General features: G+C 72.8%; 52 protein-coding genes and 1 pseudogene (2 of these 53 running past the window's edge). 34 read left to right on the top strand and 19 right to left on the bottom strand.

The window, feature by feature from the left end:
* The 4 genes in view from HYQ63_RS24965 to HYQ63_RS24980 are tightly spaced (each overlapping or abutting the next) and all read left to right on the top strand, a layout consistent with a single transcriptional unit that may run on beyond the window.
* Nucleotides 1–258, top strand: the 3' portion of a protein-coding gene (locus HYQ63_RS24965) for an STAS domain-containing protein (RefSeq protein WP_179936017.1). Its footprint begins 153 nt before the window's first position; 258 of the gene's 411 nt are visible here — the last part of the coding sequence; the start codon falls outside the window, past its left edge; its stop codon occupies nucleotides 256–258.
* On the top strand, nucleotides 242–727 hold the full coding sequence (locus HYQ63_RS24970) for an ATP-binding protein (protein WP_373689138.1): 486 nt from the start codon (nucleotides 242–244) through the stop codon (nucleotides 725–727). The genes HYQ63_RS24965 and HYQ63_RS24970 overlap by 17 nt, the downstream gene beginning before the upstream one ends.
* Nucleotides 724–1749, top strand: a complete 1026-nt coding sequence (locus HYQ63_RS24975; RefSeq protein ID WP_257232079.1) for a SpoIIE family protein phosphatase — start codon at nucleotides 724–726, stop codon at nucleotides 1747–1749. The genes HYQ63_RS24970 and HYQ63_RS24975 overlap by 4 nt, the downstream gene beginning before the upstream one ends.
* Nucleotides 1746–2993 carry a PP2C family protein-serine/threonine phosphatase gene (locus tag HYQ63_RS24980; RefSeq protein ID WP_179936023.1) on the top strand — a complete coding sequence of 416 codons (1248 nt, stop codon included), beginning with the start codon at nucleotides 1746–1748 and terminating at the stop codon, nucleotides 2991–2993. The genes HYQ63_RS24975 and HYQ63_RS24980 overlap by 4 nt, the downstream gene beginning before the upstream one ends.
* Before the next feature lie 33 nt (nucleotides 2994–3026).
* On the opposite strand, the gene HYQ63_RS24985 is transcribed toward HYQ63_RS24980, so the two are convergent.
* Both HYQ63_RS24985 and HYQ63_RS24990 read right to left on the bottom strand, forming a co-directional pair.
* A complete protein-coding gene (locus HYQ63_RS24985; RefSeq protein WP_179936025.1) occupies nucleotides 3027–3632 on the bottom strand; it encodes a hypothetical protein in 606 nt (201 codons plus the stop codon).
* Nucleotides 3633–3733: 101 nt separating this feature from the next.
* Complete coding sequence (locus tag HYQ63_RS24990; protein ID WP_179936027.1) at nucleotides 3734–5818, bottom strand: glycosyltransferase family 4 protein; 2085 nt, start codon at nucleotides 5816–5818, stop codon at nucleotides 3734–3736.
* 309 nt (nucleotides 5819–6127) lie between these two features.
* On the opposite strand from HYQ63_RS24990, the gene HYQ63_RS24995 reads away from it, so the two are divergent.
* The 4 genes from HYQ63_RS24995 (at nucleotide 6128) to fxsT (ending at nucleotide 14047) form a co-directional block, all read left to right on the top strand.
* Entirely contained in the window at nucleotides 6128–6847 is a 720-nt protein-coding gene (locus HYQ63_RS24995; RefSeq protein WP_257232080.1) for a hypothetical protein, read from the top strand.
* 150 nt (nucleotides 6848–6997) lie between these two features.
* On the top strand, nucleotides 6998–8512 hold the full coding sequence (locus HYQ63_RS25000) for a hypothetical protein (protein WP_179936031.1): 1515 nt from the start codon (nucleotides 6998–7000) through the stop codon (nucleotides 8510–8512).
* The gene (locus HYQ63_RS25005) at nucleotides 8496–9587 is read left to right on the top strand and encodes a MoxR family ATPase (protein ID WP_179936033.1); all 1092 of its coding nucleotides are present in this window, start codon (nucleotides 8496–8498) and stop codon (nucleotides 9585–9587) included. The genes HYQ63_RS25000 and HYQ63_RS25005 overlap by 17 nt, the downstream gene beginning before the upstream one ends.
* Entirely contained in the window at nucleotides 9584–14047 is a 4464-nt protein-coding gene (fxsT, locus tag HYQ63_RS25010; protein ID WP_179936035.1) for an FxSxx-COOH system tetratricopeptide repeat protein, read from the top strand. Before HYQ63_RS25005 ends, fxsT begins: the two co-directional genes overlap by 4 nt.
* Here the strand turns inward: fxsT and HYQ63_RS25015 are convergent.
* Genes HYQ63_RS25015 through fxsA form a run of 3 tightly spaced genes read right to left on the bottom strand, consistent with a single transcriptional unit; the run spans nucleotide 13978 to nucleotide 17011 of the window.
* A complete protein-coding gene (locus HYQ63_RS25015) occupies nucleotides 13978–15615 on the bottom strand; it encodes an HEXXH motif-containing putative peptide modification protein (protein ID WP_179936037.1) in 1638 nt (545 codons plus the stop codon). The two genes, fxsT and HYQ63_RS25015, sit on opposite strands and share 70 nt — an antisense overlap.
* A complete protein-coding gene (locus HYQ63_RS25020; protein WP_257232081.1) occupies nucleotides 15612–16844 on the bottom strand; it encodes an FxsB family cyclophane-forming radical SAM/SPASM peptide maturase in 1233 nt (410 codons plus the stop codon). Before HYQ63_RS25020 ends, HYQ63_RS25015 begins: the two co-directional genes overlap by 4 nt.
* A complete protein-coding gene (fxsA, locus tag HYQ63_RS25025) occupies nucleotides 16841–17011 on the bottom strand; it encodes an FxSxx-COOH cyclophane-containing RiPP peptide (protein ID WP_179936039.1) in 171 nt (56 codons plus the stop codon). The genes HYQ63_RS25020 and fxsA overlap by 4 nt, the downstream gene beginning before the upstream one ends.
* Before the next feature lie 213 nt (nucleotides 17012–17224).
* On the opposite strand from fxsA, the gene HYQ63_RS25030 reads away from it, so the two are divergent.
* Complete coding sequence (locus HYQ63_RS25030) at nucleotides 17225–18661, top strand: chloride channel protein (RefSeq protein WP_179936040.1); 1437 nt, start codon at nucleotides 17225–17227, stop codon at nucleotides 18659–18661.
* 125 nt (nucleotides 18662–18786) lie between these two features.
* Here the strand turns inward: HYQ63_RS25030 and HYQ63_RS25035 are convergent, their stop codons facing one another.
* A complete protein-coding gene (locus HYQ63_RS25035; RefSeq protein WP_179936041.1) occupies nucleotides 18787–19650 on the bottom strand; it encodes a hypothetical protein in 864 nt (287 codons plus the stop codon).
* A 445-nt stretch (nucleotides 19651–20095) separates the two neighbouring features.
* Between HYQ63_RS25035 and rplM the strand changes: the two genes are divergently transcribed.
* The 3 genes from rplM (at nucleotide 20096) to glmM (ending at nucleotide 22619) form a co-directional block, all read left to right on the top strand.
* Complete coding sequence (gene rplM, locus HYQ63_RS25040; protein WP_123106513.1) at nucleotides 20096–20539, top strand: 50S ribosomal protein L13; 444 nt, start codon at nucleotides 20096–20098, stop codon at nucleotides 20537–20539.
* Between the two features lie 41 nt (nucleotides 20540–20580).
* Nucleotides 20581–21084 carry a 30S ribosomal protein S9 gene (rpsI, locus tag HYQ63_RS25045; RefSeq protein ID WP_123106512.1) on the top strand — a complete coding sequence of 168 codons (504 nt, stop codon included), beginning with the start codon at nucleotides 20581–20583 and terminating at the stop codon, nucleotides 21082–21084.
* Nucleotides 21085–21260: 176 nt separating this feature from the next.
* Complete coding sequence (glmM, locus tag HYQ63_RS25050; protein ID WP_179936043.1) at nucleotides 21261–22619, top strand: phosphoglucosamine mutase; 1359 nt, start codon at nucleotides 21261–21263, stop codon at nucleotides 22617–22619.
* Nucleotides 22620–22782: 163 nt separating this feature from the next.
* Here glmM and HYQ63_RS25055 read toward each other — a convergent pair whose 3' ends face one another.
* Nucleotides 22783–23703 carry a DUF389 domain-containing protein gene (locus HYQ63_RS25055; RefSeq protein WP_179936045.1) on the bottom strand — a complete coding sequence of 307 codons (921 nt, stop codon included), beginning with the start codon at nucleotides 23701–23703 and terminating at the stop codon, nucleotides 22783–22785.
* 12 nt (nucleotides 23704–23715) lie between these two features.
* A complete protein-coding gene (gene coaA / locus HYQ63_RS25060; protein ID WP_179936047.1) occupies nucleotides 23716–24732 on the bottom strand; it encodes a type I pantothenate kinase in 1017 nt (338 codons plus the stop codon).
* Between the two features lie 214 nt (nucleotides 24733–24946).
* Here coaA and glmS point away from each other — a divergent pair, with 214 nt between their 5' ends.
* Entirely contained in the window at nucleotides 24947–26794 is a 1848-nt protein-coding gene (gene glmS, locus HYQ63_RS25065) for a glutamine--fructose-6-phosphate transaminase (isomerizing) (protein WP_179936048.1), read from the top strand.
* Complete coding sequence (locus HYQ63_RS25070) at nucleotides 26791–27159, top strand: holo-ACP synthase (RefSeq protein WP_179936050.1); 369 nt, start codon at nucleotides 26791–26793, stop codon at nucleotides 27157–27159. The genes glmS and HYQ63_RS25070 overlap by 4 nt, the downstream gene beginning before the upstream one ends.
* A 286-nt stretch (nucleotides 27160–27445) precedes the next feature.
* Here the strand turns inward: HYQ63_RS25070 and HYQ63_RS25075 are convergent, their stop codons facing one another.
* Nucleotides 27446–27811: a hypothetical protein gene (locus HYQ63_RS25075; protein WP_179936052.1), complete on the bottom strand. Its 366-nt coding sequence runs from the start codon at nucleotides 27809–27811 to the stop codon at nucleotides 27446–27448.
* 14 nt (nucleotides 27812–27825) lie between these two features.
* Nucleotides 27826–29081 (bottom strand): annotated as a pseudogene (locus tag HYQ63_RS25080) (helix-turn-helix transcriptional regulator).
* Between the two features lie 247 nt (nucleotides 29082–29328).
* Here HYQ63_RS25080 and HYQ63_RS25085 point away from each other — a divergent pair.
* On the top strand, nucleotides 29329–29745 hold the full coding sequence (locus HYQ63_RS25085; RefSeq protein WP_179936054.1) for an ATP-binding protein: 417 nt from the start codon (nucleotides 29329–29331) through the stop codon (nucleotides 29743–29745).
* Nucleotides 29746–30757: 1012 nt separating this feature from the next.
* On the top strand, nucleotides 30758–31297 hold the full coding sequence (locus tag HYQ63_RS25090) for an N-acetyltransferase (protein WP_257232082.1): 540 nt from the start codon (nucleotides 30758–30760) through the stop codon (nucleotides 31295–31297).
* Between the two features lie 6 nt (nucleotides 31298–31303).
* On the opposite strand, the gene HYQ63_RS25095 is transcribed toward HYQ63_RS25090, so the two are convergent.
* Together HYQ63_RS25095 and HYQ63_RS25100 are read right to left on the bottom strand one after the other, a co-directional pair.
* Entirely contained in the window at nucleotides 31304–32071 is a 768-nt protein-coding gene (locus HYQ63_RS25095) for a maleylpyruvate isomerase family mycothiol-dependent enzyme (RefSeq protein WP_179936056.1), read from the bottom strand.
* Between the two features lie 703 nt (nucleotides 32072–32774).
* The gene (locus HYQ63_RS25100; protein ID WP_179936058.1) at nucleotides 32775–34214 is read right to left on the bottom strand and encodes an NAD(P)H-hydrate dehydratase; all 1440 of its coding nucleotides are present in this window, start codon (nucleotides 34212–34214) and stop codon (nucleotides 32775–32777) included.
* 110 nt (nucleotides 34215–34324) lie between these two features.
* Between HYQ63_RS25100 and alr the strand changes: the two genes are divergently transcribed.
* The 4 genes from alr to HYQ63_RS25120 all read left to right on the top strand — a co-directional run bounded on the left by alr (nucleotide 34325) and on the right by HYQ63_RS25120 (nucleotide 37607).
* A complete protein-coding gene (gene alr, locus HYQ63_RS25105) occupies nucleotides 34325–35479 on the top strand; it encodes an alanine racemase (protein ID WP_179936060.1) in 1155 nt (384 codons plus the stop codon).
* Between the two features lie 2 nt (nucleotides 35480–35481).
* Nucleotides 35482–36702 carry an alpha/beta fold hydrolase gene (locus tag HYQ63_RS25110; protein WP_179936062.1) on the top strand — a complete coding sequence of 407 codons (1221 nt, stop codon included), beginning with the start codon at nucleotides 35482–35484 and terminating at the stop codon, nucleotides 36700–36702.
* 86 nt (nucleotides 36703–36788) lie between these two features.
* On the top strand, nucleotides 36789–37286 hold the full coding sequence (gene tsaE / locus HYQ63_RS25115; RefSeq protein ID WP_123099191.1) for a tRNA (adenosine(37)-N6)-threonylcarbamoyltransferase complex ATPase subunit type 1 TsaE: 498 nt from the start codon (nucleotides 36789–36791) through the stop codon (nucleotides 37284–37286).
* Between the two features lie 141 nt (nucleotides 37287–37427).
* On the top strand, nucleotides 37428–37607 hold the full coding sequence (locus tag HYQ63_RS25120; RefSeq protein WP_179936064.1) for a hypothetical protein: 180 nt from the start codon (nucleotides 37428–37430) through the stop codon (nucleotides 37605–37607).
* Between the two features lie 170 nt (nucleotides 37608–37777).
* Here the strand turns inward: HYQ63_RS25120 and HYQ63_RS25125 are convergent, their stop codons facing one another.
* Nucleotides 37778–38338 carry a L,D-transpeptidase gene (locus HYQ63_RS25125; protein WP_179936066.1) on the bottom strand — a complete coding sequence of 187 codons (561 nt, stop codon included), beginning with the start codon at nucleotides 38336–38338 and terminating at the stop codon, nucleotides 37778–37780.
* 127 nt (nucleotides 38339–38465) lie between these two features.
* Here HYQ63_RS25125 and tsaB point away from each other — a divergent pair, with 127 nt between their 5' ends.
* The 5 genes from tsaB to HYQ63_RS25150 all read left to right on the top strand — a co-directional run bounded on the left by tsaB (nucleotide 38466) and on the right by HYQ63_RS25150 (nucleotide 41727).
* Nucleotides 38466–39140, top strand: a complete 675-nt coding sequence (gene tsaB / locus HYQ63_RS25130) for a tRNA (adenosine(37)-N6)-threonylcarbamoyltransferase complex dimerization subunit type 1 TsaB (RefSeq protein WP_179936068.1) — start codon at nucleotides 38466–38468, stop codon at nucleotides 39138–39140.
* Nucleotides 39141–39175: 35 nt separating this feature from the next.
* Nucleotides 39176–39667 (top strand): ribosomal protein S18-alanine N-acetyltransferase, encoded by a 492-nt coding sequence (gene rimI / locus HYQ63_RS25135; protein ID WP_179940476.1) that lies wholly within the window; start codon nucleotides 39176–39178, stop codon nucleotides 39665–39667.
* Nucleotides 39660–40760 (top strand): tRNA (adenosine(37)-N6)-threonylcarbamoyltransferase complex transferase subunit TsaD, encoded by a 1101-nt coding sequence (tsaD, locus tag HYQ63_RS25140; RefSeq protein ID WP_179936070.1) that lies wholly within the window; start codon nucleotides 39660–39662, stop codon nucleotides 40758–40760. Before rimI ends, tsaD begins: the two co-directional genes overlap by 8 nt.
* Nucleotides 40757–41011 carry a hypothetical protein gene (locus HYQ63_RS25145; protein ID WP_179936072.1) on the top strand — a complete coding sequence of 85 codons (255 nt, stop codon included), beginning with the start codon at nucleotides 40757–40759 and terminating at the stop codon, nucleotides 41009–41011. The genes tsaD and HYQ63_RS25145 overlap by 4 nt, the downstream gene beginning before the upstream one ends.
* Before the next feature lie 98 nt (nucleotides 41012–41109).
* A complete protein-coding gene (locus HYQ63_RS25150) occupies nucleotides 41110–41727 on the top strand; it encodes a hypothetical protein (protein WP_179936074.1) in 618 nt (205 codons plus the stop codon).
* A gap of 15 nt (nucleotides 41728–41742) precedes the next feature.
* On the opposite strand, the gene HYQ63_RS25155 is transcribed toward HYQ63_RS25150, so the two are convergent.
* From HYQ63_RS25155 to HYQ63_RS25165, 3 genes are all read right to left on the bottom strand, one after another.
* The gene (locus HYQ63_RS25155; protein WP_179936076.1) at nucleotides 41743–42057 is read right to left on the bottom strand and encodes a WXG100 family type VII secretion target; all 315 of its coding nucleotides are present in this window, start codon (nucleotides 42055–42057) and stop codon (nucleotides 41743–41745) included.
* A 74-nt stretch (nucleotides 42058–42131) separates the two neighbouring features.
* Nucleotides 42132–42335, bottom strand: a complete 204-nt coding sequence (locus tag HYQ63_RS25160; protein WP_179936078.1) for a DUF397 domain-containing protein — start codon at nucleotides 42333–42335, stop codon at nucleotides 42132–42134.
* 10 nt (nucleotides 42336–42345) lie between these two features.
* Nucleotides 42346–43197, bottom strand: coding sequence for a helix-turn-helix transcriptional regulator (locus HYQ63_RS25165; protein ID WP_179936080.1), 852 nt, complete (start codon nucleotides 43195–43197; stop codon nucleotides 42346–42348).
* Between the two features lie 158 nt (nucleotides 43198–43355).
* Here HYQ63_RS25165 and HYQ63_RS25170 point away from each other — a divergent pair, with 158 nt between their 5' ends.
* The gene (locus tag HYQ63_RS25170) at nucleotides 43356–43823 is read left to right on the top strand and encodes an ATP-binding protein (RefSeq protein ID WP_179936082.1); all 468 of its coding nucleotides are present in this window, start codon (nucleotides 43356–43358) and stop codon (nucleotides 43821–43823) included.
* On the opposite strand, the gene HYQ63_RS25175 is transcribed toward HYQ63_RS25170, so the two are convergent.
* Nucleotides 43820–45004 carry a methyltransferase domain-containing protein gene (locus HYQ63_RS25175; RefSeq protein ID WP_179936083.1) on the bottom strand — a complete coding sequence of 395 codons (1185 nt, stop codon included), beginning with the start codon at nucleotides 45002–45004 and terminating at the stop codon, nucleotides 43820–43822. The genes HYQ63_RS25170 and HYQ63_RS25175 overlap by 4 nt on opposite strands.
* Nucleotides 45005–45081: 77 nt before the next feature.
* Between HYQ63_RS25175 and HYQ63_RS25180 the strand changes: the two genes are divergently transcribed.
* The 3 genes from HYQ63_RS25180 (at nucleotide 45082) to groL (ending at nucleotide 48355) form a co-directional block, all read left to right on the top strand.
* The gene (locus HYQ63_RS25180; protein WP_257232646.1) at nucleotides 45082–46065 is read left to right on the top strand and encodes a polysaccharide deacetylase family protein; all 984 of its coding nucleotides are present in this window, start codon (nucleotides 45082–45084) and stop codon (nucleotides 46063–46065) included.
* 215 nt (nucleotides 46066–46280) lie between these two features.
* Nucleotides 46281–46589 (top strand): co-chaperone GroES, encoded by a 309-nt coding sequence (groES, locus tag HYQ63_RS25185; RefSeq protein ID WP_123100520.1) that lies wholly within the window; start codon nucleotides 46281–46283, stop codon nucleotides 46587–46589.
* 140 nt (nucleotides 46590–46729) lie between these two features.
* Nucleotides 46730–48355, top strand: a complete 1626-nt coding sequence (gene groL / locus HYQ63_RS25190; protein ID WP_063736845.1) for a chaperonin GroEL — start codon at nucleotides 46730–46732, stop codon at nucleotides 48353–48355.
* Nucleotides 48356–48466: 111 nt separating this feature from the next.
* Here groL and HYQ63_RS25195 read toward each other — a convergent pair whose 3' ends face one another.
* The gene (locus HYQ63_RS25195) at nucleotides 48467–49240 is read right to left on the bottom strand and encodes an SDR family oxidoreductase (RefSeq protein ID WP_179936085.1); all 774 of its coding nucleotides are present in this window, start codon (nucleotides 49238–49240) and stop codon (nucleotides 48467–48469) included.
* 158 nt (nucleotides 49241–49398) lie between these two features.
* Between HYQ63_RS25195 and HYQ63_RS25200 the strand changes: the two genes are divergently transcribed.
* Nucleotides 49399–50319 (top strand): LysR family transcriptional regulator, encoded by a 921-nt coding sequence (locus HYQ63_RS25200; protein ID WP_179936087.1) that lies wholly within the window; start codon nucleotides 49399–49401, stop codon nucleotides 50317–50319.
* A 90-nt stretch (nucleotides 50320–50409) separates the two neighbouring features.
* On the opposite strand, the gene HYQ63_RS25205 is transcribed toward HYQ63_RS25200, so the two are convergent.
* Complete coding sequence (locus HYQ63_RS25205) at nucleotides 50410–50724, bottom strand: WhiB family transcriptional regulator (protein WP_055557379.1); 315 nt, start codon at nucleotides 50722–50724, stop codon at nucleotides 50410–50412.
* Nucleotides 50725–51121: 397 nt separating this feature from the next.
* Between HYQ63_RS25205 and HYQ63_RS25210 the strand changes: the two genes are divergently transcribed.
* The 4 genes from HYQ63_RS25210 to HYQ63_RS25225 form a co-directional block, all read left to right on the top strand.
* Nucleotides 51122–51733: a response regulator transcription factor gene (locus HYQ63_RS25210; protein WP_003948568.1), complete on the top strand. Its 612-nt coding sequence runs from the start codon at nucleotides 51122–51124 to the stop codon at nucleotides 51731–51733.
* A 447-nt stretch (nucleotides 51734–52180) separates the two neighbouring features.
* Complete coding sequence (locus HYQ63_RS25215; RefSeq protein WP_009715794.1) at nucleotides 52181–52792, top strand: sigma-70 family RNA polymerase sigma factor; 612 nt, start codon at nucleotides 52181–52183, stop codon at nucleotides 52790–52792.
* Nucleotides 52793–52919: 127 nt separating this feature from the next.
* Entirely contained in the window at nucleotides 52920–54422 is a 1503-nt protein-coding gene (gene guaB / locus HYQ63_RS25220) for an IMP dehydrogenase (protein WP_179936091.1), read from the top strand.
* Nucleotides 54423–54505: 83 nt separating this feature from the next.
* A protein-coding gene (locus tag HYQ63_RS25225) for a GuaB3 family IMP dehydrogenase-related protein (protein WP_063736842.1) crosses the window boundary here: on the top strand, nucleotides 54506–55053 show its start. Its footprint extends 577 nt past the window's final position; only the first 548 of its 1125 coding nucleotides appear in the window; the start codon lies at nucleotides 54506–54508; the stop codon falls past the right edge of the window.

Below are 55053 nucleotides of genomic sequence, written 5' to 3' on the forward strand. Positions count from 1 at the left end.
ATCGACATCTCCCGGCTGGAGATCATCGACTCCTTCGTGGCGCGCACCCTGATGGAGCTGACCACGGTGTCCCGGCTGCTGGGCGCCCGGGTGATCGTGGCGGGCATGCGGCCCCCGGTGGCGATCACCCTGGTGGAGCTGGGGATCGAACTGGTCGGTGTGGAGACCGCACTCAACCCGGAACAGGGCTTGGCCGCGCTGGGGTGGCGGCAGGCCCAGGAACCCCTGGGAGGGTCCCGACGTGGTGCTGCCCCGTGAGTCCACCGTCGCTTCCCGGTCGGGACCGGCGCCCCGCGCGGGCGACGGCGAGGCGGGCGCGCCCGTGACCCGCCAGGTCACCCATCAGGTCCGTACCGAGGAGGATCTGCTGGCGGTGCGGCACGCGGTGCGCGCGGCCACCGTCGAGGTCGGGTTCGGGATCGTCGACCAGACCCGGGTGGTCACGGCGGCCAGCGAGCTGGCCCGTAACGCCTATGTCCACGGCGGGGGCGGCACCCTGACGATCGAGCAGGTGCGCGGCCCCGCCGGGCGCGGGCTGCGGCTGATCGTCAAGGACGACGGACCCGGCATCGCGGACCTCGACACGGCGCTCACCGACGGCTTCACCACCGGCGCGGGGCTCGGCCACGGGCTGGGCGGCGCCCGCCGGCTGATGGACGAGTTCACGGTGCACTCCGGCGCCGGACAGGGCACGGTCGTGGTCGCCACCCGGTGGACGGTCCGGTGATCCGTACGACGGTGACCCCCACCGCCCAGGTACGGATCGACCACCGCAGCGCGGTCCACCTGGCGGCCGAGACGGCTCGGCGCACGGCGCGCGAGTGCGGGCTGCCCGGCGCGCTGCCCGACCAGGCGGCCGTGGTCGCCTCGGAGCTGGCCACCAACCTCGACAAGCACGCCAGCGACGGCACCCTCTACATCCAGCCCGTGCCGCTCGGCGAGGGCGTGGAGATCCTGGCCGCCGACCGCGGCCCCGGCATGGCCGAACTGGAGCGCTGCCTCACCGACGGCTACACCACGGCCGGAACGCTCGGCGTCGGGCTCGGCGCGGTGACCCGGCTCGCCACCCACTTCGTCATCCGCACCGGTACGCAAGCCGGTGCCGAGGTCGGGACCTGGGCCTGCGCCCGGCTCACCCCGCCCGGCGACCGGGACGCCGCGCTCCGGGGCGTGGGCTCGGTGTGCCTGGCCGTCGACGGGGAGGAGGACTGCGGCGACGCCCGCGCCGTCGCCGACACCGGCGGCACCCGCACCGCCGCCGTCCTCGACGGGCTGGGCCACGGCACTCAGGCCGCGGAGGCGGCCGGTCTCGCGCTGCGCACCTTCCACGCCGACCCCGGGCGGCCGCTGGGCGAGCTGCTGACCGGCATGCACCGCGTCCTGCGGCACACCCGCGGGGCCGCGGCCGGTCTGCTGCGCCTCCACGCGGACCACGCCGAGTACTGCGGCATCGGCAACGTCCGGGTGCTGGCCCTGACCCACCAGGGCGTCCAGTCCCGGCTCACCGGACAGCCCGGCGTCGTCGGCTGGTCCATGCCCGCCCCGCACGTCCATCGGTTCCCGCTGCCGCCGGGCGCCACCGCGGTGCTCCACAGCGACGGCATCGACGCCGGATGGGCGCGCGATCCGTCGCCGTTCCTGCTCCGACTCCCGCCACCCCTGTTGTCCGCCGCACTCGTCCATGGCCATCGCCGCACCCGCGACGATGCCACGGTCCTCACGGCCAGGCCCCCACAGAGGCACCCATGACCACCCGGACCATCGGCTGCGACACGACGGACGGGCTCAGCCGGGCCGTGCGCCGCATCGCCCGCGACCACGCCCTGGATCCCGGCGTGCGCGGACGGCTCGTGCTGTCCGTCGCGGCCGTCGCGGAACCGGCCCTGAGCGCGGCCGGACACACCTCGCTGAGCTGGACGTTCCAGTGCGAGGACGACGACCGGTCCGGGCTGCTGACCCTGGCGCTCGGATTAGACGGCCCCGTGGCCCTGCCGTCCGCCGAGGTCGCGGCCGGGCTCCCGCTGCCCGCCGACGCGGTGACGGAACGGGAGGTGGTGTGGCGGCTTTCGGCCGCCCCGGCACCTGACGCCGCGGAGGCCGACGTACCGGGGGCGGCAGCGGACGACGACGCGGCGCTGGTGGAGGAGGAGCTGCGCGCCGTGGTGGCCCGCACCGACGCGCTCACCGCCGAACACCGCCGCCTCAAGGACGAACTCGCCGAGACCAACAGCGGCGTGCTCGCCCTCTACGTGCAGCTCGACGAGCGCGACGCGCAGTTGCGCAAGGCGCACGGCCAGACCCTGCGCGAGCTGGAGGACGCGCTGCGTCCGGCGCCCCTGGAGGTCGAAGGACTCGAACTCGCCGTCCACTACGCGCCCGCGGGCACCGACGCGCCCACCGGCGGCGACCTGTACGACTGGTTCGTGCTGCCCGACGGCACGGTCCACATCACGGTCGTGGACGCGCTCGGCCACGGGGTGACCAGTACCCGCAGCGCGCTCAACGTCACCCACGCGGTGCGCACCCTCGCGCTGGAGGGCCACCACCTCCAGTCGATCGTGGCCCGCACCGACGAGATCCTGCTGCCGTTCGACCGCAGCGTGATGGCCACCGTCCTGCTGGCCCGGATCGACCCGGCCACCGGTGAGCTGTGGGTGGCCAACGGCAGCCATCCGCCCGCGCTGCTGCTGCGCGGCGACGGCACGGCGCGCTATCTGGAGGCGCGCGGGCGCGGGATCGGGTTCCCGATGCCCGGAAGCGACCGGCTGCTGACCGAGAAGATGGCGCCGGGCGATCTCCTGCTGCTCTACACCGACGGGCTCACCGAGAGCCGACGAGACCCCGTGGAGGGCGAGAAGCGTCTGATCGAGGCCGCGTACGAGCATCTGCACGCCCCGATCGAGGAGATCCCCGGCGCCATCGCGGACGATATGCACACCGTGATCCTTCACCCGGACGACACGCTCGCGCTGGCCGTCCGGGTCCGGTCCTGACGGACCTGCCGGAGCTGACGGACCTGACGGTCCCTAGGAGGACCGCAGAACCGCCGGCCGGTGGTGCCGCTGCCGCAGCCGCCTTCGCCGCAGTGCCCGGTCGTGCGGCTGTGCCCGGACCAGCTCCTCGAAGAGGGGGTGGGCGCCGAGCAGCGCCTCCCGCAGCCGGTCCGTGTCGACATGGCCCGCGCGGGCCCGCTCCGCCTCGGTGTGCAGCTGCCGGTAGCCGCCGATCGCCTGGCAGTGCCGGACGGACAGTGCCTCCAGCAGCTGCCCCGGGGACTCGGCCGGATAGCCGCGCTCGGCCGCCAGCGTGGCGAGCAGCCGGTCGGCCTCCCGCGCCGCGAGCGCGGGCGACTCGACGAACCGCTCCTGGAGGCCCGACCAGCGGGCCGCGTACTGCTCCCGGGACTCCGGCGTCAGCGCCCGTATCGACAGTTCGCCGTAGCGCCGCAGCCGCTCGCTGAGCTCCCACTGCGCCGCCTTGGCGTCGCCGCCGTGCCGTGCGACGGCCCGGTCGTACTCGGGGCCGAACCGGCTGATGAGGCCGTCGCGGCTGCTCTGCCGCACGGGCCGCGCGAACACCAGCGCCACCATGGCCACCAGTGCCGCTACCAGGATGATGAGCGTGACTGACATCGGATTGCCTTCCGCAGAGATTTCCTCGCTCGAGGCTTGACATCACTCAGTGTTACCGCCATGGCCAGGGCCAAACGCGGCGAACTCACCGGTCTCCCCACTCAATTTTCTTGTGGTGCAGAGGTAATGGCCAGGTCCCCGGATTTGCCGAGGTAGGGGCGGACACCGTGGGTGACCGGGTGGAGGTCGGTCTTGTGGCGGTCGAGAATGTCCCCGATGACCCGGCCGATGCGGATCGCCGTGGTGGAGTCGGACGCCTTGCGGAGGGTCAGGTCCCAGCCCGCGGTGCCCTGCTGGCCGCCGCGCGCCGCGTAGATCCGCTCGTACGGAACGGTGAAGCGGAACCGGGTCGCGTCCAGCGCGGTGACGCCCGCGGTGAACGGGAGCGCCGCGCCGCGCGGGGTGGCGATCACGCTCGGGGCGGCGTCGGCGGCGAAGCGGGCGCCGTGCAGGGTGCCCTCGACGATGAGCCCGTCGGCCTCGGCGCGGATCACCCGGGCCTCGGCGTGGGCCGGGCGGCGCCAGGCGCGCAGCGCGAGATAGCCGTCGACGGTGGGGTACGGGATCCACCAGGCGAACGGTGAGCCGGGCAGCGGATCGAGGCCCACCAGCCCGCGCCCCTCGGCGAACCGGCACATCACCCGGCGGCGCACCCCGTCCGAGGAGCGCACCACGTGCACGTCCCAGCGGCCCTCGGCGAGGTCGATCGCGCGGCGGTCCAGCATCGCGGTCCAGGGGGCGCCCGCGGCGGCAGGGGGCCGCAGCGGCACCCGGACCGGGGTGCCCCGGCCGCCGCGGTGAGTGAGGGTCAGGGCGAGGCCGGTGCCGTGGACGTCCGCGGGCTCGACCAGCACGGCCATGGTGCCGTCGGCGTCGACGCGGCACGAGGCGACCGGGCGCAGCGGCTTGCGGATCAGCTGCTTGACCACGCTCTTGAAGGTCTTCCGGGGCACGGCCGGACGTCCGGCGAGGGAGCCGAAGGCGCGCGCCGCGGCGGCGGGCCGGGGTCCGGTCCGGGGCGACTGGCCGCGCCGGGCGAAGAGTTCGGCGAAGAGTTCCTCGTAGGCGGTGGCCAGTCGCGCCGGTGCGTACCGCTGCGCCGCGACCCGCGCCGCCTCGCCCATGGAGCGGCGCAGCGCGTCGTCCTCGATCAGGGTGAGCAGTCCCTTGGCGATGCCGTCGGCGTCGCCGACGGGGACCAGCAGCCCGTCGTGGCCGTCGGTGATGATCTCGCCGGGCCCGTGCGGGCAGTCGGTGGCGACGACGGGCACCCCGCAGTGCATCGCCTCGACGATCGTCATGCCGAACGACTCCTCGCGGGAGGTGACGGCGGCGATCGCGCCCTTGGCCCATTCGGTCTCGATGGGGGAGTGGGCGCCCATCATCGTGATGTGCCCGGCGAGCCCGAGTTCGTCGATCTGGCGGCGGAGGGCGGGCGCCTGGGGGCCGCGGCCGTAGATCCGCAGATGCCAGTCGGGGTGTTTGGCGGCGACCGTGGCCCAGGCGCTGACCAGCAGGTCGTAGCGCTTGACCGGGATGAGCCGGCCGGCGGCCACGACCAGCTTGGCGTTGCCGTCGGAGGGCTGGATGCCGGTGGCGGGCACGCAGTTGGGCAGCCCGGTGAGCAGGGTGGAGACGCCGGGCAGCCGGTCGCGGTGGGTCTGCGCGTCGGCCTCGGAGACGGAGGTGTTGGCGTCGAGGCGGGCGAGGGCGGCGTCGCATGCGGTGCGGATCTCGGCGCGGTGGGTTCCGTACAGCCGGTGCTCCTGGCCGATCCGCAGATAGCGGCCCTCCTGCCCGAGCGCGGCGAGGCAGATCACCAGGCCGGGGCGGGTGGCGATGACGACGTCGGCGTCGGTGTCGGCCAGATAGGCGGCGAGGCGCTGGTCGGTGAGCGCGTTGAAGTTGACGGTGCCTTTGGACTCCGCGGCCGGGACGTGGGCGCTGGCCTGCTTCAGCAGCGGATTGCCGAGGTCGCCGGACTCGCGCGGGGCGTCCGGGCGTTGGTCGATCAGCGGTCTGACCCGCACACCTCGGGGGAGGGGGAGGCCCGGGGTGTCGATGGTGCGTATCAGGGAGACGATCTCCACGCGGTGGCGGGCGGCGAGCGCCCCGGCCAGATTGAACGTCGACCGGATGGTGCCGCCGATCCCATAGGCGTTGTGCAGCAGAAAAGCGATCTTCATGGTGATGTACGCGCGGCCCCATCGGTCTGCCGCGACGTGCCCTCCCCTCCGGTGTGTGCCGCCGGTGTGATGCCGATATGGAGTGAACTGCGGAACGATCGGTCGGTAAGACAGCCTGGAGACGGAAAAGTTGCTTATGCATGTGGTGATATGGGATGCACCACATTCAGTGTGAGCTGTACAACCTTCGTCCGCACGGCGAGTCCGCGCCCGCAGAGGTTGTTCGCGACCCCTTGGTTCACGGCCGCCCCCGTTGTTGGATGGCCGGAAGGAACGCGGGGGCGTCAACCAAGGGCGGGCAGACGCGTGATGACATCCGGAGCGCGGAGTGTGCTCACCGCGGCGGCGGTCCTGGCGGCACTGGGGCTGGTGACCGGATGCGGCGGCTCGGACCGGAAGCCGGACCAGAAGGTCGCCCAGCGCGACGGCGCGGCGGCGGAGCCGCTGTCCGCGTCCGCCCTGGAACGAGCCGCGCTGGTCAAGGCCGACCTCAAGGGCTACGGGATCGGCAAGATGACGGAGCGGGAGTTCAACGGGGACAAGGAGGCCGAGGCCCTGAAGCCCGGATGTCAGCCGCTGGCCGCGCTGATGGGCACCGGCTTCGACCCGGCGCCCCGGAACTCCGTCTACCGGAGCTACGCCGCGGCCTCGGGCCGGGACGCGGGCGTCTCCGGCATCATCCGGCTCTCCTCGTACGGGCCCGGCGACGCCGAGAAGACGGTCAAGGACCTGCGGCAGGCGATATCCGCCTGCCGGGGCGGGTTCGCGGCCACCGACGGCTCGGGGAAGCGGGCGGACGTCACCAAGGTGACCTCGCTCGACGCGCCCGCGGCGGGCGACGAGGCGCTCGCGTACAGCATGGTCGACGGCGGCAAGGACAAGGCCGTCATCGCCTTCACGGTGGTGCGCACCGGACCCCAACTCACCGTGATGTTCGGCGTGAACCTCACGAACCCCGCACAGTCCGCGGTCCCCAAAACGGTCGTGGACCGTCAGGTTCGAAAGGTGGAGGCCGCGAACCGGTCATAGGGGGTGTGAAGCCTCCCATATCCGCCTACCGCGTGCGTACCATTCGACGTACACGGGTAAAACGGACGCGGTACGCCGAATGGCACGGGGCGGGTTTCGGGGGGAGCGCGCGGGAGTGGACCAACCCATCCAGGACGCCGGGCGGGCCGGATGACCGGCTTCGGAGCGTTCGACCTCTACCAGGAGCTGGCCAGGATCCTCGGCCGGCTGACGGACAGCACCGCCTGGCGGGACCGGCTGATCCACAACGTCGAGGAGACTTACGGGGTCACGCTGCCCGTGGAGCGCCACACCATCAAGCACTGGGACCTGCGGTCCATCGCCGAGGTCTGCGACCGCTACCCCGACGGGCTGCGCGTCCTGCTGCGCGCGGTGGGCGAGGACTACGAGGGCACCGTGGTGCTGGCGGAGGCCTGGCAGCTGGTCGACCAGTGCTGCCCGGTGCCGCTGCTGACGGACGTCGAGCGCCGGGACCTGTGCGCCCTGCTGCTCGACGGCGCCGCCGAGACCGAGCTGACCACCCTGTCCCGCTACGCGTTCGAGCTGCTCGGCCGGGCCGGTGAGGGCGACGACAGCTGGAACGGCCGGGTGGAGCGGCTGGTGCGCGACCTGGAGGACGACGTCGAGGTGGAGGGCCGGGCGCCCGCGCTGATGACGTTCGTGGAGCGGGTGGCGGCGGGTGAGCGGCCCGCGCTGCGCAAGGGGCTGCGGCAGTGGAACAACCAGGCCGCCAAGCGGCTCGACTGGCCTCCCGGACTGCTCGCCGCCACCCGTGAGCGGGAGGCGGCCGCGGCGGGGCTGCCGGTCGGGGAGCGCAGCCTGGTGGTGGAGATCTCGTCCCGCCGCGCGGCGGCCGCCCTGTTCAGCATCCGGGCGCGGCTCATGGACGACCGGTCGCGGGAGTTCCCGGTGCTCTGTGACGCCCGCGCCCGGGGGCGGGACGAGCTGGAGCGTCGGGTCGCGGCGGTCCACCGGGAGGCCATCGAGCGGCTGGGGCTGCTCGCCCCGGGGCTCCAGGTGGAGTTCGTCCTGCCGCTGCATCTGATCTGGCTGGACGTCGACCGGTTCGAGGTGCGCCCGTCGGGGCTGTCGTCGCGGCCGATCGGCGAGGACCACACGGTCGTGGTCCGGCCGTGGGAGCGGCTGCGGCTGCCGCACGTCAACCACCATCTGCGGGGCCGCTGGCACTGGCTCCAGAGCCATGGCCGGGAGTACCAGGAGGCGGCCGTGGAGTGGGTCGACCCCGGGGTGGTGCTGGAGCCCCGGAGGCTGCGCAGGCGGCTGCGGCACGCCCGGACACCGGTCTGCTTCGTGCTGTTCGAGCCGCCCCGGCACACCGGGGACGAGGCCACGGACTATCTGTCCGTCCTGCTGGAGGCGGGTATTCCGGCCCTGGTCGGGGTACGCAGCGGGGGCGAAACGGTCGCAGGGCGCCAAGAAATACGAAACTTCCTCAGAACGGCCCTCACCGATCTCCCCGAGCGGGTAAGACTATTGAGAGGCGGACTGCGACCTGGAGGAAGCGGCGAGATGCTGTCGGCGGACCTCGACGTGGACCTCGACGTGGACCTCAGCCTCGTATGGGACAGCCCGGACGGCCTGGAGGAGCTGCGGTCCGTACTGCTGCATCCGCCGATCAGGGGGGAACATGACCGATCGGCATGACATCGACGGCGTCCCGGGCGGCCCGGCCACCCCGCACGACGGGGGCGGCGCGGGCGCCGCGCCCTGGTGGGTGTTCCACGACAGCGGCCAGGAGCCGTCCGGGGAGCGTGCGGCGCCGCGGATCCCGCCACCGCCGCCCTGGCGGGTCTTCGAGGACGCCGGCACCCCGCTGCCCCCGCCCGGCGCCGCCCCGGCCGGTCGCCGCCGCCTGGGCAGCCCGGGCGGCGGCACCCTGGACCGCTCCGTGGTCGAGATGGTCAACGTGGCCCTGCACGTCCGCCGCCCGCTGCTGGTCACCGGGCGGCCCGGCACCGGCAAGTCCAGCCTGGCGTACCGGATCGCCGCCGAGCTGGGCCTGGGCCCGGTGCTCTCCTGGCCCATCGTCAGCCGTACGACGCTCAAGGACGGGCTGTACGACTACGACGCGATCGGCCGCGTCCAGGACACCCCGCCGCCGGTCGGCGGCGCGGCGGAGGACCGGGTCCTGCCGGACCTCGGCCGCTATCTGACCCTGGGCCCGCTGGGCACGGCCCTGCTGCCCTGGACCCGGCCCCGGGTGCTGCTCGTCGACGAGCTGGACAAGAGCGACATCGACCTGCCCAACGATCTGCTCCACGTCTTCGAGGAAGGCGAGTTCCGCATCCGCGAGCTGGAGCGCCACCGGCAGCGCTCGGTCGTGAAGGTGATGACCGCGGACCATACCGACACCGTTCCGGTCGAGAACGGCCATGTCCGTTGCCATGAGTTCCCGGTGGTCGTGATCACCAGCAACGGGGAGCGCGAGTTCCCGCCCGCGTTCCGGCGCCGCTGTCTGGAGATCCGGATGCCCGACCCCGACGAGGAGCGGCTGACCGCCATGGTCACCGCCCACTTCGGCGGCGAACGGGGCCGGGACGCCAGGGCGCTGATCCGCGAGTTCCTCGACCACAGCAGGGAGCACGGGGGCCTGGCGACCGACCAGCTGCTCAACACCGTGCACATGCTCTCCAACGGGGCGGCGAAGTCCGACGAGACCTCCTGGGCGCGGCTCCGTGACGCCCTGTGGCACGCACTGGGCACGGAATCACCGACATGACCGGGTACCGGTACGGCCGGGAGACCGACGGCCCCACGCCCCGGGAATGGGCGGAGGCCGTACTGCTGCAACAGCGCATCCGGCGGGCCGCCGCCACCCCCGCCGCTTCCGCCCCACCGGACCACCCTGCCGCCCCCGCACCGGACACCCCGCCCGCCCCCGCCGCACCGCCCGCGCCCTCCTCGGACGGGCGCGAGGACGACCTTCGCGCTCTCGATCCGCCCGGCCGGACCGCGGCGACCGCTTCCGAGGACCCGCATCCCGAAGGCCCCGCGGGGGCGGACGCCACGGAGGCCCGCTGGCCCGGTTACGTCCACGTCCGCACGACGGGCGGCCCCGGCCCCGCCGCGGTCCACGCCGCCTGGCCCTGGGGCGCCGTCGAGGCCCAGGGCCAGATCGAGCTGAGCGACCCGCTGGGGCTCGGCCGCGCCCTGCGCCCCTTCGGGCGCCGCCGCGCCTCCGTCCACCGCTTCACCCTGGACGAGGAGGGAACCGCCGTCCGCGCCGCCGAACAGGGCTTCTGGGAGCCGGTGTTCCACGGCGCGGGGGAGCACTGGTTCGACGTCGTCCTGGTCGTCGAGGACAGCGTCTCCATGTCCGTCTGGGACGGCGCGGCCCGGGCACTCACCGATGTCTTCCAGCGCCAGGGCGCGTTCAGCGACGTACGGACCTGGCGGCTGGACACCTGGCACCCCGGCGAGGTCGTCCTGCGCCCGGACGGCAGCGCCGCGGACCGCGACCCGCAGGAGCTGCTGCACCCCCAGCGCCGACGGCTGATCCTGCTGCTCAGCGACTGCGTGGGCGAGGCGTGGTCGCGGGGCACCGTGCCCCGGCTGCTCGACCTGTGGGCGCGGCACGGCCCCGTCGCCGTGCTGAACCCGCTGCCGCACCACATGTGGGACCGGTGCGACGCCATCCCGCTGGACGTCTCCCTGCGCGCCTGCGCGGGCGGGCTGCCCAACACCGCGCTGGGCCTGCGGCTCCCGGGCCCGGCCCCCGGGGACCCGGACGCGGAGGGCCGGGACGCGGAGGGCCCGGACCCGGACGGGCCGTTACCCGGCGAAGGCCCGCCGGAGGCGCAGCCCGTGCCCGTCCCCGTGCTGGAGATCGAGCCCGAATGGCTCGCCACCTGGGCCCGGCTGGTGACCGGCACCGGCGGCGGCTGGCTGCCCGCCGCCGCCCTGCTCACCGACGCCGACGGGCTCGCCGCGCGCTGCGCCGCCGCCCCGCGCACCCCGGAGGACGACGAACCGCTCGCCCCGGCCGAACGGGTGCGCAACTTCCGCGCCGCCGCCTCGCCCGCCGCCCGGCTGCTCGCCTCCCATCTTGCGCTCGCGCCGCTGACCCTTGATGTGATGGAGAAGGTCAAGAAGGCCGTGCTGCCCCGGCTGGGCCCGCTGCCGCTGGCCGAAGTGCTGCTCAGCGGGCTGCTGGAGCGCCCCGCCCCGGCGGTGGCCGGGTTCACCGGCTTCGCCTTCCGGGACGGCGTGCGCAACCAGCTCCTCGGCGGGCTCGGGCGCGGCGAGCTGTTCCGCGCCCTCCAAGGGGTGTCCGCGGTGGCGGCCAAGGTCATCGGCGCCCGCCCCGATCTGCTGCCGCGGTACCTCGCCGCGCCCGACGGGCCGGTCGACGACCGGCTGACCCCCGCCGAACGGGAGCTGGCCGCGGCCGCCCACCCCGCGCTCCTCGCGCTCGGCCGTCCGTACAGCAGGCTCGCGCAGAAGGTGCGCGTCCTGGTGGATCCGCCGCCTTCCCCGCCCGAGACCGACGACCGCAGCGATCTTCCGGGCGTCCGCACCAAGGGAGAGACCATGTCAGGGAGCGCTCCGGACACGGAACGGCTCACATCGTCCACACCGGCCGGCGCGCCACCGTCCGGCCCCCCGCAGGAGAACGGCGCCGCCCCGGACAGCCCGCCGGGTTCCGCCCCCGACCAGACCCCCGCCGGTGCGCCCCCCGGCGGGGGCGTGCGCGCCCCCGGCAGCGTCCCGCTGCCGAACGCCAACTTCACCGGCCGCGAGGAGCATCTGCGGATGCTGCGGTCCTACCTCACCGAGGGCCGCCGCGCCGCCGTGCTGCCCCAGGCGCTGTACGGGCTCGGCGGCGTCGGCAAGACCCAGCTGGCGATCGAGTACATCCGCCGGTACGCGGAGGAGTACGAACTCGTCTGGTGGGTGCGGGCTGAACAGCCCGCCGTCATCCGCACCTCGCTCTCCGCGCTCGGCGCGACCCTCGGCATCGAGGGCCCCGACGTGGACGGCGTGGTCGACAAGGTCATCTCCGCCCTGGCCTCCGGCTTCCCGGTGAAGCGCTGGCTGCTCGTCCTCGACAACGCCCTCGGCCCCGAGGACGTCTTGCCGTACATCCCGCACATGGTGGGGGTGCCCGGCGGCGCGGGCCACGTCATCATCACCTCCCGGGACGGCGGCTGGGCCGATCAGGTCAGCGCCCTCAAGGTGGACGTCTTCACGCGCGAGGAGAGCATCGAGTTCCTCTGCCGCCGCGACTCCACCATGACCGGCGAGGACGCGTCGCGGCTGGCCGACGCCCTCGGCGACCTGCCGCTCGCCATCGAGCAGGCCGCGGCCTGGCAGGTCAACAGCGGTGTGCAGGTCGAGGAGTATCTGGGCCTGCTGGCCAGCCGCCGCTCCGAGGTGTTCGCCGAGCCCATGACGGTCGGCGGCGTGGAGTCCGTGGCGGCCGTGTGGCAGGTCTCCATGGACTCGCTGCGGGCGCGCAACGCCGGGGCCCTCGAACTGCTGCGGCTGCTGGCCTTCTTCGGCCCCGAGCCGGTGCCCCTGTCCCTGCTGCACAACGCCCGGCTGCTCAGCCTGCCCCCCGCCCTGTCCCGCACCGTCAAGGAGCCGCTCAACCGGGCCCGGGCCATCCGCGACATCGGCCGCTACTCGCTCCTCACCATCGACAACCGGGCCGGTACGGTGCAGCTGCACCGGCTGGTGCGCAGCGTCCTCCAGGACGGGCTGGACGCCGGGGCCGCCGGGAGCACCGCCCACCTGGCCCATCTGCTGCTGTCCGCGCACGACCCCGGCGACCCCGAAATGCTGCGCAACTGGGAGCAGTACACGGAGATCCTGCCGCACGTCGAGACCTCCGGCATGCTGGAGTGCCAGGACCCGGACGTCTGCCACACCGTCCTCAACGTCGTCCGCTATCTGCTGGCCCGCGGCGACTTCCGCAGCGGTGTGGAGCTGGCCCGGCGCGCCCTCAAGGAGTGGCGCCGCAGGCTCGGCCCCGACGATCTGCGGACCATCAACCTGGTCCGGCTGCTGGGCGCGGCCCAGCGCTCCCTGGGCCGGCTGGACGAGGCCCGCGAGCTGAACGCGGACGCGCTGCGGCGGCTGCGCGACACCGTCGGCGAGGAGCACGAGGACACGCTCAACCTGGCGGGCGGGGTCGCCGCCGACCTGCGGGCCACCGGCCGCTTCCGGGAGGCCCTGGAGCTGGACGAGGACACGTACGCCAAGAGCGTGCGCGTCTTCGGCACCGACGACCCCAACACCCTGATGGCGGGCCACAACTACGCGGTGAGCCTGCGGCTGTCCGGTCTGTTCACCCAGGCCCGCGAGCTGGACCGGAAGGTCTGGCAGGTCAGGGCCATGGTCCTGGGCGCGACGGCCCGCTCCACGCTGTTCACCGTCAACAACCTCGCCCGCGACATGCGTGAATGCGGTGAGTACGCGGAGGCGCGCACCCTCCAGGAGCAGACCGTCGCCACCTACCGCCAGTACTACGGCGAGACCCATCCGCACACCCTGCGCGCCATCAAGAACCTGTCCGTCAGCTGCCGCAAGGCCGGGGACTACGAACGCGGCCTGGAGCTGGCCGTGCTGGTCCTCGACCACTACCGCCGCACCGTCGGCGACCGCCACCCCGACGCCCTCGCCGCCCTCACCAACCTCGGCAACGACCTGCGCATGACCGGCGACCTCCAGGCCGCGGGCCAGCGCGGCGCCGAGGCCCACCAGGGGTACCGGGAAGTGCTCGGCGAGCACCATCCGTACACCTACCTGGCCGCCCTCAACCACGCCGTGACGCTCCGGGCGCTCGGCGAACACCCGCGCGCCCACCGGCTGGACCAGGACACCGCCACCGGCATCGCGGGCACCCTCTGGGCGGACCACCCCTGGGTGCTGCTCTCCCGGGCCAACCTCGCCACCGACCTCGCCCGGCTGGGCAACCACGAGGAGTCCCGGGTGCTCAACACCGAGATCTCCGCCCGGCTGGAGACCCTGCTCGGGGACAGCCACCCCAGCACCCTCGCCGTCCTGCGCAACCTCGCGCTGGACCTGGAGACCGCCGGGGAGCCGGACCGGTCACGGGAGCTGAAGGAGACCGTGCTGGGCCGCTACCGGGCCACCATCGGCGACGATCACCCCGAGGCCCGTGCCGCCGCCGAAGGCATCCGCGCCGAATGGGACATCGAACCCCCGCCGTCCTGATTTTCTGGCTCCGCCCGCAGGGCCGCGCAGCGCTCCACCACCGGGCGCAGCCAGCCGGTCAGGCCGGGGGCCGGGGCGGGGCCCGCGGCCTCGCGTACGGCGTGCACCAGCTCCGGCATCGCGGTGCCGGGGTCGGGCCCGGCGTCCGGGGTGAGGGCGGGGGACCGGTGCAGCAGCCGGGCCGCCTCCCGGGGCACGGGCAGCCCGGCCCCGTACGCGGCCGCGAGCGCCTCCACCAGCGCGCGCGGCGGCGCGGGGGCGTGCCGCAGCCGCCACCGGACCCGGTGCCGGACCGCCGCCGACCGGGCCGCGGCGGCGGCCGCGGGCGCGATCCGGGTCGTCGCCCAGCCGTCGAGCGTGCGCCGCATCGCGTCCAGCAGCAGGCGGCCCTCGGCGGTCGGCCAGGGGGAGCGGGCCAGGGCCGCCACGGTGTCGGCGGTGGGCCGCAGCCAGCGGGCGAAGCGGGTCTGCGCCGCGTGGACCTCCTCGTCCGTCCCCGCCCGCAGGGCCTCGTCGCGCCAGAAGCCGGTGACCGCCAGGAAGGCGTACGCCCCCTGGAGCAGCCCGGCGGGCGGCCGCGGGTCGTCCCGCCAGGGGGCGTACGCCCGTAAACCCGGCGGGGCGTCGAGCAGGTCGGCCACCATCAGCAGGGCGGACAGCTTCGAATGCTGGGCCTCGTGCACCAGCGCCGCCGCCAGCGACCGCGCGTCCGGGTGCGGGGCGAGCCCCACCGCGCCGACGGCGTCGCCGTAACTGGCGCTGGTCCAGGACGAGGGCCCGGTCAGCGGCGCGAGCGAGGCCACGGTCGCCGCCACGTCCCGCGCCCGCGCGGGGTGACGCTCCGCCAGCAGCGCCCACGCCGCCGCGGTGTCGGCCCGCCAGGCGCGCCGCTGCGCCGCGTCGAGGGGGCGCGGCGGCAGTGGGGCGCCGCCCTGCCGGAAGGGGTGGAGGAAGTCCAGCCGCACGTCCAGCGTGCGGCCCGCGGCGGTGACGCGGATCCGGGGCTCGGGGTGCCAGCCGGGCGCCTCCGCTCCCGGCGCCCGCGGGATGCGTACGGTACGGCCGCCGCCGCTCAGCACCGACGCCCCGCCCTCGCCGCGGAGTTCGGCGAGCGCGGTGCCGGGCGGCAGGACGGCGAGGCCGAGGCCCGGCAGCGGCACCGCGCCGTCCCGGGCGCCGACCGTGATCCGGTACCGCATCCCGGCCCGGTGCGCGGCCGCGCCCGCGAGCGCCGCCAGGTCGGCGGCCTCCGGCGGCAGCGGCGCACCGGGGCCCGCGGCGGTCGCGGCGCGCACGCAGTACGCGGCCCACGCGCCGGTCGCCGGGAGGTCCAGCGCCCCGGCGAACGCCGTGGGGGAGTGGCGCTGGACGTCGGCCAGCAGCGCCAGCCCGCCCGTCAGGCCGCGACTCCCGGGCCCGTCGCGCCCCGTGGCCAGGTCTCTCAGCGCCCGGAGCAGCAGCAGGGTCCTGCTGCGCACGGCCTCCCGCAGCAGCTCCGGCCGGGCCGGGCCGTCGCCGCGCCCCAGGGACTCCAGGTCGGCCCGGGTGGGGGCGAGGAAGCGGCTCACCGGACGGTTCCGGCGCCCGACAGGCGGGCCAGGTCGGCCCGGACGACGTCCGCGACATGGCGGATGAACGCCTTGAGGTCGGGGCTGTAGACCGAGGGGTTACGGAACCCCGCCCCCGGCCGGTAGCGGTGCGGGTAGAGCCCGCCGCCGCACACCGCCTCCACCGGGCAGGCCCGGCATTCGGCGGCGAGGGCGTCCCGCCCCAGCTGGCGGGCCACGATCCCGGGATGGTCGAGCAGGTCGTCCAGGCCGTGCCGGAACACATCGCACCCGGTGTCGGGCGCCCCCGCGTACGCCGTCTTGAGCAGGTCGGACTGGGTGAGCCGGCCGTCCGTCTCGACCACCACCAGCCGGGACGGGCCGCCGCCCACCGACTCCACGCGGCTCGTGCCGCCCAGCAGCAGATCGAGGACGCTCTCGAAGAACGGCAGCCGGACGGTCTGCTCGGGAGCCCCGTACCAGAGGTCGAAGACCGTGGTCAGCCAGTGTGCGTACGGGACGTGGCGCGGGTCGGCCGTGCGGCCGGGCGGTGGGCTGCCCCAGTGCCCGAGCGGCAGCAGCAGGTCGATCGCCGGGGGCGCGAACGACATCAGATGGCGGTAGGTCGCGGCGGGGTCGGCGGTGACGTCCACCGTGCACAGCAACCCGGCCCACAGCGGCCGGTGCTCCGGGCGGCCCAGCAGGGTCAGCGCGTCGGCGACGGCGCGGTGGCTGCCGCCGCCGTCCGCGCGGCCGCGGTGCCGGTCGTGGACGGTCGGGTCGCCGTCGATGCTGACGCCGAGCAGGATGCCGTGGTCGTGGCACAGCCGCAGCACCGCCTCGTCGACGAGGGTGCCGTTGGTCTGGGCGAGGACGTCGAGCCGGGTGGGGTGCGGCAGCAGTTCGCGCAGCCGCCGCACCAGCCTGCCGAGGAACTCCGCCCCGGCGAGCAGCGGTTCGCCGCCGTGCAGCAGCACCCGCACGGACGGCAGGCGGTGCGCGGCGGCGTGGTCGGCGATGCGGCGGCACGTGCGCTCGGCGGTCGGCCAGGCCATGGCGCGGGGCTGGTCGCGCCAGCTCTGGTCGGCGCCCTGGTACACGTAGCAGTGGTCGCAGGCGAGGTTGCACCGGCTGTGCACCTTCAGCAGGAACTCCCGGAACGGCAGCCGGGGCACCCCCGCGGCCCGCAAGCCCGGTACGTCCAGGGCGTCATCGGGCCAGAAGGGTTCGTTCGATAAGCCGTGGGTCACGGCCGGTCGGACGGTCCGGTGGGGAGGAGCTGGGCGCCCGAGTCATAGGCGGATATGGCGGGTTCGGCCGCCGCCACCTCGTCCACGACCCGGTGCAGGGCGTTGACCAGCGCACTGCTGGAACCGGTCAGGATGTCGTCCAGGGGGAGGCCGGTCAGATCCGGCATCAGAGGCTCCCGCTCGCCGGTAATCCCGTGCATCGTCTCCCCCTCGAATCAGTGTGTGAATCAACGTCAGGAACGTTGTGGGGATGCCAATATGGACCGTGAAGAAGTGAAGAGGGTGCATACCGGCCCGAGGGAGCTCCAGTGCCAAGCCTACGATATGGCGGGTCCGGGTGGAAGAAATGGCTTCCGGGCGACGAACCCGGCGGGGACACCATGGCCCGATGGGCGCTGCTCGCGATCGGCATCGGCGCGGTCGCGGGGTTGGGTGCGGCGGGCCTGTTCGGCCTGCTGAAGCTCGGCACCCACTGGGTGCTCGGGGAACTCGGCGGCTACCACCCGTACCGCACGACGGTCGAAGGCGGCTTCGACGTCGCGTCCTCCTTCGAGCGCCCCTGGGCGGTGCCGCTCGTGGTCGCCGGGGGCGCCCTCGCCGCCGCGGCCCTGGTGCGCTGGCTGGCCCCCGAGGCGGGCGGGCACGGCACCGACGCGGCCATCGCCGCCGCGCACCACGCGCCGCTGGGCATGCGCGGCCGGGTGACGATCGTGAAGATGGTCGCCTCCGCGCTCACCATCGGCTCCGGCGGTTCCGCCGGTACGGAGGGACCGGCCGCCCAGATCTCCGCCGCCTTCGGCTCCGTCTTCGCCCGCCGGGCCCGGCTGACCCCCGCCCAGGCCCGTACCGCGGTGGTGATCGGCCTGGCGGCCGGGGTCGGGGCGGTGTTCCGGGCGCCGCTGGGCGGGGCGCTGCTCGGCGCGGAGCTGCTGTACCGCAAGGACGCCGACGTGAGCGTCGTCCCCAAGGCGCTCCTCGCCTCCGCCGCCGGGTACGCGGCGTTCGGCCTCTGCTTCGGCTTCGGCCCGGTCTTCGGCGAGCACGCGGTGAGCGGGGCCATCGGGCTGGGAGACCTGCCGCTGCTGGTGGTGATCGGACTGCTGGCCGGGGGCGCGGGGCGGCTGTACGCGGCGGCGTTCTACTGGGTCCACGACCGGGTGGAGCCGCGCTCCCGTACGACCCTCCGCAAGCTGCTGTTCCCCGTCGCCGGGGGCCTCGCGGTCGGCTGCCTCGGCCTGCTCGTCCCGGGGGTCCTGGGCACGGGGTACGGGCTGATGGAGGGCGAGATGGAACGGGACGTGCTGCTCGGCCTCTCCCTCTGGGCCGTGCTGCTGGTGCCCCTCGCGAAGATCGTCGGCACCGCGCTCACCGTGGGCTCGGGCGCCTCGGGCGGCATCTTCGGCCCCGGCTTCGTGATCGGCGCGGGCGTCGGGGCCGCGGTGTGGCGGCTGGCCGAACCGCTCGGGCTGGCGCCGCAGAGCCCGGCGATGTTCGTGATCGTGGGCATGGCCGCCTGCCTCGGGCCGGTGGTGCGGGCCCCGGTGGCGGTCCTGGTGATGGCCGTGGAGACCGGCGGGGACTCGGGGCTGCTGGGGCCGGGCGTCATCGGGGTGCTGAGTGCGGCGCTGGTCATGGGGGGCGTGACGATCTACCGCAGCCAGCTGGACCGCCGGGAGGAGAAGGAGCCGGTGACGGAGCCGACGGCGGTGATCCCGCCGGAGGACGCGCCCCTCGGCGAGGCGCCCGTCACCCGTCCTCGTCCGCGCCCTCGTCCTCCGCGGCGGGTCGGTCGGGATCGCGCTCCCAAATCATTTTGATCGTGAGGTGGCCGTCCGCCCCGGTCTTGGCGATCACCGCCCCGGCCTGGGCGCTCAGCTTCACGCCGACCGGAAACCCACCGGCTCCGCCCCGGAACCCCCCGGACGGCCCCGCGGGCGCGCCGTCAGCCGTTGGATCCGGCGGCCGCAGACGCCTGCGCGTTGCCGCGCGCCAGGATGCGGCGGAAGGTGTAGTCGGCCATGTCGCGCCCGGCCTGGAGCGCCTTGGTGTCCGCCGTGGTCACCGTCTTCCCCGAGGTGTAGCCGGAGATCGTGAAGTACGCGTACCGCCCGATCGCGTTGGCCGAGGTGCGGCACGCGGTCTGGCGGCAGAACGACGGAACCCCGCCGCCCGACAGCGACGCCACGTTCGGCTTGTACCCGTCCTTCGCCTTCTCCGCGCCCGCCCGGCCGTCGAAGACGGCGACGCCGATGGTGACCGCCACGCCGTCCCTGGAGAAGGTGGCACGCAGCAGCTTGCGGCACCCGTTGCCGCTGAGCACCGACCCCAGGGCGCCCTGCGTGCCCGCGGCGCAGCTCGCCGTGGAGGCGGTCGCCGCCTTCGCGTACGAGCGGCCCTCCTTCGCGGCCTCCTCGTCGGGGAAGAGCGTCCTGGCGCTCAGCGGCGCCTTGTCCCGCTTCGCGTCGGAGATGATGTCCAGCGGCTTGGGCGGCGCCGGGGGAGCGACATTGGAGAACGACGGCTCGGGCGACTCCGACTCGCGCGGCAGCGTCGGCTGCGAGGGCAGGTGGTTCGCCGAGTCGTCCGAGGAGCCGTCCTTGTCGTTGCTGCTGACCACCGCGGTGGCCACCATCGCCCCGACGGCCGCCGTCGCGAGCACCGCGCCCCCGATGAAGAGCCATCGGCGGCGACGGCCGCGCGCGGCGGTGTGATCTGCCATAGCGGCCCAGTCCGGCGTCGACGGCCGAGACGACTGAGGCGGCTGAGATCCCCCGGGCCCGTACGGCCCCCCTTGCCCAAAGCTCATGGCGCGCATCTTAGGGGGTGCCTCATGGATCATGCCGGGCTCCCGACGCCTGGCACGCACATCCGCTGCGTTGTCGTCGTCGCCCGCAGCGCCGCTGCGCTCTCCTCCTCCGCCTTGCGGCTGCACGCGCCAGACGCCGCTCGCTGATCCGGCCTGATCCACGAGGCACCCCCTCATCCCGGCAGGTGACACTAGGGACCCGCCAGGGACCGGGTGACGGCCGGGGGAGGCGTTTTGACCCCCGCGGGTGCGGGCCGGTATTCTGCCAGTTCGTTATGCGTATTGGCTTGCTCGTTCTCACGTGAGTGGCCGTTACGCCGGTTCACCGGGCCGATGACCAGCGGCAGGCACTCGGAATGCGTCACCGAGGTGCGGCCAGGGCTGTCGTGATCGTCCGGGTGGCCTTGTCAGGACCACACTCACTGAAGAAGCGAAGGCTACGACCGTGCGTACGTACAGCCCCAAGCCCGGCGACGTGCAGCGTCAGTGGCACGTCATCGACGCCACCGACGTTGTCCTCGGCCGTCTGGCTACCCAGGCCGCCACCCTCCTCCGGGGGAAGCACAAGCCGGTGTACGCGCCGCATGTCGACGCGGGTGACTTCGTTGTCATCATCAACGCCGACAAGGTGCACCTCTCCGGCAACAAGCGGACCCAGAAGATGGCGTACCGCCACTCGGGCTACCCCGGTGGTCTGCGCTCCGTCCGCTACGACGAGCTGCTGGACAAGAACCCGGAGAAGGCCGTCGAGAAGGCCATCAAGGGCATGCTCCCGAAGAACACCCTGGGCCGTCAGATGCTCTCGAAGCTGAAGGTGTACTCGGGCGACCAGCACCCGCACGCTGCTCAGCAGCCGGTCCCGTTCGAGATCACCCAGGTCGCGCAGTAAGTCCGGCCACCCCCTAAGACGAAGAGAAGCTGAGGAGCATCGTGGCCGAGACCACCGCCGAGACCCCCCTCGATGTCGAGGAGTACACCACCGAGAGCGTGGAGACGATCGAGTCGGAGTACACCTCCGAGTCGCTCGCCTCGCGTTTCGGGGACCCGCAGCCGGCCGCCGGCACCGGGCGCCGCAAGAATGCCGTGGCCCGTGTCCGCATCGTGCCGGGCAGCGGCCAGTGGAAGATCAACGGTCGCACCCTTGAGGAGTACTTCCCCAACAAGGTGCACCAGCAGGAAGTCAACGAGCCCTTCAAGGTGCTCGAGCTGGACGACCGCTACGACGTCGTCGCCCGCATCGCGGGTGGTGGCGTCTCCGGCCAGGCCGGTGCGCTGCGCCTGGGCATCGCCCGTGCGCTGAACGAGGCGGACGTGGACAACAACCGCGGCCCGCTCAAGAAGGCCGGCTTCCTGACCCGCGACGACCGCGCCACCGAGCGCAAGAAGTCCGGTCTGAAGAAGGCCCGTAAGGCGCCGCAGTACAGCAAGCGTTAATCCGCTTCACCACGCGGTTCGGCGGCTTCCGCCGCTCGTCGACACGCCCCGGCGGCACCACCCGTGCCTCCGGGGCGTTCGGCTATCGCCACCAGGGGGCGTATACCTACAGGCAAGCGTCAATCAATCTCCACGCAAGCTTCTGCCCCCACAGCTCGTAATCTCGGAGGACACCAGTGGGACGACTCTTCGGTACGGATGGTGTGCGCGGCGTCGCGAACGCCGATCTGACGGCTGAGATGGCGCTCGGCCTGTCGGTCGCGGCGGCGCACGTGCTCGCCGAGGTGGGAACCTTCGAGGGCCATCGGCCGGTGGCGGTGGTCGGGCGGGACCCGCGCGCGTCCGGGGAGTTCCTGGAGGCCGCCGTGGTGGCGGGGCTCGCCAGCGCGGGCGTGGACGTGCTGCGGGTGGGTGTCCTGCCGACGCCTGCCGTCGCCCATCTGACCGGCGCGCTCGACGCGGACCTCGGCGTGATGCTCTCCGCCAGCCACAACCCGATGCCCGACAACGGCATCAAGTTCTTCGCCCGCGGCGGCCACAAACTCGCCGACGAGCTGGAGGACCGCATCGAGACCACCTGCCGCGCGCACGCCTCCGGCGAGCCGTGGGACCGGCCCACCGGCGCCGGGGTCGGCCGGGTGCGGGACTACGCGGAGGGCTTCGACAACTACGTCGCCCACCTCGTCGGCGCCCTCCCCAACCGCCTCGACGGCCTCAAGGTCGTCATCGACGGCGCCCACGGCGCCGCCTCCCGGGTCTCCCCGGAGGCGTTCGCCCGCGCCGGGGCCGAGGTCGTGACGATCGGCGCCGAGCCGGACGGCCTCAACATCAACGCCGGCTGCGGCTCCACCCACCTGGCGCGGCTCCAGGCCGCCGTCGTCGAGCACGGCGCCCACCTCGGCGTCGCCCACGACGGCGACGCCGACCGCTGCCTGGCCGTGGACTCCGTCGGCCGCGAGGTCGACGGCGACCAGATCCTCGCCGTCCTCGCCCTCGCCATGCGCGAGGCGGGCACGCTGCGCGGGAACACCGTCGTCGGCACCGTCATGTCGAACCTCGGCTTCAAGCTCGCCATGCAGCGCGAGGGCGTCGAGCTGGTCCAGACGGCGGTCGGCGACCGCTACGTCCTGGAGGAGATGAAGGAGCACGGCTACGCCCTCGGCGGCGAACAGTCCGGCCACGTCATCGCCCTCGACCACGCCACCACCGGCGACGGCACCCTCACCGGCCTCCTCCTGGCCGCCCGCGTCGCCGCGACCGGCCGCACCCTGGCCGACCTCGCCGGGGTGATGGAGCGCCTGCCGCAGGTGCTGATCAACGTCCCCGACGTCGACAAGTCCCGCGTCGCCAGCAGCGCCGACCTGGCCGCCGCCGTCTCCGAGGCCGAGCGCGAGCTGGGCGAGACGGGCCGCGTCCTGCTCCGCCCCTCGGGCACGGAGCCCCTGGTCCGCGTCATGGTCGAGGCCGCCGACATCGACCAGGCCCGCTCGGTCGCGGGCCGCCTGGCCGACGCCGTGAAGTCGGCCCTGGGCTAGGGCCTGACCCTCCTCAATCGCCGGAAGGGCTGGAAATCCAGCTCAGATGCGCCACCCCGAGCCCCTCCGGCGATTGAGGAGCGGGGGTCCGGGGGCGGAGCCCCCGAACGGGTCCGGGGGCGGAGCCCCGGCAGGGGCGCGGGGGCGGAGCCCCCGAACGGGATCACCCCCGGCGCGCCCACAGCCACCGCTGCACCAGCAGCGTCAGCGTCCCCGCCACCACGATCCCCGCCAGATTCAGCAGCAGCTGCTCACTCGACCCCACCATCTGCTCGACGTCCCCGTACCCGAGCGCCACCGCCGCATTGGCCGCCGCCGGCACCGTCGTCACCGAGATCGCCACCCCCACCAGCGCCCCCGACTTCGCCGACGTCAGCGACAGCGTCCCCGCGATGCCCGCCAGCACGGCGACCACGAACGAGAACATGTCCGGCTTCCAGATGAAGTCCGTGTTCGGCCGGTCCGCGTCCAGCAGATCCCGGCTGAACAGCCCGAAGGCGTCCATCAGCACGCTGAAGCCCGTCGTCAGCACCATCGCCACCACGAACCCGACGATCAGCGCCAGCGCCGAGCGGGCGGCCAGCCGCGGGGCCCGCCGGACGAGGGCGGTGCACAGCCCGGCCAGCGGGCCGAACTCCGGCCCGACGGCCATCGCGCCGACGATCAGGACCGCGTTGTCCAGCACCACACCGCACGCCGCGATCATCGTCGCGATGGTGAGGAACGCGAGGAAGGTCACCGACAGGGTGGACTCCTCGTGGGTGGCGTCCGTCAGGTGCTCCCAGAGCACCGCGTCCGCACCCTCGCCCGGAGCCTCCGCCTCCGCCCGGTCGGCCCGCTTCGACAGCGACAGGCCGATGTCGTCGACGGCGATCGAACCGTGCTCGTCCAGACCGAGCGCCCGCAGCTCGCCCAGCAGGCCGTCGCCCGCCTCGCGCGCCACGTCGCACAGCACCACGTCCCCGGCCGGTTCGCGGGCGGCGCCGGGCATGACGATGAGGTGGGTGGTGCCGACGGTGTCCTCCAGGAGGCGCACCACCGCGTCCGTACGGTCGGCCGGGACGATCAGCCGCAGATGCAGCACGACACGAACTCCTTAGAGCTTGCGCAGGGAGAGCCGCTGCACCTTGTGGTCCGGGCCCTTGCGGAGCACGAGTGTCGCGCGCCCCCGCGTGGGCTGCACATTCTGCTGGAGGTTCGGCTTGTTGATGGTCCGCCAGATCATGCGGCCGTAGTCGAGCGCCTCCTCCTCGGAGACCTGGGTGTACTTGCGGAAGTACGAGGAGGGGTCCTGGAAGGCCGTCTGGCGCAGCTTCCGGAAGCGGTCGAGGTACCAGCGCTCGATGTCCGAGGTACGGGCGTCCACGTAGACGCTGAAGTCGAAGAAGTCCGCGAGCCCGACCCGGGTCAGCCCGTCCTTGCCGGGCAGGGCGGGCTGGAGCACGTTCAGCCCCTCGACGATGAGGATGTCGGGCCGGTGCACGGTCAGCCGCTCGCCCGGCACGATGTCGTAGATCAGGTGCGAGTAGACCGGGGCCGAGACCTCCGCCCGGCCCGCCTTCACGTCGGCGACGAACCGGGTCAGGGCGCGGCGGTCGTACGACTCGGGGAACCCCTTGCGGGACATCAGCCCGCGCCGGTGCAGCTCGGCGTTGGGGTACAGGAAGCCGTCGGTGGTGACCAGCTCCACCCGCGGATGCTCGGGCCAGCGGGCCAGCAGCGCCTGGAGCAGCCGGGCCGTGGTCGACTTGCCGACCGCGACGCTGCCCGCCACGCCGATGACGAACGGGGTGCCGGTCTGGGGGCCCTGGCCGTTCTTGGCGTCGCCGAGGAAGGTGTTCAGCGCGCCGCGCAGGCTGCCGGTGGCGGCCACGTACAGGTTGAGCAGCCGGGACAGTGGCAGATAGACGTCCCGTACCTCGTCCAGGTCGATGACGTCGCCGAGCCCGCGCAGCCGCTCGACCTCCTCGGCACTGAGCGGCAGCGGCGTCTTGTCCCGCAGCGCACTCCACTCGGCGCGGGACAGGTCCACATACGGCGTCGCCTCGCCGCCCCGCCGGTGCGCGGCGCGCACGGGGCCGGTGCGCGCCTCGCGCGCGGTAGACGTGATCATCCCTTCATTGTCGTGGCTGGGCCCGCCGGAGGGACGGGCCGGGGGCGTGGGCTCGGTCACCCCGGCCGGGTGCCCGCACCCGCGTCATGCCCGCCCTCATGCCCGAAATGAGGCCGGAACGGGGGCGGAACCGGGCCCGGACGGGGCCGGAAAGCGCGGGTCGACGCGCGGGCGGTGGTCGGCCCCCGGACCGGTGGGTCGTACGCTGCACTGCATGTGCGGAATCGTTGGTTACGTGGGAGGGCAGTCCGCCCTCGATGTCGTCCTCGCCGGGCTCAAGCGGCTGGAGTACCGCGGCTATGACTCGGCCGGAGTCGCCGTCCTGGCCGACGGCGGGCTCGCCGCCGCCAAGAAGGCGGGCAAGCTCGCCAACCTGGAGAAGGAGCTGTCCGACCGGCCGCTGCCCAGTGGCGGCACCGGCATCGGCCACACCCGCTGGGCCACCCACGGCGGACCGACCGACGCCAACGCCCATCCGCACCTGGACAACGCGGGCCGGGTGTCCGTCGTCCACAACGGCATCATCGAGAACTTCGCCGCCCTGCGCGCCGAGCTGGCCGACCGCGGCCACGAGCTGGCCTCCGAGACGGACACCGAGGTCGTCGCGCACCTGCTCGCCGAGTCCTTCTCCTCCTGCGGCGACCTCGCCGAGTCCATGCGCCAGGTGTGCCGCCGGCTGGAGGGCGCCTTCACCCTCGTCGCCGTGCACGCCGACGCGCCCGACGTGGTGGTCGGCGCGCGCCGCAACTCGCCGCTGGTCGTCGGCGTCGGCGAGGACGAGGCGTTCCTCGCCTCCGACGTGGCCGCGTTCATCGCCCACACCCGCGAGGCCATCGAACTGGGCCAGGACCAGGTCGTCGAGGCCCGCCGCGACGGCGTCGTCGTCACCGACTTCGACGGCGCCCCGGCCGAGGTCCGCCCGTACCACGTGGACTGGGACGCCTCCGCCGCCGAGAAGGGCGGCTACGACTACTTCATGCTCAAGGAGATCGCCGAGCAGCCGAAGGCGGTCGCCGACACCCTCCTCGGCCGCATCGACCTGGCCGGCAACCTCTGCCTGGACGAGGTCCGCATCCCCGCCTCCGTGCTGCGCGAGGTCAGCAAGGTCGTCATCGTGGCGTGCGGTACGGCGTACCACGCCGGGATGATCGCCAAGTACGCCATCGAGCACTGGACCCGCATCCCCTGCGAAACGGAGCTGGCCAGCGAGTTCCGCTACCGGGACCCGATCCTCGACCAGCGGACGCTGGTGATCGCCATCTCGCAGTCCGGCGAGACCATGGACACCCTCATGGCGCTGCGGCACGCCCGTGAGCAGGGCGCCAAGGTGCTCGCCATCTGCAACACCAACGGCTCCACGATTCCGCGCGAGTCCGACGCCGTCCTGTACACCCACGCCGGGCCCGAGGTCGCCGTCGCCTCCACCAAGGCGTTCCTCACCCAGCTCGTCGCCTGCTACCTGGTGGCTCTGTATTTGGGTCAGGTACGCGGCACCAAGTGGGGCGACGAGATCCTCTCCGTGATCCGCGAGCTGTCCGAGATCGCCACCCAGGTGGACGAGGTCCTGGAGACCATGGAGCCCGTGCGGGAGCTGGCCCGCAGCCTGGCGGAGAAGAACACCGTCCTCTTCCTGGGCCGCCACGTCGGCTTCCCGGTCGCCCTGGAGGGCGCGCTCAAGCTCAAGGAACTGGCGTACATGCACGCCGAGGGCTTCGCGGCGGGCGAGCTGAAGCACGGGCCGATCGCGCTGATCGAGCAGGACGTGCCGGTCGTCGTGGTCGTCCCGTCGCCGCGCGGGCGGTCGGTGTTGCACGACAAGATCGTCTCCAACATCCAGGAGATCCGGGCGCGGGGTGCCCGCACCATCGTGATCGCCGAGCGGGGCGACGAGGCGGTCGCCCCGTACGCCGACCACCTCATCGAGATCCCCGTCACCCCGACCCTCCTCCAGCCGCTGGTGGCCACCGTGCCGCTCCAGGTCTTCGCCTGCGAGCTGGCCACGGCCCGCGGCAACGAGGTCGACCAGCCGCGCAACCTGGCCAAGTCGGTCACCGTCGAGTGATCGTCGGCGTAGGCATCGACGTGGCGGAGATCGACCGCTTCGCCGCTGCGTTGGACCGTACGCCCGGCATGGCGTCGCGCCTGTTCACCGAGGCCGAGCTGTGGCTCCCGAGCGGCGAACGCCGCGGCCCCGCGTCCCTGGCCGCCCGCTTCGCCGCCAAGGAGGCGGTCGCCAAGGCCCTGGGTGCCCCGGGCGGCCTGCGCTGGACGGACGCCTCGGTATGGACCGAGCCCGGCGGCCGCCCTCGCCTGTCGGTGCACGGCACGGTGGCGGCGCGGGCCGCTGAGCTGGGCGTACGGTCGTGGCACGTCTCGCTGAGCCACGACGCGGGGGTCGCGTCGGCGGTGGTGATCGCGGAGGCGTGAGGTGCGGGGTGGGTGCGCCTGGGGTGCGTGGTGGGTGCGGGTGCGGGGCCTCCGGGGCAGGGCCCTGGACTCGTATATTTTTGGCGCCACCGCCGAAGAGCGTGGGGTGGGCCGGGAGTAGGCGCCACAAATATACGGAACGTCCAGGACTCCACCCCTGCGACCCCGCCCCCTCCCGCCTCGTCTGCGGCTCCCCGCCGGTGGCCCCGGTCCGCCCTGTGGCGGGCGGCGGGCAGGCGTGGGATGCGGCCTCGCCCCCTCCCACCGTCGCGCGCGGTGACGGGCGTCAGCTGACGTCCTTCTCGATCGCCTCGAAGATGTCCGCGTCCGTCTCCTGCTGCCAGTCGGGGAGATCGGGCCAGTCGGCGACGTAGCCGGGCTTGGGGTCCTCGAAGTGCCGGTACATCTGCGCGGTCCAGCACGTAGCGACGAAGCGCCCCTTCTGCTCCCGCGTAAGGCGCGCCGCGTGCCCCTCGCTCACCTCAAGGAAATGCCGCACCTGCGCATACACCGCCCCGGCAGCCGCCCGTTCCCACTCCGGGGTGTCCTCCCAGGGCGTCACATAGCCCGGCTTGGGCTCCCCGGGAAAGTGCCGCCGCACCCCCGTGATCCACGCCTCCCGAAACAGCCGCGCACCCTCGGTCTGCGACATCCCTGCCCCTTTCGTCAGTTAGCGTTCAGTGCCTTGATCTCGGCGTCCACCTCGGCAACGCGCACATCGCGGGCGAGGGGGCCGAAGCCCGTACGCAGGTCCTGGAGCCTACGAGCGACATAACCGGAGGAAGATTCCCGCGCCAGGTGAAGCGCCTCGCGGGCGTAAACGACGATCTGCTCCGGATCCTTGCGCTTGACGCCGATGGAGGCCAGGTTTGCGAGTACGGCTCCACGTCGCCGTAAGGACTGCCCCTCCGCCAGGGCGCCCTTTTCCAGGGCGCCTGGAGCACCTGCTCGGCAAGATCGAGCCGGTCGAGCTGCACATACCGAGCACCCCGCTCCTCCGCGAGTCGGGAGCCATCAAAACGCAGCCAACCCCCGCTCTGCGCCGGTTCGGTCACGTGCATGACGTTCTCGGCCAGCTCAAGGGCACGTTCGCACCTGTTCAGGTCACCGAGTCCCGCGAACGCCTCGGCTTGTACGGCAGCGACCCAATGTCGGGTCGACAGGGCACTGTCCCCTCGTCGGGCAACGCGCTCAGCGACCGACAAGATGTCAGCGGCCTCCCGGTATCGATGCTCGTACACGTCGACGTAGGCATGCCGGACGAGTGCGCAAGCCCAGAGATCGAACGCCCCCGTCTCTTCACTGGCTGACGCAGCGAGCGTGTACGAAGCTGCTGCGTCGGTATACCGGTTGCCATCGAAGGCCAGCTCGCCCGCAAGCTGGAAGAGGTCCGCCGCAGCGCCACACAGAGCTTGCCCCTCCTTGTCCGAGCGCCCGTCCAGCGCCTTGGCGAGGGCAGCGAGCTGGTCGGAGACGATGGGGTAGACGGCCCCTTTGGCGCGTGCGAGCTGATACACCTGCCACAAGTGGCCGTTCATGCGGATGAAGTCGCCGGAACCTCGACGGTGCACCCCTTCCGCGAGGGCCTCCGACTCCTCGGTCGGCAGACCGGCCAGTGCCCCGGCAACAGCAAGTGCGCGTAGGAACTCGCGTCGAATCATGTCGTCGGTATCCCCCGAGCCGTGGTGGTCGACTGAAGACGACACTACGGGCTCCTGGAATGTGGCTTGGGGTTTGGTAACCAAGGCGTCCAGTTCGGCAAGGTCGAGTTGCAGGGCCGCTGCGTACTGCGGACGCAGCTGAGGCTGGATCTCAGTTCTCCCGCTCTCCCAACGGCTGACCGTTGTGCGGTCGACACCGACGACGTGCGGAAGCGCCTCCTGGCTGTACCCCAGCGCTTTCCGCCGCTCAGCTAACCCCATGGGGCTCCCCTTCCCCGCTCCGCAGACCGCCACTCGACGTGTGCATACCGTGCACGCTTCTGCGTCACCACTGCCGCATTGATGCAGTGGAGCGCATCCGCTCGGAGCGGTTCCCTTGACGTTGTCAGCATCAAGAACCGGCGCGAGCCATCACAGGATGCGGCCGTGATGGCGATTCGCCAGCCACAGGCCAGACGACAGAGCCGCCGGGCTGGCGGTCCACCGCCCCGGAAGAAAGACCCCGTCCATGACCATCACGAGACCCAACGCCATCGGCACCCCCGGCTACAGCGAAACCATGCCGTGCGAGCCGGAGTCCGCGAGCCGCGCTCGCCGGCTCGTCCGCGCAGCCCTGAGCACGTGGGACCTCGGCAACCTGATCGAGGACGGGACGCTGATCATCTCCGAACTGGTCGGCAACTCCGTCCGGCACAGCGGATGCCGCCTTCTACGCGTCAGCGTCCGGCTGCCCGATCGGGACCGCGTACGTCTCGCCGTCACGGACAAATGCCTCCAGCCGCCCATCGCTCAGGCCCCGGACAGCAATGAGGAGTGTGGCCGCGGGCTGCTGCTCGTCGACGCGTTGGCCGACCGCTGGGACACCGAACACCGCGCCTGGGGCAAGACCGTCTGGGCCGAGCTACGCGCCAAGGCCGACTCCTGATGCCCCCGCCCATCATCCGGCCGACCGTCGTTCCGTTCGTCACCGCGTGGAGCGGCGAACGCCTCGGCCCGGAATCCGACCTGACCGTCCAGCTCACGCCCGGGCCGCGACTCGGCTACCAGGCGCCCCGCCCGACCGATCGCGATACCGCAGGGGTCTTATGGGCCCGGATGACCCACTCCCCCGGCACGGGCAGACCGATCTACGACAGCATGCACATCGCTCGGCAGCGGATCTGCATGTACGCCATGAAATGCCAGATCTGCGGGAACCCAGCAAGCCGTGACAAGGACGGCTGGCTGTTCATCAACTGGCGCAGACCCTGGGACCCGCCGACCTGGCCGGAGGGCTCGCTGACGGAGCAGCCGCCCTTGTGCGAGCCACACGCCCGTATGTCCGTCGAGCAGTGCCCCACCTGGCCCGAGGGGACTACGCGGTACTCAGGGTCCGGACTCCACGGCTGTGGGGCATCTCCGGGACCAACTACCAGCTCACTGCGGGCGGATGGCGTGCGAGGGAATCGAACGTCAATCTCGCTGCGCGAGGCCAGCGCGGCGGGGCAGGCGGGGGATCTGTCCGGTGCGCGTCGTGCGCTGAGCCGCGCCGTGTCCTACCAGGGGCGTACGGAATCCGACACAGACGTGCCGAGGTGGGCGCGGTTCGCCGGTCCCGTCGAGGTGGATTATGCGACGGCGGCCTACTACACAACGGAGGGCCAGCCCGCGCGAGCCGTTCCCTTCCTGCGCTCTGCGGTCTCCGGACTCGGCGGCGGCTACACCCGCAACACTGCTTGGTACCGGGCTCGTCTCGCGCAGACGCTGCTCCGCACGAGCGAGGTCGAGGAGGCGTGCCACGAGATGACGGGCGTGCTCGACGCTTGCGGTGGTGTGTCTTCGGCGAGGCTGCGGCGCCGTTTATGGGCCTTTGAGCGAGCTGCCGTAAGCGTCGATGCCCCGGCTGCACGTGAAGTGATCGACCGTATCCACGAGGCGACGGGAGAGGGTGGCCGACGATGATCACTGTTGAGTGTATGGACGGCGCGGCGGCGGGGCGGGCCGAGGATGCCTTCACTCTGGTCTACGCCGAGGCGTTCGCGGAGCCCCCGTATGACAAGGAGTCGGGCTCGGTCGAGGCCAACTTCCGGCGGTTCCGCTCGCAGGTCCGTAAGGCCACCTTCCGGGGAGCCCTCGCCCGCACGGGCGACGGTGAGCCGGTCGGCATCGCCTATGGCTATCCGCTCAGCCCCCGGACCGGCTGGTGGGACCGGCTCATCACACCGGTGACCGACGAGCTGCGCCGCGAGGACGGGCACCGGACGTTCGGGCTGATGGAGCTGGCTGTGCGTGCGCCGTGGCGCCGCTTGGGCGTGGCTCGTCGGCTGCATGAGGCGGTCCTTGCCGACAGCGCGGAGGAGCGCGTCCTGCTCAATGCCCGGCCCGATGTCGAGGCCGCGCAGGCGGCCTACCGGTCGTGGGGGTACCGCAAGGTGGGCGAGGCGCACCCGTGGGAGGGCGCCGACCTGCATGACGTGATGGTTCTCGATCTGAGCTGACCGGCGTCACTGAAGCCAGAAACCCGCCCGCGTCAGCCACAGGTCGAGCAGCGCCGTGTCGCCTGTGACCTTCACGCTGGGGGCGGGCCGCCGGTAGACGAGCAGGAGCAGGTCCGTCAGGGTGCCCCGGAGTTCGACGGCGGCCTGTTGGGCGGTGTGGTGCAGGACGGGGGCGTCGCCGGTGAGGTCGACCAGCCGGTCGGAGCCGGTGTCGGTGGCGTGCAGATGGACGGTGCGGCCGGGGCCGAGCAGGGCGGGGGTGCCCTCGTGGGCCTCGGGCAGGGTGCTGTACGTCAGCCACTCGTCCAGGGCGTCCAGGGCGACGTCCTCGGCCACGCTGAACTCCGCGCCGACCGCCAGGGCGGCGTCCGCCCGGTGGACCACCGTCTCGTGGGTCATCCGGCGCGCCCAGAACATCGCCGTTCCGCCGGGGCCCGGAGTCCACATCGCCGTGTCGGGCCCGGCGTCGCGCAGGGCGTCGGCCAGGCGCCCGGCGCCTTCGCCGAGTTGGGCGCTCAGGGTGGCGGGGTCCTCGCCGGTGCGGCGGGGGACGTCGTTCACCGGGTCGTCCGACACGGCCTCGGTCGCCCGGGTCCGTACGACCGTCTCGGCCCACCCATGGGCGCCGCTGAGGTGGCGTACGAGCTGGCCCAGGTTCCAGGCCGGGCAGGTCGGCACCGGGGATGCCACATCCACCTGTGGCAGGTAGGCCCTCAACAGGGCGGTCTGGTGGAGGATTTCGGTGCGGTAGCGGTCGAAGGCCAGGGGCGTCATGGCGTCAGAGTAGGGCGGTCGGGGGACGAGGGCGCCGCATTATCGTGGCCCGGCGACCGCCGTACGACGGGAGTGGGCGAGGTCGTTCCCACTCCCGACCGGCGCCCGCCACCTGCCCGGGCCAGGACGGGACCGGGATCAGGGTCAGCGGTGGGGGGCCGCCGACGAGGCGGGAGGGGGCGGGGTCGGGCCCACCCCCGCCAAGCCGCTCGCCACCGGGCGGGCTGGAGCCGTACGGGGTCACCGGCCACCGGTGGGGGGCCGCCGACGAGGCGGGAGGGGGCGGGGTCGGGCCCACCCCCGCCAAGCCGCTCGCCACCGGGCGGGCTGGAGCCGTACGGGGTCACCGGCCACCGGTGGGGGGCCGCCGACGAGGCGGGAGGGGGCGGGGTCGGACCCGCCCCCGCCCAGCCGCTCGCCCCCGGGCGGACTGGAGCCGTACGGGGTCACCGGCCACCGGTGGGGGGCCGCCGACGAGGCGGGAGGGGGCGGGGTCGCAGGGGTGGGGCCCTGGACGCTGACGTGTATTTGTGGCGCCAATTCATCGTTCACCACACGCTCTACGTCAGCGGCGCCAAAAATATACGGTCCAGGGCCCCGCCCCGGAGGCCCCGCACCCGCACCCACCACCGAACCCCGGCGCCCCACCCACGCACCCGCACCCGGCACCCACCCCGCACCCGGCACCCCCGGCGCCCACCGGTCAGCCCAGCACGTCCCGCCACGCCTCCGGCACCGCGGCCGCCACGTCGTACGCCGCGATCGGGGCGCCCGCCGGGGCGGTGGTGCGGCGGGCGGCCAGGCCGTGGAGGTACGCGCCGACCGAGGCGGCGTCGCGGGCGGGGAGGCCGGTGGCGAGGAGGGAGCCGGTGAGGCCGGAGAGGACGTCGCCGCTGCCCGCGGTGGCGAGCCAGGCGGTGCCGGTGGGGTTGACGCGGACCGGGTGCCCGGGGGAGGCGACCAGGGTGGTGGAGCCCTTGAGCAGCACGGTGGCGCCGTACTTGTCGGCCAGGGCCCGTACGGCGGCGAGCCGCCCGGACTCGACCTCCTCGCGGCTCGTCCCGAGCAGCGCGGCCGCCTCGCCCGCGTGCGGGGTGAGGACGGTGGCCGCGGCGCGCCCGTGGAGGCCGCCGGAAGGGAGGAGGTGGAGGCCGTCGGCGTCGACGAGGACGGGGATGTCGGAGCCGAGGACGTCGTCCAGGGAGTGCCGGGCGGCGGCGCCGTCGCCGAGGCCGGGGCCGACGACCCAGGACTGGACGCGGCCCGCCTTGGCCGGGGGCCCGGTGTGGACGAGGGTTTCGGGGAAGCGGGCGATGACGGTGTCGGCGCCGGGGCCGACGTACCGTACGGCACCGGCGCCGCCGCGCAGGGCGCCCGCGACGGCGAGGACGGCGGCGCCCGGGTAGCGGGCGGAGCCCGCGACGACGCCGACGACGCCGCGCCGGTACTTGTCGCTCTCGGCGGTGGGGCGGGGGAGGAGGGCGGCGACGTCCTCGTGCTGGAGGGCTTCCGCATCAGGAACGGAGGGGAGATACGCCCCTAGGCCGATGTCGACCAGGCGGAGGGCGCCCGCGTGCTCGTGGGCGGGGTCGATGAGCAGCCCGGGCTTGTACGTACCGAAGGTGACGGTGGCGTCGGCGCGCACCGCCGCGCCCCGGACCTCGCCGGTGTCGGCGTCGACCCCGCTGGGGAGGTCGACGGCGACGACGGTGCCGCGGACGAGCCGGGTGAGCCGCTCGGCTTCCTCCCGCAGGCCGCCCTTGCCGCCGATGCCGACGATGCCGTCGAGGACGAGGTCGGCGTGCATGAGGGCGCGTTCGCCCTCGGCGGCGGTCACCGCGCGTCCGCCCGCCGCGCGCAGGGCGCGCAAGCCCCCGGGGTGGGCGCGGTCGGGGGCGAGCAGGACGGCGGTGACACCGGCGCCGCGCCGGGCGAGCCGGGCGCCCGCGTAGAGCGCGTCGCCCCCGTTGTCGCCGCTGCCGGCCAGCAGGGCGATCCGGGCCCCGTAGACCCGGTGGAGCAGGTCGGCGCAGGCGGCGGCGAGTCCGGCTGCCGCGCGCTGCATCAGTGTTCCTTCGGGCAGCCGCGCCATCAGGTCCTGTTCAGCGGCTCGTACGGTCTCGACGCTGTAGGCGATCCTCATGGCCACAGTCTCCCGAACGGAGGGCACTCCGCGCTTGGAAGCACACATTCCGGAAGCGCGCATTCCGGTACATCCTCCGGTCCACCGATCGGCCTGAGACACTGACGGAGATGGACGAGACACCGATGCGCGCCCGCGCCGTGGTCGATCTGACCGCCCTGCGGGACAACGTTCGGGCGCTGCGTGAAGCGGCGCCCACCGCCGAGCTGATGGCCGTGGTCAAGTCGGACGGCTATGGCCACGGCGCGGTCCCGTGCGCGCGCGCCGCCCGCGCGGCGGGCGCGGGCTGGCTGGGCACGGCCACGCCCGAGGAGGCGCTCGCGCTGCGCGCGGCGGGCGACCGGGGGCGGCTGATGTGCTGGCTGTGGACGCCGGGCGGGCCGTGGCGGCAGGCGATCGAGGCGGACATCGACGTCTCGGCCAGCGGGGCGTGGGCGCTGCGCGAGGCCGTCGCGGCGGCCCGCGCGTGCGGGCGCACCGCGCGCGTCCAGCTCAAGGCCGACACCGGGCTCGGCCGCAACGGCTGCCCGCCCGCCGACTGGCCGGACCTGGTCGCCGAGGCCCTGGCCGCGGAGGCGGAGGGCACGGTCAAGGTGACCGGGCTGTGGTCGCACTTCGCGTGCGCGGACGAGCCGGGCCACCCGTCGATCGCCGCCCAGCTGGCCGTCTTCCGCGAGATGGTGGACCAGGCGGAACGGGCGGGGCTGCGGCCGGAGGTGCGGCATCTGGCGAACTCCCCGGCGACCCTGACCGTGCCCGAGTCGCACTTCGACCTGGTACGTACCGGGATCGCCCTGTACGGGATCTCGCCCAGCCCGGAGCTGGGCGTGCCCGCCGACTTCGGGCTGCGCCCGGTGATGACGCTGAAGGCCTCGCTGGCCGCGGTGAAGCGGGTGCCGGGCGGGCACGGCGTCTCGTACGGGCACCGCTACGTCACCCCCGGCGAGACCACCCTCGCGCTGGTGCCACTCGGCTACGGTGACGGGATTCCGCGGCACGCCTCGGGCACCGGCCCGGTGCTGGTCGCGGGCAAGTGGCGGACCATCGCGGGCACCGTGGCCATGGACCAGTTCGTGGTCGACCTCGGCGGCGACAGCGCGGAGCCGGGGGACGAGGCGGTGCTGTTCGGCCCCGGCGACCACGGGGAGCCGACCGCGGAGGACTGGGCGCGGGCCGTGGGGTCGATCGCGTACGAGATCGTCACCCGGATCAGCGCCCGGGTTCCCCGCGTTTATGTAGGTGACCTCGGGGGCACAGGGATCTGACCATGGGCGACGAGAGCACGGTGGAAACGGCGACGAAGGTCGTGGCGGGGGCCACAGCCGTGGGCTGGCGCCGGGGCGCCGGATTCGCGGGAGCCGCGATCGGCGTGGTCGCGGCGGGCGCGGCGATGGGCGTCGCCCTGGAGCGGCTGACGGTCGGCCGCGGCGTACGGCGCAAGGCGCGCCTCGCGCTGGACGCGGAGGGCCCGTACGGCACCCTGCGCGGCACCCCGGGACGGGCCGTCGCCGATGACGGCACGGAGCTGTACTACGAGGTCGAGGAGATACGCGAACCGGTCGCGCCCACCCGCCGCAAGCGCCGGTTCGCCCGGCGGGCGCCCGCGGCCCCGGTGACCGTGATCTTCAGCCACGGCTACTGCCTCGGCCAGGACTCCTGGCACTTCCAGCGGGCCGCGCTGCGCGATGTGGTCCGCACCGTCTACTGGGACCAGCGCTGCCACGGCCGCTCCCAGCGCGGCTGCGCCCAGACGAACGGCACCCAGGTCAGCATCGACCAGCTGGGCCGCGATCTGAAGGCCGTGATCGACGCGGCCGCGCCCGAGGGCCCGCTGGTGCTGGTCGGCCACTCCATGGGCGGCATGACGATGATGGCGCTGGCCGCCCAGTACCCGGAGCTGATCCGGGAGCGGGTGGTGGGCGCGGCGTTCGTCGGCACCTCGGCGGGACGGCTCGGCGAGGTCAGCTTCGGCCTCCCGGTGGTCGGCGTGAACGCGGTGCGGCGGGTGCTGCCGGGGCTGCTCAAGGCGCTCGGCTGGCAGGTGGAGCTGGTGGAGCGGGGCCGCCGGGCGACGGCGGACCTCTTCGCGGGGCTGATCAAGCGCTATTCGTTCGGGACGAAGGACGTGGACCCGGGAGTGGCCCGGTTCGCGGAGCGGCTGATCGAGGCGACGCCGATCGATGTGGTCGCGGAGTTCTATCCGGCGTTCATCGCCCACGACAAGGCGGAGGCACTGCCGTACTTCGACGGCGTGCCGGTGCTGGTGCTGGCCGGGGACAAGGACCTGATCACCCCGATGGAACACAGCGAGGCCATCGCGGAGCTGCTGCCCGGCGCGGAGCTGGTGATCGTGGAGGACGGCGGCCACCTGGTGATCCTGGAGCACCCCGAGGTGGTCAACGGACATCTGGCCGAGCTGCTGACCCAGGTGGTCGGCGCCGGGGGCGTCCCCGGGGACGGCGCGGGCCGCCGTTCGGCCAGGGGCTAGCGGCCGTTCGGCCGGGGGCTGGCCGCCGTTCGGCCCGGGGCCGGGCCGGACGCAGGGCGCGGCCCCGGCCCGTACCATCGGCGGGTATGGACGTAGGCACCACACGCATGACCGTCACCTCGCCCGAGCAGATGCGGGACCTGGGCCGCCGGCTCGCCAAGCTGCTGCGCCCCGGCGACCTGGTGCTCCTCACCGGGGAGCTGGGCGCGGGCAAGACCACGCTGACCCGGGGCCTGGGCGAGGGCCTGGGCGTACGGGGCGCGGTCACCTCTCCCACCTTCGTGATCGCCCGCGTCCACCCCTCCCTGTCCGACGGCCCTCCGCTGGTCCACGTCGACGCCTACCGGCTGGGCGGGGGCCTGGAGGAGATGGAGGACCTCGACCTGGACGTCTCGCTGCCGGAATCGGTGATCGCGGTCGAGTGGGGCGAGGGCAAGGTCGAGGGGCTGTCCGAGGACCGGCTGCACGTGGTGATCGAGCGGACGGTGGGGGCGGAGGCGGAGGAGAGCGACGTACGCGGCGTCGCCGTGACGGGTGTGGGGCCGCGCTGGGCGGACGAGGACCTGGCGTCGCTCGCGGGGTGAGCCGTGGGGAGATTCCGGAAGAGTTTCCGACAGGCCGTCGGCATGATGTTGCGCTCTGGGCATCAGGCGTGGTCACATGGTAGGGGAAGCGCGGTTAGGCGTACCTAACCTCCTGTCCCCCAGGACCCTCAGGAGGCATCCATGTCGGCCCAAGAGCCCACCGCCCTGGACGACCCCCGGCGCGATGGCCGGTCACCGTCGATGAGGGATCTGCTGGCGGCCTGTGCGGCGGCGAGCGCCGTCTCCACCCCACCGGAGGCCCCCGTCGAGACGGAGGCACAGCAGCGTCCCGCGGACGAGCCGGAGCGCGACGCGGCGTAGCCCGCGGCGCTGTGAGCGATCGACCGGGCGATCGCGGCTGAGCGATGACGGCCAAGCGACGCGAGTGAGCGACGCGATACCAAACGACGCGGCCAAGCGACGCGGCCAAGCGACGCGACCAAACGACGCGGCCAAGCGACGCGACCAAACGACGCGGCCAGGCGACGCGACTAAGCGATCACGACGACCTTCGTGCCCGGCTGCGCGAACTCCCACAGCGCCGCGCCGTCCGCCCGGGACTCCCGCACCGCACCCGTCTTCTTCTTCGCCTGCGGGTCCGGCATCGCGCCGTCCATCGCCGCACTGAAACCGAACGTCACTCCCTCGTCCTGGTGAAACACCACGATGTGCTCCACCTGCACCCCGTCCGAGCCGACACCGCTCGGGTTACGGGAAGTGACCTGGTACGTGCCCGGATCGGGGCTCGCCGAGCTGGCGCCCACCGCGAAGGTGCGGGTGGCCTTGCCGTCGGCGCCGACCAGCCAGACCCGGCTGCCGCCGAGGGAGTAGACGACGCGCACGCCGGTGCCGGAGCCCTTGGGCAGAGCGGTGGACTTCTTCTCCGCCTTGTCCTTGGTCTTGCCCTTCGAGTCCGTCGCCTGCGAGCTGCGCCGTTCCTGGGTGCGGTGGTCCGGTGCGGTGGCCTTGGCCTGGTAACCGAGAAAGCCGACGACGCCCAGCGCGGCCGCGGTCAGAACGGCCACGGCGGGCCCGGTGCTGCTCCTTGGCACGGTGGCCACCCTCTCCTGCGGTCAGTACGTGCTTACCGCGCGTACGCACTTCCTCCGACGGTAGCACCGGTGGACGGCCGCAACCGGCCCACCGCGACCGCCTCCCGCGGCGCCGTAGGCTGTCCTCGTGCTGTTGCTCGCGCTTGATACCGCCACCCCCGCCGTGACCGTCGCCCTCCACGACGGCGCCGAAGTCCTCGCCGAGACCGCCGAGGTCGATGCCCGGCGCCACGGCGAGCTGCTGCTGCCCGCCGTCCACCGGACGCTGGAGACGGCGGGCGTGGAGCTGGGGGACGTGACGGACATCGTCGTCGGCGTCGGCCCGGGCCCGTACACCGGGCTGCGGGTCGGACTGGTGACGGCGGCCACCTTCGGGGCCGCGCTGAACGTGCCCGTGCACGGGCTGTGCACGCTGGACGGGATCGCGTACGCCGCCGGGCGGGCCGGGCTCACCGGCCCCTTCGTGGTGGCCACCGACGCCCGCCGCAAGGAGGTGTACTGGGCGCGGTACGACGACCCGCGGACCCGCGTCACCGAGCCCGCCGTCGACCACCCCGCCGACCTCACCGAGCGGCCCGGCGTCGCCGGGCTCCCGGCCGTCGGCGCGGGCGCCCTGCTCTACCCCGCCGCCTTCGCGGACGTACCCGCCGGCATGCCCGAGTACCAGTCGGCGGGCGCGCTGGCCTCCCTCGCCGCCGAGAAGCTGGCGCGCGGCGAGCAGCTGCTGCCCGACCGGCCCCTCTATCTGCGCCGCCCCGACGCCCAGGTGCCCGCCAACTACAAGGTGGTCACGCCCAAGTGACGGACACGGCTCACGAAGACGTCGCACTGCGCGAGATGCGCTGGTGGGACATCGACCCGGTGCTGGCGCTCGAAGAGGAGCTGTTCCCCGAGGACGCCTGGTCGCAGGGCATGTTCTGGTCCGAGCTGGCGCACGCCCGCGGCGGTGCCGCCACCCGCCACTACACGGTCGCCGAGACCGACGGCCGCATAGTCGGCTACGCCGGGCTGGCCGTCTTCGACCGCACCGGCGACGTCCAGACCATCGCCACCGCCCGCGACCACTGGGGCACCGGCCTCGGCGCCCGCCTCCTCACCGACCTGCTCACCGCCGCCACCGCCTTCGAATGCCGCGAAGTGCTCCTGGAAGTGCGGGTGGACAACACCCGCGCCCAGCGCCTCTACGAGCGCTTCGGCTTCGAACCCATCGGCATCCGCAAGGGCTACTACCAGCCCGGCAACGTCGACGCGCTGGTCATGCGCCTGACCGGCCCGGCGACCACCGTCGCGACCCCCTCATCCGCACAAGGAACGAAGACCCATGGCTGACGAACCGCTCGTCCTCGGCATCGAGACCTCCTGCGACGAGACCGGCGTCGGGATCGTGCGCGGCCACACCCTGCTCGCCGACGCGGTCGCCTCCAGCGTCGACGAACACGCCCGCTACGGCGGCGTCGTCCCCGAGGTCGCCAGCCGCGCCCACCTGGAGGCGATGGTCCCCACCATCCAGCGGGCCCTGAAGGACGCCGGAGTCGCCGCCTCCGACCTCGACGGCATCGCCGTCACCGCAGGTCCCGGCCTCGCGGGCGCCCTGCTCGTCGGCGTCTCGGCCGCCAAGGCGTACGCGTACGCCCTCGGCAAGCCGCTGTACGGCGTCAACCACCTCGCCTCCCACATCTGCGTCGACCAGCTCGAACACGGCGCGCTGCCCGAGCCGACCATGGCGCTGCTGGTCAGCGGCGGCCACTCGTCGCTGCTGCTGGCGCCCGACATCACCACGGACGTCCGGCCGCTGGGCTCGACCATCGACGACGCGGCGGGCGAGGCGTTCGACAAGATCGCCCGGGTGCTCAACCTCGGCTTCCCCGGCGGCCCCGTCATCGACCGCATCGCCCGCGACGGCGACCCCGACGCGATCGCCTTCCCGCGCGGGCTGACCGGCCCGCGCGACGCCGCGTACGACTTCTCCTTCTCCGGCCTCAAGACGGCCGTCGCCCGCTGGATCGAGGCCAAGCGGGCGGCGGGCGAGGAGGTTCCGGTCGCCGACGTCTCGGCCTCCTTCCAGGAGGCGGTCGCCGACGTCCTGACCCGCAAGGCCGTCCGCGCCTGCAAGGACGAGGGCATCGACCACCTGATGATCGGCGGCGGCGTCGCCGCCAACTCCCGGCTGCGCGCCATGGCCGAACGCCGCTGCGAGGACGCGGGCATCACGCTGCGCGTGCCGCGCCCCAAGCTGTGCACGGACAACGGCGCGATGGTCGCCGCCCTCGGCGCGGAGATGGTCGCACGCGGCCGGTCCGCGTCGGCCTGGGACCTGTCGGCCGACTCCTCGCTCCCGGTGACGGACCCCCACGTCCCGGCGCCCGCGCCGCACCACCACGACCACGTTCACGAGCTGAGCCGGAAGAACCTGTACGCATGACCGTCGCCCTGATGTGGGAAGCCCGCGCCGTCGAGGGCCGCGGCGAGGACCTGCTCGCCTGGACCGCCGACCAGCCCCTCGACCCGCCCCCGCTGCGCCGCGAAACCTTCCGCGCGCCCGAGGACCGGGTGCTCGTGATCACCTGGTGGGACGGTACGTACGACACCCCAGACCTCCCCGAACTGCCCGAGCCGGGCCCCGACCTGATACGCCGGGCCGTCCACCGATGGCGCTTCGAGTCGGTCGCGTAACGCGTTTCGCGACGGCGAGGGTTGCGTACCGGCCGGGTTCCTGTGAGCCGCGGAGGAATGGAGTTCACGCCTCTGCCAGAACTGAGAGACTGCGTTCCATGACCCCGCCCGACGCGCTGCCACCACCCCCGCCCGCCCCGGACCTGCGGCACTGGCCCGACCGTGCCGGGCTGCTCGCCGATCGGGCGCGGGCGATGGGGACGCTGGCGCGGTGGTACATGGCGCCGCATCGGGCGTTGCTGCTGTGGCTGCTGACGCTGGTGTTCGCGCTGGGGTGGACGCTGGCGGTGTCGGGGTTCCAGTTCCTGGTGACCGGCGAGATCGTCGAGCACATCCTCGGCGTGATCTTCCTCGGGCTGGCCCTGGGCGCCACCGTCCCCTCCAGCCTGGGCCTGGCGTCGGGCATCCGGCGGGACGTGTTCGTCGGCGCGCGGCTGCGGGACTGGGCCGAGCTGGGGCGGGACCCGCAGACGCTGCCGCACTGGCGGGTGTCGGGCAGCGCGCTGCTGTGGCTGCTGCCGTCGCTGCTGCTGTGCTGCCTCGGGCTGGTGCTGGGGGCGTCCACGGCGGTGTCGGACCTCGGCGCGGAGACGTTCGGGGTGGCGATCGGGATCGCCGTCGTCTTCGCGGTGACGGGCGGTCTGGGCCTGCTCAAGGCGATCGGCTACTACCGTCTCGTCAACCGCGAACTCAGCCCCGACGACGCCGAGGATTGACTTGTGTCCGACTGATCAGTCGGACGACCGCTGGAGCGACTGGAAGCGGTGCAGCAGCTCCAGATACCGCTCGCCCAGGCTCTCGCCGCGCCGCTTCGTCGCGTCCTCGACGTGCAGCAGCATCTGCCGGATGCGCGCCGCGTCCCGGTAGGCGTCCCGCTGGAGCTTCTTGTGCGCGGTCGCCGCGGGGCCCTTCCAGTCGTCGCCGACGGTCTTCGCCAACTGGTCGAGACCTGCGACCGTCTCCTCCAGGTAACGCAGCATCTCCTCCAGATCCTGAAGGAGATCGGACAGTTCCTGATCCGATACGGACCGCTTCTCGTCACTCATGTTCCATCCCTGCCACCCTCCGGTCCGGCCCCTCAGCGGGATGATCGTGCCATGACCGGAGCCGGTCCGGAGGACTACCTCGCAAGGTGGTCGAACTCGCCCGCCTTGATGGCGTGGAGGAGGGGCCGCAGCTTCGCGGGGGTGGTGGTCACCACGGTGCCGGGATCGTCGCTTTCGCGGAGCGCTATGGCGTCGGGTCCTATGGAGGCGAGTTCTATGCAGGAATTGCCGTCCCCTTGCGTGGAGTAGGAGGACTTCTGCCAGGTGATCGGAGACATTTCCTTGCCTTCAGAGGTGTTGGGCGATGCCGTGGATCATGTCACGTGACTCCTTCTGGGGGAGGGTCACTTTCATCGTCCGGGCCAGCACCGCCCGGTAATTGGTCAGCTGGGTCTCGGCGTCCAGGAACATGGGGCCGTGCGCGGCGTCGAGCTGCACGGTGTCCAGCTGTGGCACCGGGCCCGAGGCATACGTGACCGATACGCCGGAGACCGGGAACCCGCCCGCCTCGAAGGGAATGACCCGCACGGTGACATTCTCCCGTGTCGAGGCCTCCAGCAGGCTGTCCAGCTGCCTGCGCATGAGCTGCGGCCCGCCGAACCGCATGCGCAGACAGGCCTCGTGGATGATGAAGGTGCACGGGGGAGGGTTGTCCCGGTCGAGGACGTCCCGGCGCTTCATGCGATGGGACAGCCTGCGCCTCAGCTCGGGCGGCGACCACGCCGGAACGGCCTCGCTGAGCACGGCCTGTGCGTATTCCTCGGTCTGGAGGAGGCCCGGCAGGAACATGAGCTCGACCACGCGCAGGCTCGTGGCGTAGTACTCCAACTCGGCGAGGTCGAGCCCGCCGGTGGCGATATGGCCCCGGTACTCCTCCCACCAGCCGCCCTTACGCTCGCGGGTCATGGAGACGAGCGCGTCGACGTAAGCGTGGTCGGGGCAGGTGTAGATGGCGGCGAGGGCCCGCACCCGCTCCTCGCTCACGCCGAAGCGGGCCAGCTCCAGGTTGGTGATGTGGGTGCGGTTGATGCCCAGCCGGTCGGCGGCCTCCTGGATGCTGAGGCCCGCGCCCTCACGCATCCTCCTCAGTTCTGTTCCGAGCCGGACTTGACGCGCGGTCGGGACGCTTCTGGGTGGCATGGTCCTCCGTAACCCTCAAGGAGTAATTGTCGGGGAAATTCAACGGGGCCGTAGCAGTTGTTTGCAGCGCTGCCCTACCTTGGGTGTCGTTGCCGCTACTGCGCGTTGATCGCCGTAACGGTACGCGCGATATAGGCCCCTTCGCAGGGAGTTGCCCCATGGATGCCGACTACGAGTCCGACGACAGTCCACCGCGTCGCCCGCCCGTTCCCTCCAAGGACCCGTACGTCTACACGCTCCAGAGCAACCGGCACGCCACCTCCGCCAAGGTGTGCCGGGACTTCGTCGCCTGCGTGCTGGGCTCCGTGGGGCAGGAGGACCTGGTCGAGGTGGCCACCCTGTGCACCTCCGAGCTGGCCACCAACGCCTTTCTGCACGCCGAGGGCGACTCCCTGACGCTGCGCGTGATGATCGAGCCGCCCCGCTTCCGCGTCCTGGTCTTCGACGCCTCCGCCCAACTCCCCACCGCCGCACGGCTCGCCGCCCCCGACCATCTGCGGGGCCGCGGCCTCGGCGTGGTCGCCGCCCTCGCCGACGCCTGGGGCACGGCTGACGCGGACCCCGTGGGGATGTACGCGAAGGGGGTGTGGTTCGAACTCCGCGCGGAGCAGAAGAGCACCCCCTAGGAGGCCGGGTGCCCCAGGAGCATCGTGGGGGCGCCCGCCGAGCGGGTGAGGAGGATCGTGCAGGCGTTGCCCCCTTCCAGCCGCAGCTTCTTGCGCAGATGCTCCGGCTCGATGGCGGAGCCGCGCTTCTTGATGGTCGCGATGCCGACCTCGCGCTCCCGCAGCAGCGCCCTGAGCTTCTTCAGGTTGAACGGCAGTACATCGGTGATCTCGTACGCGGTGGCGTACGGCGTCGGGCGCAGCTCGTCCGTGGTGATGTAGGCGATCGTCGGGTCGATGAGGCGGCCGCCGATCCGGGCCGCGACGTCCGCCACGAGGTGGGCGCGGATGACGGCGCCGTCCGGTTCGTACAGCCAGCGGCCGACCGGGCCGGACTCGGGGTCCGGGAGCTGCCGGGTGCCGAGCAGGGAGTGGCCGGTGGGCAGCAGGGTGGCGCGGCGCATGCCGGGGCGGGCGGTGCCGAACCACAGGACGGCCTCCTTCACGTTCCCCTGGTCCGAGATCCACTCGGCCTCCGCGTCCTCCGGCACCGCCTCGTGCGGAATGCCGGGCGCGATCTTGAGGGCGGCGCGCGGGGTCGTACGGGCGGCCTCGATGGCCCAGGACAGCGGCGGGGAGTACGCCTCGGGGTCGAAGACCCGGCCCCGGCCGCCGCGCCGGGCGGGGTCCACGAAGACCGCGTCGTACGACGAGGTGTCGATCCCGGTGACGTCGGCGCAGCGCACCTCGATCAGCTGCGACAGGCCCAGCGCGTCGGCGTTGGCCCGGGCGACCGCACAGGTCAGCGGGTCGCGGTCGACGGCCAGGACGCTGAGCCCGGCCCGCGCCATCGCGATGGCGTCGCCGCCGATGCCGCAGCACAGATCGGCCACGCTGCGCACCCCGAACCCGGCCAGCCGGTCGGCGCGGTAGGCGGCGACGGAGGTACGGGTGGACTGCTCGACGCCGTCGGGCGTGAAGTACATGCGATGGGCGTCCTCGGCCCCGAACTTGGGCACCGCCCGCTGCCGCAGCTGTGCCTGGGTCAGGGCCGCCGAGACCAGGGCGGCCGGATGGTCGCGGCGCAGCCGGGTCGCGGTGGCCAGCTCCCGCGCCGGGTCGTAGTTCCGGAGCGCGGAGAGCAGCGCCTGCCCCTCGTCGCCGAGCAGTGAGTCGAAGGCGTCAACGTCCACATGGCCCATTCTCCCCGCTCCGGGGAGCGCATCCGCACCCGCGTGTCGCGCGTCCGCGCACCGTAGAGATGAAGATCGCTTGTGTGATGATGATCAACGCTGGTCTTTCCAGGTGTCTGGTTCTCGCCGCCGCGGCGGCCGTACTCGCCGGCTGCGGAACCCTCGCCGCCCCCGCGCCACTGGCCGGGGCGGGCAGGGAGGCCGCCGGGCCGCGGCAGACGCCGGGCGCGGCCGCCCCGTGGTTCGCGTCCGGGGCACCCGCCGTGTCCGCACCGTCCGGGGCGCCGCCCGGGGAAGCGTCCGCGCCCTCCTCGGACCCCGCTGGGGACGACGCGAAGCCACCCCCGCCGTCGCCGCGCCCGGCGCCGGGGGTCGCCCCGGGCGCGTACCACCGCTGGGGTCTGGACCGGCCGCTGGACCCGCCGCCGCGGCCGCCCGCCGTCAAGCCGCCGCTCGTGCCGGACGGGGACCAGCCGCCGGGGCTGCCGCCCGTCATCCGTCAGGTGGCGACCACCGATCGGGTGGTTTTCCTGACGATCGACGACGGACTGGAGAAGGACCCGCGCTTCATCGACCAAGTCCGGGACCTCGGGCTGCCGTTCACCGAGTTCCTGACGGACCAGGCGGTCGACGGCCGGTACGACTACTTCGGCGAGCTGCACCGGCTCGGCGGCGGCGTCGGCAACCACACGCTCACCCACCCCAGCCTGGCCGGGCAGGACTACGGCACCCAGGTGCGGGAGATCTGCGGGCAGCAGGAGAACCTCCGGAACCGGCTCGGCGTCCAGCCGCGCCTCTTCCGCCCGCCCTACGGGGAGTACGACGAGACCACCCTGCGCGCGGCGGCCGACTGCGGGCTGGGGCCGGTGGTGCTGTGGCGCGCCGAGATGGAGACCCAGGGTCTTGTCTACCGGTCCGGCGGACGGCTCCAACCGGGGGACATCGTGCTCGCGCACTTCCGCGGCCCGGAGCAGCTCGACGGGCACACCATGACCGACATGATCACCGCGCTGCTGCGCGAGATCCAGGCGCAGGGCTTCACCGTGGCGCGGCTGGAGGACTACGTCTGAGCGACGGCGGCACGGCGTCCGTGCGGTCCGGCGGCGCCTCGCTTGGCACTCTGGTTGACGGAGTGCTAACCGCGTCATAATGTCAGGGCTGGCACTCGGCACTGCGGAGTGCCAAACACAGCGACGGGCAGGTCCGGCACCCGCGACGACGGATCCACCTGGTCGCCACCTCAGACAGTTAACCCCGTGAGATCTCCGAAGGGGGAGGTCGGATCGTGACGACCGCCAGCTCCAAGGTTGCCATCAAGCCGCTCGAGGACCGCATCGTGGTCCAGCCGCTCGACGCCGAGCAGACCACGGCCTCTGGCCTGGTCATCCCGGACACCGCCAAGGAGAAGCCCCAGGAGGGCGTCGTCCTGGCCGTGGGCCCGGGCCGTTTCGAGGACGGCAAGCGGCTTCCGCTCGACGTCTCGGTCGGCGACGTCGTGCTCTACAGCAAGTACGGCGGCACCGAGGTGAAGTACAGCGGCGAGGAGTACCTCGTCCTCTCGGCTCGCGACGTCCTCGCGATCGTCGAGAAGTAGTCACCGAAGTTTTGCCTTGAGCCGCGCCCCGGTGCCCGTGTCACAGATACCCGGGGTCGGGGCGCGGTTCGTTTTTTTGACGCGACGGCGGCTGCCCCCGCACGGCGGCCGAGGATCGCAATGAGAGGACATACGCAACCATGGCGAAGATCCTGAAGTTCGACGAGGACGCCCGTCGCGCCCTTGAGCGCGGCGTCAACAAGCTTGCGGACACCGTCAAGGTGACGATCGGCCCCCGCGGCCGCAACGTCGTCATCGACAAGAAGTTCGGTGCTCCGACCATCACCAACGACGGTGTCACGATCGCCCGCGAGGTCGAGGTCGAGGACCCGTACGAGAACCTGGGCGCCCAGCTCGTCAAGGAGGTGGCGACCAAGACCAACGACATCGCGGGTGACGGCACCACCACCGCCACCGTGCTGGCCCAGGCGCTGGTCCGCGAGGGCCTGCGCAACGTGGCCGCCGGTGCCTCCCCGGCCGCCCTGAAGAAGGGCATCGACGCCGCCGTCAAGGCCGTCTCCGAGGACCTGCTGGCCACCGCCAGCCCGATCGACTCCAAGTCCGACATCGCCGCCGTGGCCGGGCTGTCCGCCCAGGACAAGCAGGTCGGCGAGCTGATCGCCGAGGCGATGGACAAGGTCGGCAAGGACGGTGTCATCACCGTCGAGGAGTCCAACACCTTCGGCCTGGAGCTGGACTTCACCGAGGGCATGTCCTTCGACAAGGGCTACCTCTCGCCGTACATGGTGACCGACCAGGAGCGTATGGAGGCCGTCCTCGACGACCCGTACATCCTGATCCACCAGGGCAAGATCGGCTCGATCCAGGACCTGCTGCCGCTGCTGGAGAAGGTCATCCAGGCCGGCGCCAGCAAGCCGCTGCTGATCATCGCCGAGGACGTGGAGGGCGAGGCCCTGTCCACCCTCGTCGTCAACAAGATCCGCGGCACCTTCAACGCCGTCGCCGTGAAGGCCCCCGGCTTCGGTGACCGCCGCAAGGCCATGCTCGGCGACATCGCGACCCTCACCGGCGCCACCGTCATCGCCGAGGAGGTCGGCCTCAAGCTCGACCAGGCCGGTCTGGACGTGCTGGGCACCGCCCGCCGCGTGACCGTCACCAAGGACGACACCACCATCGTCGACGGCGGCGGCAACAGCGACGACGTGGCCGGCCGCATCGCCCAGATCAAGGCCGAGATCGAGTCCACGGACTCCGACTGGGACCGCGAGAAGCTCCAGGAGCGCCTCGCGAAGCTCGCCGGTGGCGTGTGCGTGATCCGCGTCGGCGCGGCCACCGAGGTCGAGCTGAAGGAGAAGAAGCACCGTCTGGAGGACGCCATCTCCGCGACCCGCGCCGCGGTCGAGGAGGGCATCGTCTCCGGTGGTGGCTCCGCTCTGGTCCACGCCGCCAAGGTGCTGGAAGGCAGCCTGGGCAAGGAGGGCGACGAGGCCACCGGTGTCGCCGTCGTCCGCCGCGCCGTCGTCGAGCCGCTGCGCTGGATCGCGGAGAACGCGGGCCTCGAGGGCTACGTCATCACCTCGAAGGTCGCCGAGCTGGAGAAGGGCCACGGCTACAACGCCGCGACCGAGGAGTACGGCGACCTGGTGAAGGCCGGCGTCATCGACCCGGTCAAGGTCACCCGCTCCGCGCTGGAGAACGCCGCCTCCATCGCCTCGCTGCTGCTCACCACCGAGACCCTGGTGGTCGAGAAGCCGGCCGAGGAAGAGGCCGAGGCCGGTGGCCACGGCCACGGCCACGCGCACTGACGCGACCCGAGCGCCACGCGAAGGCGCGGCCGCCCCGCAGGGGGTGGCCGCGCCTTCGCGCGTCGCGCGCCGTGGCGGGGCGCAACGCCGCTCACTCCTCGATTCGATCGCTCACCCCTTGACCGGGGACCGGCCCACCTTCGAGGAGACGCCCGCCACCGCCGACCGCGGCACCAGCTTCGCCAGCCCCGTCATCGCCTTGTACCGCGGGTCCGGAATCGACAGCGTCTTCCCCCGCGCGAAGTCCTTCAGGGCCGCCGCGACCAGCCGGTCAGGGTCCAGCCACATCCAGCTCGGCGCATGTTCCGGCTTGATCCCCGCCCGGGCGTGGAACTCCGTCCGCACCAGCCCCGGGCACAGCGCCATCAGCCGCACCCCCGACCGCCCCAGGTCCTTCGCCGCGCCCTGCGTGAACTGCACGACCCACGCCTTGCTCGCCCCGTACGTCCCGCGCGGGAAGAAGGCGGCGACCGAGGCCACGTTGATCACCCCGCCGCGCCCCCGCGCCCGCATCGTCCGGGCGGCGGCACTGGTCAGCCGCAGCACCGCCTCGCAGTGCAGCTTCAGCATCCGCAGCTCATCGGCGAGCGGCGCTTCCAGGTAGCGGCCGTTGTTGCCGAAACCGGCGTTGTTGACGAGCAGATCGACCGGATGCGTACGGTCCCCCAAGCGCTCCTCGACCGCGGCGATACCGGCGTCCTCGGACAGGTCGGCGCGCAGGACCTCCGCCTCGACCCCGTGCCGGTCGTGGAGGTCGGCGGCCTGGTCCCGGAGCCGCTTCTCGTCGCGGGAGACCAGCACCAGGTTGTGCCCGTCCGCCGCGAGCCGGCTCGCGAAGGCGGAGCCGATGCCCGCCGTGGTTCCGGTAATCAATGCAGTCGTCATACGCGCACGTTATCGGCCGGACGAGCACTCCGCGCCCGGGCGCCGCGGCCCCGGGCGGCCGATACCGTTCCGGCCCGATCGACAAGCCACCCCTTACGCCGTCAAAGCACCGGCGCGATATTCCGGTCCGCACCCAAGTGCCCCTTATGCTCGGGGGCATGATCGAGGCTCGTCATCTGAGGGTGCTGCGCGCGGTGGCCGCCACCGGTTCCTTCTCCGCCGCCGCCCGCGAGCTGGGCTGCACCCAGCCCGCCGTCAGCCAGCAGATGAAGGCCCTGGAGCAGTCCACGGGGACGCCGCTGCTGATCCGTACCGGGCGGGAGATGCGGCTGACCGAGGCGGGCGAGGCGCTCGTACGGCACGCGGCGGGCATCCTCGCCGGGCTGACCGCCGCCGAGGAGGAGGTCGCGGCGCTCGCCGGGCTGCGGGCCGGGCGGGTGCGGCTGGTGTCGTTCCCCAGCGGCAGCTCGACGCTGGTGCCGACCGCGCTCGCCGGGATGCGCGCCGCCCACCCGGGGACGCGGGTCTCCCTGGTGGAGGCCGAGCCGCCGCGTTCGGTGGCGATGCTGCGCGGGGGCGACTGCGAGATCGCGCTCGCCTTCCGGTATCCGCAGGCGGGGCCTGCGGCAGATCCCGACGCGGACCCGGCGGCGGGGTGGGACGACCTGGTGGTGCGGCCGCTGCTGCGGGACCGGCTGGTGGTCATGGTCCCGCACGATCACCGGCTGGCCGGGGCCGGGACGGTGGGGATCGGGGAACTGGCCGAGGAGCCGTGGATCGCGGGCTGCCCGCGGTGCCGGCGCCATCTGGTGGAGGTGTGCGAGGCCGAGGGCTTCACCCCGCGGATCGACTTCGCGACGGACGACTACCCGGCGGTGGTCGGGCTGGTGGGGGCCGGGCTCGGGGTCGCGGTGCTGCCGGAGCTGGCGGTGGAGTGCGTACGGGCCAAGGGGACGGCGACGCTGGGGGTCAAGCCGGCGGTGCGGCGCGAGGTGGTGGCGCTGACGCTGCCGGACCTGGCGCGGGTTCCGGCGGTGGCGGCGACCCTGGACCGGCTGGAGCTGGCGGCGCGGCGCTGACGCGCGAAAACCCGCCGATCGTCGGTGGTCACGGTCGGCGGTGGGGGTGATGGAACGTTTCTTCAGTGAGCGGGGGAGTGGGGATCCCGGTCAGGACCCCGGGGCTCCCGAGGAGGCGACCGTGCGATGGCGGGCCCGCCCCATCAGCTCCTCGCGCTCGTCCTCGGTCAGTCCGCCCCAGACCCCGTACGGCTCGCGCACGGCCAGGGCATGAGCCGCGCACTGCGCCCGTACCGGGCAGCGCATGCACACCTCTTTCGCCGACATCTCGCGCGCGCTGCGGGCCGCGCCGCGCTCCCCTTCCGGGTGGAAGAAGAGCGAGCTGTCGACACCGCGGCATGCGGCCAGGAGCTGCCAGTCCCACAGATCGGCGTTCGGACCGGGAAGACGGGAGAAATCTGCCATTGCCTTGTCTCCTCGAAGCGATCGGCTGCGGACGCTGTGTCCCGGGTCGTACACCTACTGTGTAAGTAGATGTAAATATGACTCATTGCGAATCTAGCCACACAGACCGGCAAATTGGAAGCAAGGTCGCCAAATGCCACCGAAGGGGATGACCTTTGGGGGAGACGTGACAGGGCGCGACCTGCGCGGGGAAGCGCCTCCGTGTCCGAGGGCTCACGTAGAGTGTCGAAGGTGGCCGCCGAACCCCGTAACTCTTTCGGGTGACCGTCGTTGAGAGTGCGGAGGCGGTTGATGGGTAAAGCTCTCGGACACATGTCCGGGGCTGTCAATCGCTCAGGTGACGATATGTACCAGCCTGGAGGCTCAAGGTGACGCGCATCATCTGCGGAGGGCGGCCATGACATCCGTCCTCGTCTGCGACGACTCCCCGCTCGCCCGAGAAGCGCTGCGCCGCGCGGTGGCGACGGTGCCCGGCGTCGAGCGGGTGACGACGGCGGCCAACGGCGAGGAAGTCCTCCGCCGATGGGGCGCCGACCGCTCGGATCTGATTCTGATGGACGTGCGCATGCCCGGTCTCGGCGGAGTCGAGACCGTGCGCCGGCTGCTTTCCGCCGACCCCGGCGCCCGGATCATCATGCTCACGGTCGCTGAGGACCTCGACGGGGTCGCCCTCGCCGTGGCCGCCGGTGCCCGCGGCTATCTGCACAAGGACGCCTCGCGCGCCGAGCTGCGCGCGACCGTGACGCAGGCCCTCGCCGACCCGACCTGGCGACTGGCCCCGCGCCGGCTGCGCTCCGCCGAGATGGGCGCCGCGCCCACGCTCACCGCGCGCGAGATCCAGGTGCTGGAGGGCATGAGCCACGGCCGGTCCAACGCAGAGATCGGCCGTGAGCTTTTCCTCTCCGAGGACACGGTCAAGACGCACGCCCGTCGGCTGTTCAAGAAGCTCGGCGCGTCCGACCGGGCCCATGCGGTGGCCCTCGGATTCCGCTGGGGCCTGGTCCGCTAGGCGCCTTCCTCACATGTCGCGCAGCGGGGGCGCCAGGTCCTGTCCGGCGGATCTTCGTGGATCAGGCCGCGGCGTCTGGTGCCGTGCATCGCAAGGCGGAGGATCGTCCTCGTACCGGGCGTACTCGGACGACTCCGACAACGCAGCGAGGTGCGGTGCCAGGGGTCGCGGCCCCGCGAAGATCCGGCGGACAGGACCTACGGTCCCCGCCCGCCGGGTGGCGGGCGGGGCGAGAGCGTGCGCGGCACCGGCCGTGACGGTGGCTTGTACCGGTTCCCCGCGCGATGCCGCATCCTTGAGGGTGTGGAGTTCCTCGGGGACGAGTCGGTCGGGCGTGAGGGGAGAGCGCAGGACGTGACGACTACCGGCGCACCTGCTCATAACGCTTCAGCGCACAACTATGGACGCGATGCCACGGAGCCGCCGGGCCCAAGGCACCATGGACGGATGCGCGACGACGAGAGTCCAGGGCCCCCCAAGGGCGGCAGCCCGGGGGCGCCAGGGGCCATCGGCGCCCTCGTCGGGCGCGCCGTCGAGGGGGACGAGCAGGCCACCCACGACCTGCTGGCCCATGTCCATCCGCTCGCCCTGCGCTACTGCCGCACCCGGCTGTCCCGACTGCCGGGTGACGCTCGTCATTTCGTGGACGACCTGGCGCAAGAGGTCTGCCTCGCGGTGCTGTGCGCGCTGCCGCGCTACCGCGACACCGGCAAGCCCTTCGAGGCGTTCGTGGTGGCCATCGCCTCCCACAAGGTCGCCGATCTCCAGCGGGCGGCCATGCGCCACCCCGGTTCCACGGCGGTGCCCTCGGACGAGATGCCGGAGCAGCCGGACGATTCGCTGGGCCCGGAGGAGCGGGCGCTGCTGAGCAGCGACGCGGAATGGGCCAAGAAGCTGCTCGCGAACCTTCCGGAGAATCAGCGCGAGCTGGTGCTGCTGCGGGTGGCGGTCGGGCTTACGGCGGAGGAGACCGGGCAGATGCTCGGCATGTCGCCGGGCGCGGTGCGGGTCGCACAGCACCGGGCGCTCAGCCGGTTGCGCGCACTGGCCGAACAGTAGCGCGGTCGGTCGTTCCGGGCGGCATCACCAGCGGTATTCGTCGGTTGTCCACAGGGCGGAATGTGACACCGGGGATGGCCGTTAGCATGGGAGTCCGCGCTGGGGCAAGACCATTTGGAAGGGTGTCATGACTGACAACGTCGACGGAGTGCCTGAGAAGTTCGCGATGCTCGGGCTGACGTACGACGACGTGCTGCTGCTGCCGGGCGCCTCCGAGGTGCTGCCGAACGCGGTCGACACCTCGTCCAGGGTCTCCCGGAACGTCCGGGTGAACGTACCGCTGCTGTCGGCCGCCATGGACAAGGTCACCGAGGCCCGCATGGCCATCGCCATGGCCCGTCAGGGCGGTGTGGGCGTGCTGCACCGCAATCTGTCCATCGAGGACCAGGCGAACCAGGTCGACCTGGTCAAGCGGTCCGAGTCCGGCATGGTCACCGACCCGATCACGGTCCGGCCGGACGCCACGCTGCACGAGGCGGACGCGCTGTGCGCGAAGTTCCGCATCAGCGGCGTCCCGGTCACCGACGCGGCGGGCAAGCTGCTGGGCATCGTCACCAACCGGGACATGGCCTTCGAGGTGGACCGGGGCCGTCAGGTCCGCGAGGTCATGACCCCGATGCCGCTGGTCACCGGTAAGGTCGGGATCTCCGGTGACGACGCGATGCAGCTGCTGCGCCGCCACAAGATCGAGAAGCTGCCGCTGGTCGACGACGCGGGCGTGCTCAAGGGCCTGATCACGGTCAAGGACTTCGTGAAGGCCGAGCAGTACCCGAACGCGGCGAAGGACGACGAGGGCCGGCTGGTCGTCGGCGCGGCCGTCGGCGTCGGTGACGAGGCGTTCGACCGGGCGCAGGCGCTGGTCGAGGCCGGGGCCGACTTCCTGGTGGTCGACAGCGCCCACGGGCACAGCCGGGGCATCCTCGACATGATCGCCAAGGTCAAGTCCAATGTCCCGGTCGACGTGGTCGGCGGCAACGTCGCCACCCGCGACGGCGCCCAGGCGCTGATCGACGCGGGCGTGGACGGGGTGAAGGTCGGCGTCGGCCCGGGCTCCATCTGCACCACCCGGGTGGTCGCGGGCATCGGCGTCCCGCAGGTGACCGCGATCTACGAGGCGGCCCGCGCGTGCCACGCGGCCGACGTGCCGCTGATCGGCGACGGCGGTCTCCAGTTCTCCGGTGACATCGCCAAGGCGATCGCCGCCGGTGCGGACACGGTGATGCTGGGCAGCCTGCTGGCCGGGTGCGAGGAGTCGCCGGGCGAGATGGTCTTCATCAACGGCAAGCAGTTCAAGTCCTACCGGGGCATGGGTTCGCTGGGCGCGATGCAGACCCGCGGCCAGGCCCGCTCGTTCTCCAAGGACCGCTACTTCCAGGACAACGTGCTCTCCGAGGACAAGCTCGTCCCCGAGGGCATCGAGGGCCAGGTGCCCTACCGCGGCCCGCTGGCCTCGGTCGCCCATCAGCTGGTCGGGGGCCTGCGCGCCTCCATGGGGTACGTCGGCTCGGCGTCCGTGGCGGAGCTGAAGGAGAAGGGCCGCTTCGTGCGGATCACCTCCGCGGGCCTCAAGGAGAGCCACCCGCACGACGTCCAGATGGTCTCCGAGGCGCCGAACTACTCCGGCCGTTAACCCGCGCGACCCCCGCGCGACGGGCTGCGCGCGGGGGGTGGAGATACTGGTACGGCAGAACAAGCCAGCGAAAGGCACCCCACGTGACTGAGATCGAGATCGGGCGCGGCAAGCGCGGCCGCAGGGCGTACGCGTTCGACGACATCGCCGTCGTGCCGAGTCGTCGTACCCGGGACCCGAAGGAGGTCTCGATCGCCTGGCAGATCGACGCCTACCGCTTCGAGCTGCCGTTCCTGGCCGCCCCGATGGACTCGGTGGTCTCCCCGCAGACCGCGATCCGCATCGGCGAGCTGGGCGGCCTCGGGGTGCTGAACCTCGAAGGTCTGTGGACCCGGTACGAGGACCCCGAGCCGCTGCTCGCCGAGATCGCCGAGCTGGACGAGCGCACCGCGACCCGCCGGCTCCAGGAGATCTACGCCGAGCCGATCAAGGAAGAGCTGATCGGGCAGCGGCTGAAGGAGGTGCGCGACTCGGGCGTGGTCACCGCCGCCGCCCTGTCGCCGCAGCGCACCGCGCAGTTCTCCAAGGCCGTGGTGGACGCCGGGGTCGACATCTTCGTCATCCGGGGCACCACCGTCTCGGCCGAGCACGTCTCGGGCGCCGCCGAGCCGCTGAACCTCAAGCAGTTCAT

This window comes from Streptomyces sp. Rer75, assembly GCF_013414305.1.
GTDB classification, from domain to species: domain Bacteria; phylum Actinomycetota; class Actinomycetes; order Streptomycetales; family Streptomycetaceae; genus Streptomyces; species Streptomyces himastatinicus.

What these genes read in the sequence shown, in the direction of transcription:
- HYQ63_RS25200 (WP_179936087.1), top strand. Translation starts at nt 49,399, where the DNA reads ATGATCGAGGCTCGTCATCTGAGGGTGCTGCGCGCGGTGGCCGCCACC.
- HYQ63_RS25005 (WP_179936033.1), top strand. Translation starts at nt 8,496, where the DNA reads ATGACCGATCGGCATGACATCGACGGCGTCCCGGGCGGCCCGGCCACC.
- HYQ63_RS25170 (WP_179936082.1), top strand. Translation starts at nt 43,356, where the DNA reads ATGGATGCCGACTACGAGTCCGACGACAGTCCACCGCGTCGCCCGCCC.
- HYQ63_RS25175 (WP_179936083.1), bottom strand. Translation starts at nt 45,004, where the DNA reads ATGGGCCATGTGGACGTTGACGCCTTCGACTCACTGCTCGGCGACGAG.
- alr (WP_179936060.1), top strand. Translation starts at nt 34,325, where the DNA reads ATGGACGAGACACCGATGCGCGCCCGCGCCGTGGTCGATCTGACCGCC.
- HYQ63_RS25100 (WP_179936058.1), bottom strand. Translation starts at nt 34,214, where the DNA reads ATGAGGATCGCCTACAGCGTCGAGACCGTACGAGCCGCTGAACAGGAC.
- coaA (WP_179936047.1), bottom strand. Translation starts at nt 24,732, where the DNA reads ATGATCACGTCTACCGCGCGCGAGGCGCGCACCGGCCCCGTGCGCGCC.
- HYQ63_RS25165 (WP_179936080.1), bottom strand. Translation starts at nt 43,197, where the DNA reads ATGCCACCCAGAAGCGTCCCGACCGCGCGTCAAGTCCGGCTCGGAACA.
- HYQ63_RS25195 (WP_179936085.1), bottom strand. Translation starts at nt 49,240, where the DNA reads ATGACGACTGCATTGATTACCGGAACCACGGCGGGCATCGGCTCCGCC.
- HYQ63_RS24995 (WP_257232080.1), top strand. Translation starts at nt 6,128, where the DNA reads ATGACATCCGGAGCGCGGAGTGTGCTCACCGCGGCGGCGGTCCTGGCG.
- tsaE (WP_123099191.1), top strand. Translation starts at nt 36,789, where the DNA reads ATGGACGTAGGCACCACACGCATGACCGTCACCTCGCCCGAGCAGATG.
- HYQ63_RS25030 (WP_179936040.1), top strand. Translation starts at nt 17,225, where the DNA reads ATGGCCCGATGGGCGCTGCTCGCGATCGGCATCGGCGCGGTCGCGGGG.
- glmS (WP_179936048.1), top strand. Translation starts at nt 24,947, where the DNA reads ATGTGCGGAATCGTTGGTTACGTGGGAGGGCAGTCCGCCCTCGATGTC.
- HYQ63_RS25035 (WP_179936041.1), bottom strand. Translation starts at nt 19,650, where the DNA reads ATGAGCTTTGGGCAAGGGGGGCCGTACGGGCCCGGGGGATCTCAGCCG.
- HYQ63_RS25075 (WP_179936052.1), bottom strand. Translation starts at nt 27,811, where the DNA reads ATGTCGCAGACCGAGGGTGCGCGGCTGTTTCGGGAGGCGTGGATCACG.
- HYQ63_RS24990 (WP_179936027.1), bottom strand. Translation starts at nt 5,818, where the DNA reads ATGAAGATCGCTTTTCTGCTGCACAACGCCTATGGGATCGGCGGCACC.
- HYQ63_RS25180 (WP_257232646.1), top strand. Translation starts at nt 45,082, where the DNA reads ATGATGATCAACGCTGGTCTTTCCAGGTGTCTGGTTCTCGCCGCCGCG.
- HYQ63_RS25095 (WP_179936056.1), bottom strand. Translation starts at nt 32,071, where the DNA reads ATGACGCCCCTGGCCTTCGACCGCTACCGCACCGAAATCCTCCACCAG.
- HYQ63_RS25205 (WP_055557379.1), bottom strand. Translation starts at nt 50,724, where the DNA reads ATGGCAGATTTCTCCCGTCTTCCCGGTCCGAACGCCGATCTGTGGGAC.
- HYQ63_RS25085 (WP_179936054.1), top strand. Translation starts at nt 29,329, where the DNA reads ATGACCATCACGAGACCCAACGCCATCGGCACCCCCGGCTACAGCGAA.
- HYQ63_RS25090 (WP_257232082.1), top strand. Translation starts at nt 30,758, where the DNA reads ATGATCACTGTTGAGTGTATGGACGGCGCGGCGGCGGGGCGGGCCGAG.
- HYQ63_RS25000 (WP_179936031.1), top strand. Translation starts at nt 6,998, where the DNA reads ATGACCGGCTTCGGAGCGTTCGACCTCTACCAGGAGCTGGCCAGGATC.
- HYQ63_RS24980 (WP_179936023.1), top strand. Translation starts at nt 1,746, where the DNA reads ATGACCACCCGGACCATCGGCTGCGACACGACGGACGGGCTCAGCCGG.
- HYQ63_RS25120 (WP_179936064.1), top strand. Translation starts at nt 37,428, where the DNA reads ATGTCGGCCCAAGAGCCCACCGCCCTGGACGACCCCCGGCGCGATGGC.
- groL (WP_063736845.1), top strand. Translation starts at nt 46,730, where the DNA reads ATGGCGAAGATCCTGAAGTTCGACGAGGACGCCCGTCGCGCCCTTGAG.
- rimI (WP_179940476.1), top strand. Translation starts at nt 39,176, where the DNA reads ATGCGCTGGTGGGACATCGACCCGGTGCTGGCGCTCGAAGAGGAGCTG.
- HYQ63_RS25110 (WP_179936062.1), top strand. Translation starts at nt 35,482, where the DNA reads ATGGGCGACGAGAGCACGGTGGAAACGGCGACGAAGGTCGTGGCGGGG.
- fxsA (WP_179936039.1), bottom strand. Translation starts at nt 17,011, where the DNA reads ATGCCGGATCTGACCGGCCTCCCCCTGGACGACATCCTGACCGGTTCC.
- guaB (WP_179936091.1), top strand. Translation starts at nt 52,920, where the DNA reads ATGACTGACAACGTCGACGGAGTGCCTGAGAAGTTCGCGATGCTCGGG.
- tsaD (WP_179936070.1), top strand. Translation starts at nt 39,660, where the DNA reads ATGGCTGACGAACCGCTCGTCCTCGGCATCGAGACCTCCTGCGACGAG.
- HYQ63_RS25145 (WP_179936072.1), top strand. Translation starts at nt 40,757, where the DNA reads ATGACCGTCGCCCTGATGTGGGAAGCCCGCGCCGTCGAGGGCCGCGGC.
- HYQ63_RS25210 (WP_003948568.1), top strand. Translation starts at nt 51,122, where the DNA reads ATGACATCCGTCCTCGTCTGCGACGACTCCCCGCTCGCCCGAGAAGCG.
- HYQ63_RS25215 (WP_009715794.1), top strand. Translation starts at nt 52,181, where the DNA reads ATGCGCGACGACGAGAGTCCAGGGCCCCCCAAGGGCGGCAGCCCGGGG.
- HYQ63_RS25155 (WP_179936076.1), bottom strand. Translation starts at nt 42,057, where the DNA reads ATGAGTGACGAGAAGCGGTCCGTATCGGATCAGGAACTGTCCGATCTC.
- HYQ63_RS25150 (WP_179936074.1), top strand. Translation starts at nt 41,110, where the DNA reads ATGACCCCGCCCGACGCGCTGCCACCACCCCCGCCCGCCCCGGACCTG.
- fxsT (WP_179936035.1), top strand. Translation starts at nt 9,584, where the DNA reads ATGACCGGGTACCGGTACGGCCGGGAGACCGACGGCCCCACGCCCCGG.
- HYQ63_RS25160 (WP_179936078.1), bottom strand. Translation starts at nt 42,335, where the DNA reads ATGTCTCCGATCACCTGGCAGAAGTCCTCCTACTCCACGCAAGGGGAC.
- HYQ63_RS24985 (WP_179936025.1), bottom strand. Translation starts at nt 3,632, where the DNA reads ATGTCAGTCACGCTCATCATCCTGGTAGCGGCACTGGTGGCCATGGTG.